This is a genomic window from Paenibacillus sp. 1182, from assembly GCF_017833915.1.
Taxonomy (GTDB): domain Bacteria; phylum Bacillota; class Bacilli; order Paenibacillales; family Paenibacillaceae; genus Paenibacillus; species Paenibacillus polymyxa_D.
The window spans coordinates 1-57,671 of sequence record NZ_JAFICR010000009.1 but is presented as its reverse complement, the minus strand read 5'-3'; the positions used below and the strand labels follow the sequence as shown (position 1 = coordinate 57,671).

50 protein-coding genes and 9 tRNA genes (1 of these 59 running past the window's edge) are annotated in these 57,671 nt (G+C 46.0%); 6 read left to right on the top strand and 53 right to left on the bottom strand.

All coding sequences use genetic code 11. From position 1 onward, the window contains the following. From mltG to JOD82_RS18280, 7 genes are all read right to left on the bottom strand, one after another. Positions 1–244, bottom strand: the start of a protein-coding gene (mltG, locus tag JOD82_RS18310; protein ID WP_069012469.1) for an endolytic transglycosylase MltG. 785 nt of this gene lie to the left of the window's left edge; only the first 244 of its 1,029 coding nucleotides appear in the window; the start codon lies at positions 242–244; its stop codon lies beyond the left edge, outside the window. A 94-nt stretch (positions 245–338) separates the two neighbouring features. After that, a complete protein-coding gene (locus tag JOD82_RS18305) occupies positions 339–644 on the bottom strand; it encodes a DUF1292 domain-containing protein (RefSeq protein ID WP_013311522.1) in 306 nt (101 codons plus the stop codon). Next, positions 641–943 carry a DUF1292 domain-containing protein gene (locus JOD82_RS18300; protein WP_013311523.1) on the bottom strand — a complete coding sequence of 101 codons (303 nt, stop codon included), beginning with the start codon at positions 941–943 and terminating at the stop codon, positions 641–643. Before JOD82_RS18300 ends, JOD82_RS18305 begins: the two co-directional genes overlap by 4 nt. A gap of 13 nt (positions 944–956) precedes the next feature. Continuing rightward, positions 957–1,373, bottom strand: a complete 417-nt coding sequence (gene ruvX, locus JOD82_RS18295) for a Holliday junction resolvase RuvX (RefSeq protein WP_029515724.1) — start codon at positions 1,371–1,373, stop codon at positions 957–959. A 9-nt stretch (positions 1,374–1,382) separates the two neighbouring features. Then, positions 1,383–1,643: an IreB family regulatory phosphoprotein gene (locus JOD82_RS18290; protein ID WP_007431624.1), complete on the bottom strand. Its 261-nt coding sequence runs from the start codon at positions 1,641–1,643 to the stop codon at positions 1,383–1,385. A gap of 136 nt (positions 1,644–1,779) precedes the next feature. Then, positions 1,780–4,413, bottom strand: coding sequence for an alanine--tRNA ligase (alaS, locus tag JOD82_RS18285; protein WP_029515725.1), 2,634 nt, complete (start codon positions 4,411–4,413; stop codon positions 1,780–1,782). A gap of 351 nt (positions 4,414–4,764) precedes the next feature. Further along, positions 4,765–5,832, bottom strand: coding sequence for an AI-2E family transporter (locus JOD82_RS18280; protein ID WP_029515726.1), 1,068 nt, complete (start codon positions 5,830–5,832; stop codon positions 4,765–4,767). A 211-nt stretch (positions 5,833–6,043) separates the two neighbouring features. Between JOD82_RS18280 and JOD82_RS18275 the strand changes: the two genes are divergently transcribed. Continuing rightward, positions 6,044–8,017, top strand: a complete 1,974-nt coding sequence (locus JOD82_RS18275; RefSeq protein ID WP_209949775.1) for a methyl-accepting chemotaxis protein — start codon at positions 6,044–6,046, stop codon at positions 8,015–8,017. A gap of 165 nt (positions 8,018–8,182) precedes the next feature. Here JOD82_RS18275 and JOD82_RS18270 read toward each other — a convergent pair whose 3' ends face one another. From JOD82_RS18270 to cymR, 4 genes are all read right to left on the bottom strand, one after another. Then, on the bottom strand, positions 8,183–8,395 hold the full coding sequence (locus JOD82_RS18270; protein WP_013311529.1) for a hypothetical protein: 213 nt from the start codon (positions 8,393–8,395) through the stop codon (positions 8,183–8,185). A 10-nt stretch (positions 8,396–8,405) separates the two neighbouring features. Continuing rightward, complete coding sequence (locus tag JOD82_RS18265; RefSeq protein WP_029515728.1) at positions 8,406–8,927, bottom strand: PRC-barrel domain-containing protein; 522 nt, start codon at positions 8,925–8,927, stop codon at positions 8,406–8,408. Between the two features lie 136 nt (positions 8,928–9,063). Next, complete coding sequence (locus JOD82_RS18260; RefSeq protein WP_029515729.1) at positions 9,064–10,215, bottom strand: cysteine desulfurase family protein; 1,152 nt, start codon at positions 10,213–10,215, stop codon at positions 9,064–9,066. Positions 10,216–10,225: 10 nt separating this feature from the next. Further along, positions 10,226–10,645, bottom strand: a complete 420-nt coding sequence (cymR, locus tag JOD82_RS18255; RefSeq protein WP_013311532.1) for a cysteine metabolism transcriptional regulator CymR — start codon at positions 10,643–10,645, stop codon at positions 10,226–10,228. 304 nt (positions 10,646–10,949) lie between these two features. Between cymR and mnmA the strand changes: the two genes are divergently transcribed. Further along, complete coding sequence (gene mnmA, locus JOD82_RS18250; protein ID WP_029515730.1) at positions 10,950–12,071, top strand: tRNA 2-thiouridine(34) synthase MnmA; 1,122 nt, start codon at positions 10,950–10,952, stop codon at positions 12,069–12,071. A 90-nt stretch (positions 12,072–12,161) separates the two neighbouring features. Here mnmA and JOD82_RS18245 read toward each other — a convergent pair whose 3' ends face one another. After that, the gene (locus JOD82_RS18245) at positions 12,162–12,626 is read right to left on the bottom strand and encodes a DinB family protein (protein WP_069012468.1); all 465 of its coding nucleotides are present in this window, start codon (positions 12,624–12,626) and stop codon (positions 12,162–12,164) included. A gap of 99 nt (positions 12,627–12,725) precedes the next feature. On the opposite strand from JOD82_RS18245, the gene JOD82_RS18240 reads away from it, so the two are divergent. Further along, the gene (locus JOD82_RS18240) at positions 12,726–13,556 is read left to right on the top strand and encodes a PPK2 family polyphosphate kinase (protein ID WP_029515731.1); all 831 of its coding nucleotides are present in this window, start codon (positions 12,726–12,728) and stop codon (positions 13,554–13,556) included. Positions 13,557–13,670: 114 nt separating this feature from the next. Here the strand turns inward: JOD82_RS18240 and crcB (JOD82_RS18235) are convergent, their stop codons facing one another. The 16 genes from crcB (JOD82_RS18235) to JOD82_RS18160 all read right to left on the bottom strand — a co-directional run bounded on the left by crcB (JOD82_RS18235) (position 13,671) and on the right by JOD82_RS18160 (position 34,682). Beyond that, entirely contained in the window at positions 13,671–14,027 is a 357-nt protein-coding gene (gene crcB / locus JOD82_RS18235; protein WP_029515732.1) for a fluoride efflux transporter CrcB, read from the bottom strand. Then, positions 14,024–14,425 (bottom strand): fluoride efflux transporter CrcB, encoded by a 402-nt coding sequence (gene crcB, locus JOD82_RS18230; RefSeq protein ID WP_029515733.1) that lies wholly within the window; start codon positions 14,423–14,425, stop codon positions 14,024–14,026. The genes crcB (JOD82_RS18235) and crcB (JOD82_RS18230) overlap by 4 nt, the downstream gene beginning before the upstream one ends. An 85-nt stretch (positions 14,426–14,510) precedes the next feature. Further along, positions 14,511–15,821, bottom strand: coding sequence for a replication-associated recombination protein A (locus JOD82_RS18225; RefSeq protein ID WP_029515734.1), 1,311 nt, complete (start codon positions 15,819–15,821; stop codon positions 14,511–14,513). Positions 15,822–16,179: 358 nt separating this feature from the next. Further along, on the bottom strand, positions 16,180–18,321 hold the full coding sequence (locus JOD82_RS18220; RefSeq protein WP_069012467.1) for a HelD family protein: 2,142 nt from the start codon (positions 18,319–18,321) through the stop codon (positions 16,180–16,182). A 235-nt stretch (positions 18,322–18,556) separates the two neighbouring features. After that, positions 18,557–20,374, bottom strand: a complete 1,818-nt coding sequence (locus tag JOD82_RS18215) for an ABC transporter ATP-binding protein (protein ID WP_209949774.1) — start codon at positions 20,372–20,374, stop codon at positions 18,557–18,559. A 97-nt stretch (positions 20,375–20,471) separates the two neighbouring features. Continuing rightward, entirely contained in the window at positions 20,472–21,770 is a 1,299-nt protein-coding gene (locus JOD82_RS18210) for an NCS2 family permease (RefSeq protein WP_209949773.1), read from the bottom strand. Between the two features lie 174 nt (positions 21,771–21,944). Beyond that, complete coding sequence (locus JOD82_RS18205) at positions 21,945–22,694, bottom strand: tRNA threonylcarbamoyladenosine dehydratase (RefSeq protein WP_029515738.1); 750 nt, start codon at positions 22,692–22,694, stop codon at positions 21,945–21,947. Positions 22,695–22,837: 143 nt separating this feature from the next. Then, on the bottom strand, positions 22,838–24,616 hold the full coding sequence (gene aspS / locus JOD82_RS18200) for an aspartate--tRNA ligase (RefSeq protein ID WP_029515739.1): 1,779 nt from the start codon (positions 24,614–24,616) through the stop codon (positions 22,838–22,840). Between the two features lie 85 nt (positions 24,617–24,701). Further along, the gene (gene hisS, locus JOD82_RS18195; RefSeq protein WP_069012464.1) at positions 24,702–25,946 is read right to left on the bottom strand and encodes a histidine--tRNA ligase; all 1,245 of its coding nucleotides are present in this window, start codon (positions 25,944–25,946) and stop codon (positions 24,702–24,704) included. Positions 25,947–26,728: 782 nt separating this feature from the next. After that, a complete protein-coding gene (locus JOD82_RS18190) occupies positions 26,729–27,328 on the bottom strand; it encodes an acyl-CoA-like ligand-binding transcription factor (protein WP_029514826.1) in 600 nt (199 codons plus the stop codon). Positions 27,329–27,622: 294 nt separating this feature from the next. Further along, entirely contained in the window at positions 27,623–29,980 is a 2,358-nt protein-coding gene (locus JOD82_RS18185) for a PEP/pyruvate-binding domain-containing protein (protein WP_209949772.1), read from the bottom strand. A gap of 392 nt (positions 29,981–30,372) precedes the next feature. After that, a complete protein-coding gene (locus JOD82_RS18180) occupies positions 30,373–30,843 on the bottom strand; it encodes a hypothetical protein (protein ID WP_069012463.1) in 471 nt (156 codons plus the stop codon). 59 nt (positions 30,844–30,902) lie between these two features. Next, a complete protein-coding gene (locus tag JOD82_RS18175; protein WP_029514821.1) occupies positions 30,903–31,409 on the bottom strand; it encodes a type 1 glutamine amidotransferase domain-containing protein in 507 nt (168 codons plus the stop codon). 231 nt (positions 31,410–31,640) lie between these two features. Next, a complete protein-coding gene (locus tag JOD82_RS18170; protein ID WP_165150826.1) occupies positions 31,641–31,802 on the bottom strand; it encodes a hypothetical protein in 162 nt (53 codons plus the stop codon). Between the two features lie 118 nt (positions 31,803–31,920). After that, complete coding sequence (gene dtd, locus JOD82_RS18165; RefSeq protein WP_069012461.1) at positions 31,921–32,367, bottom strand: D-aminoacyl-tRNA deacylase; 447 nt, start codon at positions 32,365–32,367, stop codon at positions 31,921–31,923. Positions 32,368–32,504: 137 nt separating this feature from the next. Further along, positions 32,505–34,682, bottom strand: coding sequence for a RelA/SpoT family protein (locus JOD82_RS18160; RefSeq protein WP_025720225.1), 2,178 nt, complete (start codon positions 34,680–34,682; stop codon positions 32,505–32,507). A gap of 269 nt (positions 34,683–34,951) precedes the next feature. Here JOD82_RS18160 and uraA point away from each other — a divergent pair, with 269 nt between their 5' ends. After that, the gene (gene uraA, locus JOD82_RS18155) at positions 34,952–36,262 is read left to right on the top strand and encodes a uracil permease (protein ID WP_069012460.1); all 1,311 of its coding nucleotides are present in this window, start codon (positions 34,952–34,954) and stop codon (positions 36,260–36,262) included. A gap of 137 nt (positions 36,263–36,399) precedes the next feature. Here the strand turns inward: uraA and JOD82_RS18150 are convergent, their stop codons facing one another. The 7 genes from JOD82_RS18150 to JOD82_RS18120 all read right to left on the bottom strand — a co-directional run bounded on the left by JOD82_RS18150 (position 36,400) and on the right by JOD82_RS18120 (position 45,359). After that, positions 36,400–38,457, bottom strand: a complete 2,058-nt coding sequence (locus JOD82_RS18150) for a methyl-accepting chemotaxis protein (protein WP_312887699.1) — start codon at positions 38,455–38,457, stop codon at positions 36,400–36,402. A 222-nt stretch (positions 38,458–38,679) separates the two neighbouring features. Next, positions 38,680–39,192, bottom strand: coding sequence for an adenine phosphoribosyltransferase (locus JOD82_RS18145; protein WP_029514814.1), 513 nt, complete (start codon positions 39,190–39,192; stop codon positions 38,680–38,682). 69 nt (positions 39,193–39,261) lie between these two features. After that, positions 39,262–41,658: a single-stranded-DNA-specific exonuclease RecJ gene (gene recJ, locus JOD82_RS18140; protein WP_209949770.1), complete on the bottom strand. Its 2,397-nt coding sequence runs from the start codon at positions 41,656–41,658 to the stop codon at positions 39,262–39,264. A 33-nt stretch (positions 41,659–41,691) separates the two neighbouring features. Further along, the gene (locus JOD82_RS18135) at positions 41,692–42,648 is read right to left on the bottom strand and encodes a cation diffusion facilitator family transporter (RefSeq protein WP_029514810.1); all 957 of its coding nucleotides are present in this window, start codon (positions 42,646–42,648) and stop codon (positions 41,692–41,694) included. A gap of 199 nt (positions 42,649–42,847) precedes the next feature. After that, positions 42,848–43,765: a protein translocase subunit SecF gene (gene secF, locus JOD82_RS18130; RefSeq protein ID WP_051718082.1), complete on the bottom strand. Its 918-nt coding sequence runs from the start codon at positions 43,763–43,765 to the stop codon at positions 42,848–42,850. After that, positions 43,755–45,011: a protein translocase subunit SecD gene (secD, locus tag JOD82_RS18125; protein ID WP_039275022.1), complete on the bottom strand. Its 1,257-nt coding sequence runs from the start codon at positions 45,009–45,011 to the stop codon at positions 43,755–43,757. Before secD ends, secF begins: the two co-directional genes overlap by 11 nt. A 90-nt stretch (positions 45,012–45,101) precedes the next feature. Continuing rightward, positions 45,102–45,359 carry a post-transcriptional regulator gene (locus JOD82_RS18120; RefSeq protein ID WP_013311570.1) on the bottom strand — a complete coding sequence of 86 codons (258 nt, stop codon included), beginning with the start codon at positions 45,357–45,359 and terminating at the stop codon, positions 45,102–45,104. A 307-nt stretch (positions 45,360–45,666) separates the two neighbouring features. Between JOD82_RS18120 and spoVB the strand changes: the two genes are divergently transcribed. Then, positions 45,667–47,241 (top strand): stage V sporulation protein B, encoded by a 1,575-nt coding sequence (spoVB, locus tag JOD82_RS18115; RefSeq protein WP_209949769.1) that lies wholly within the window; start codon positions 45,667–45,669, stop codon positions 47,239–47,241. Positions 47,242–47,246: 5 nt separating this feature from the next. Here the strand turns inward: spoVB and JOD82_RS18110 are convergent, their stop codons facing one another. After that, the gene (locus JOD82_RS18110; RefSeq protein ID WP_039275025.1) at positions 47,247–48,023 is read right to left on the bottom strand and encodes a YetF domain-containing protein; all 777 of its coding nucleotides are present in this window, start codon (positions 48,021–48,023) and stop codon (positions 47,247–47,249) included. A gap of 206 nt (positions 48,024–48,229) precedes the next feature. Between JOD82_RS18110 and JOD82_RS18105 the strand changes: the two genes are divergently transcribed. Beyond that, positions 48,230–48,619 (top strand): TIGR04086 family membrane protein, encoded by a 390-nt coding sequence (locus tag JOD82_RS18105; protein ID WP_029514806.1) that lies wholly within the window; start codon positions 48,230–48,232, stop codon positions 48,617–48,619. Positions 48,620–48,706: 87 nt separating this feature from the next. Here JOD82_RS18105 and yajC read toward each other — a convergent pair whose 3' ends face one another. The 17 genes from yajC to JOD82_RS18020 form a co-directional block, all read right to left on the bottom strand. Further along, a complete protein-coding gene (gene yajC, locus JOD82_RS18100; RefSeq protein WP_029514804.1) occupies positions 48,707–49,042 on the bottom strand; it encodes a preprotein translocase subunit YajC in 336 nt (111 codons plus the stop codon). 34 nt (positions 49,043–49,076) lie between these two features. Next, a complete protein-coding gene (gene tgt / locus JOD82_RS18095; protein ID WP_029514803.1) occupies positions 49,077–50,216 on the bottom strand; it encodes a tRNA guanosine(34) transglycosylase Tgt in 1,140 nt (379 codons plus the stop codon). 20 nt (positions 50,217–50,236) lie between these two features. Then, a complete protein-coding gene (gene queA, locus JOD82_RS18090) occupies positions 50,237–51,265 on the bottom strand; it encodes a tRNA preQ1(34) S-adenosylmethionine ribosyltransferase-isomerase QueA (protein WP_029514801.1) in 1,029 nt (342 codons plus the stop codon). Between the two features lie 7 nt (positions 51,266–51,272). Further along, the gene (locus tag JOD82_RS18085) at positions 51,273–53,366 is read right to left on the bottom strand and encodes a SpoIID/LytB domain-containing protein (RefSeq protein ID WP_029514799.1); all 2,094 of its coding nucleotides are present in this window, start codon (positions 53,364–53,366) and stop codon (positions 51,273–51,275) included. A 228-nt stretch (positions 53,367–53,594) separates the two neighbouring features. Continuing rightward, positions 53,595–54,602, bottom strand: coding sequence for a Holliday junction branch migration DNA helicase RuvB (gene ruvB / locus JOD82_RS18080; RefSeq protein WP_013372650.1), 1,008 nt, complete (start codon positions 54,600–54,602; stop codon positions 53,595–53,597). 50 nt (positions 54,603–54,652) lie between these two features. Then, entirely contained in the window at positions 54,653–55,267 is a 615-nt protein-coding gene (gene ruvA / locus JOD82_RS18075; RefSeq protein WP_029514798.1) for a Holliday junction branch migration protein RuvA, read from the bottom strand. Continuing rightward, complete coding sequence (gene ruvC, locus JOD82_RS18070; RefSeq protein WP_029514797.1) at positions 55,264–55,767, bottom strand: crossover junction endodeoxyribonuclease RuvC; 504 nt, start codon at positions 55,765–55,767, stop codon at positions 55,264–55,266. The genes ruvA and ruvC overlap by 4 nt, the downstream gene beginning before the upstream one ends. Positions 55,768–55,995: 228 nt before the next feature. Beyond that, on the bottom strand, positions 55,996–56,700 hold the full coding sequence (locus JOD82_RS18065) for a BofC C-terminal domain-containing protein (protein WP_209949768.1): 705 nt from the start codon (positions 56,698–56,700) through the stop codon (positions 55,996–55,998). Positions 56,701–56,815: 115 nt separating this feature from the next. Then, positions 56,816–56,889 (bottom strand) — tRNA-Pro (locus JOD82_RS18060). A 7-nt stretch (positions 56,890–56,896) separates the two neighbouring features. Further along, positions 56,897–56,976, bottom strand: a tRNA-Leu gene (locus JOD82_RS18055). Positions 56,977–56,988: 12 nt separating this feature from the next. Further along, positions 56,989–57,065, bottom strand: a tRNA-Arg gene (locus JOD82_RS18050). Positions 57,066–57,070: 5 nt separating this feature from the next. After that, positions 57,071–57,145 (bottom strand) — tRNA-Gly (locus JOD82_RS18045). Positions 57,146–57,180: 35 nt separating this feature from the next. Continuing rightward, positions 57,181–57,256, bottom strand: a tRNA-Lys gene (locus JOD82_RS18040). A gap of 28 nt (positions 57,257–57,284) precedes the next feature. Next, positions 57,285–57,361: transfer RNA gene (locus JOD82_RS18035), tRNA-Asp, on the bottom strand. Between the two features lie 26 nt (positions 57,362–57,387). Further along, positions 57,388–57,464: transfer RNA gene (locus tag JOD82_RS18030), tRNA-Met, on the bottom strand. Between the two features lie 29 nt (positions 57,465–57,493). After that, a tRNA-Val gene (locus tag JOD82_RS18025) sits at positions 57,494–57,569 on the bottom strand. A gap of 10 nt (positions 57,570–57,579) precedes the next feature. After that, positions 57,580–57,651: transfer RNA gene (locus tag JOD82_RS18020), tRNA-Glu, on the bottom strand. Positions 57,652–57,671: the final 20 nt, after the last annotated feature.

The window sequence follows — 57,671 nt, the reverse complement described above, 5'->3', positions numbered from 1 at the left end:
CCTCATATTTTCCGGCCTGAAATGCGCTTCCTTGCTGTTTGAATTTTACATAAGCCTTAAACACGAGCGCATTACGTATAAGTCCCTTTTGCTCCAGCGTATCTGCGATTGCCGATGTTCCTGTTCCCTGCACCACCGTAAAAGCAACGGGTTGTGTTTGGGGCTGAACAGGCTGCATGGCATTCCAAATATAGAGGGCTACCCCTCCTGCTATAATGATAAGCAGTAGCAACAACGTAAACATCCTCGTCCTTCGCTTCACATCCACCCAACTCCTTCACAGCCAAAAAGGGCGGACTGGTCCGCCCTTTCAGGTTTGATCTCATCGCTATCCAGACTTACAGTTCTTCCGGCAACGTACATTCATCGTACAGTTCGGAAATATCTTCCCACTCATCATCATCTTCAATGGTGGTGATAGAGATTTCGCCGTCTGTGGATGAGCTTACATGGTAAAGTTCATGTTCGCCAACAGCAGCCCCGGGTCTACGCAATACGGCGTACCGTTGCTCCCCTACCTTGAACTCTGCTTCCAATTCCATGCGAATCGCATGGCCCTGTTCATCCTGCAACTCTACATCGCCGTCGAACGTTTCCTTCAAATCAGAGGTCCAACTCAGGTCTTCACGTGAATAGCTCGTCATTTCCCGTCTTCCTCTTCCTCTTCTTCTACGAATGTATTAAAGGTCTCTTCGACGATTTCCCATTCGGCATCGTCTTGGATCACAAACAATTTAATATCATCGCCTTCTTCCTCGTAACGGAAGGCGTACACATCGGACTCATCAGCTTCAGGGTCCACTGGCGCAACCATCATGTACTTCGCTTCGGAACCATCTACCTCAAACTTCATAATGACCTCGAACTCTTCCTCGTTGCCCTCGTCATCGGCAATATAAATAATTTCCGGCTCTTCTTCCATACCCACTTGATTTTCAGCCATTACGAAATCCCCCTCACCTTGTACTGTGTGCGTCCAAATAGTTTTGCAAGATCAGGCTTGCGGCCAGTTTATCTACCACCTGCTTGCGTTTTTTTCGGCTGACGTCGGCCTCCAGAAGCGTACGCTCCGCCGAACGCGTCGTCAGCCGTTCATCCCAAAGGTGAACGGGTAAACCCAGTAACTCCTTGAGTCGGTTCGCAAACTCGATGCAAATCTCACCGCGTGGACCCACGGTTCCGTTCATGTTTTTCGGCAAGCCAACAACAACCTCGCCGACCTCATTTTCACGAACCAAATTTGCAATTTTACCGAACTCGCTGTCGTCACCGCGTCGTTCTATGACTTCCAATCCTTGGGCGGTCCAGCCGAAGGCATCACTTACGGCGACCCCAATTCGGCGATCCCCGTAATCCAATCCCATTACTTTCATGCCTGTCTCCTAACGATGCTTAGCAAGATAGAAACGAACCAACTCTTCAATCAACTCATCGCGTTCTTTTTTACGTACCAGGCTTCTAGCATTATTATGCCGTGGCACATAAGCCGGATCACCGGATAGCAAATAGCCGACGATTTGATTGATCGGATTGTATTCTTTTTCTACCAACGCATCATATACGGTCAACAAAATCTCCTGAGCAGAAGCTTCCTTTTCATCTGCCTTGACATTAAATTTGACCGTTTTGTCCATGGAATCCATTGTTGACACCTCGCTTCCACAAAACATGTGTACATGTTTATGCCAGCTTATTCTTTTACATCATACCATAAGCAAAGCCCTACAAGGAAATATCTAAGCCCGTTTTTTCCCAAAAATCTGCAAAAAATATCGAACTTTATCCTTGTGAGGCTGCCGCCACCAGTTCATGCGCACGTTGAAGTGCTTCATCCAGCTTGCTGGCATCCTTACCACCGGCTTGCGCCATGTCAGGTCGTCCGCCACCGCCGCCACCGCATACGGCAGCAATTTCTTTCACGAGCTTGCCTGCATGAAGTCCGGCCTTGGTATGCTCTGCCGGAACTGCTACGACAAAATTAACTTTATCGTCCATTGCAGCGCCGAGCACCAGCACAGCAGCCGGAAGTTTCCCTTTCAGTTCATCAGCAATCGCACGCAACGCGTCCATGCTGGAAGCCTGCACGCGCGCAGCCAGCAGTTGCACCCCGCCTGCTTGCACGACCTGATCGGTCAGCTGGCCTGCCTCAATAACGCTCAGCTTGCTTTGCAGCGATTCATTTTCACGACTAAGGTCTTTAATTTGTTGCTGCAATGATTCGATACGCTTTGGTACCTCAGACAGCTTGGATTTTACAAGTCCAGCCGATACCTTCAACAGCTCTAATTGACCTTCCATATATTCAAAACCAAAACGTCCGGTCACCGCTTCAATACGACGTACACCTGATCCAATGCCGCTCTCGCTGACAAGCTTGAACAAGCCAATTTGCGAAGTATTGCTGACATGACAGCCACCGCATAGTTCAATGCTGTAATCGCCTACTTTAACGACCCGCACGATATCTCCATATTTTTCACCGAACAGCGCCATTGCTCCGAGAGCCTTGGCTTCATCAATCGGTTTCAGTTCAATATTAACGTCCAGTTGGCTCCAGATGGCACGGTTTACACGCAGTTCAATATCCGCCAGTTCTTCTGGTGTAATGCTTCCAAAATGGGAGAAATCAAAACGCAGACGCCCAGGCTCTACCAAAGAACCCGCCTGATTGACATGGTCACCCAGCACTTCTTTAAGCGCTTTGTGAAGCAAATGCGTAGCCGTATGGTTTTTCTCAATTTCTCCACGTGAAGCTTGATCAACTTCAGCTTTCACCGTATCGCCAACGTTCAGCTCACCAGCTTCTACAACAACCTGATGCACATGCTGACCTTGTGGCGCCTTAAACAATCCTTCGACCTTCGCGGTTACCGTACCTCCACGCAGCAAGCCTTGGTCACTGACTTGTCCTCCGCTTTCGGCATAGAAAGGAGTCACATCCAGCACGACCTGGCAAGACTGCCCTTCACTAACAGTGTCCACCAGTACATCTTCATATACAATCGCCACAATTTTAGACTCAGTTACGAGGTCATTATATCCAACAAATTCACTTTTAACCGCCAGATCGGACAAAGCTCCGCCCTGAATCTTCATGCTGGCGCTGTCCTGATGTGCATCACGGGCGCGTTTGCGTTGTTCCTGCATCGCTTCATCAAAGCCTTCACGGTCTACTTTCAAGCCCTGCTCGTCTGCATAATCCTCTGTGAGATCGAATGGGAACCCGTACGTATCATACAGTTTGAAGGCATCTGCTCCACTAATGACATTGCGACCTTCTGCCTTCGCCTGAGCACTGATATCGGACAAAATTGCCAATCCATCTGTCAGTGTTTCATGGAAGCGTTCCTCTTCCGTTTTGATCACTTTGATGATGAAATCACGCTTGTCCACTACCTCAGGGTAATACACACCCATGACATCCCCAACGGTTTCCACCAGCTCAAACATAAATGGACGGTTCATGCCCAGCATTTTGCCATAGCGCACAGCCCGGCGCAGCAAACGGCGGATCACGTAACCGCGTCCTTCATTAGAAGGCAGCACACCGTCACCAATTGCAAAAGCTACGGTACGAACATGGTCAGCAATAACCTTAAGAGCCACATCACTGTCCACATTTTCGTTATATTTCACTCCTGCCATCGCCGCTGTTTTTTGAATTAGTGGCTGGAAGATATCCGTATCAAAGTTGGAATCCACATTTTGCAGAATGGATGCAAAACGCTCCAATCCAGCCCCTGTATCAATATTTTTGTTTGGAAGCGGCGTATAGCTACCGTCTTTGTTATGGTTGAATTGTGAGAAAACGAGGTTCCACACTTCCAGATAACGCTCATTTTCTCCCCCCGGATACATTTCAGGGTCCGTCATGTCGCTACCGTAGGCTTCGCCACGATCATAAAAGATTTCCGTACAAGGTCCGCAAGGACCTTCACCGATATCCCAAAAGTTATCTTCCAGTTTGATGATACGTTCGGCAGGAAGTCCAACTTTTTCGTTCCACAGCTTGTACGCTTCCTCATCCTCAGGATACACAGTTACAGCCAGACGTTCCGGATCAAAACCAATCCATTTTGGATCCGTCAGAAACTCCCATGCCCATGTAATGACTTCTTCCTTAAAATAGTCGCCAATAGAAAAGTTGCCGAGCATTTCGAAAAAGGTGTGATGGCGGCGCGTTTTACCGACATTCTCAATATCGTTCGTCCGAATACATTTTTGCGAATTGGCGATACGTGGATTTTCTGGCTTCACACGTCCGTCAAAATAAGGCTTAAGCGGTGCCATACCCGCATTAATCCACAGCAGGGAAGGATCTTTATGTGGAACAAGCGGCGCGCTTGGTTCAATCACATGTCCCTTGCTTTCAAAAAACTCCAGCCATTTGGAGCGGATTTCACTAGCTTTCATATAAGTAGCCTCCTAATTATGGTGTCACTGGTTCCTGGCACAGGCCATAAAAAAACAGAAAAACGCCCCTGAACGGATCAGGGACGATTGTATCGCGGTACCACCCTGGTTAACGCCGTCCCCTCTGTACGAAATGCCCATGCGCAAGCTGCACACCAACATTTGCTTAACGGACGATCGATCGCCTTGTTTTCACTGGTAACGGGAGCATCCCGGCGGGTTCAGCCCGCACTTCGAAATGAGCTTTCCCTACTGGATAAACACATTTAAACATACTCAATTCAGTATATCCGTGTCATTTAGCCGTGTCAACGCGATATCAGACAAGATACATACGGTGTAAGGACAAAATCAGATCGTTTTCCGCTTCACGTAATAAGCAAAAAAATGTTGAAGTCCTACCTTTAATACCGCCATCACGGGAACCGCTAAAATCAAGCCGGTAATTCCCGCAATTTCACCACCCACTAGCAGAGCGAAAATAATGGCTATCGGATGCAGATGCAGCGTTCGTCCTACCACCTGGGGAGAAATGACATTGCTTTCCAACACTTGAATACAAGTGTTAACGACCACGACCAAAAGCACCATTTTGAAGGAGATTGTAGAAGCCATGATTACTGCCGGAGCGGCTCCCAAAAAGGGGCCCAAATATGGAACGATGTTAAAAACCGCAACCACTCCTGCCAGCAACAGCGCATAAGGCATGCCAATCAGCATATATCCGAGATAAGCCAGCACGCCAATAATGACGCATACCAGTAATTGTCCCCTGACATAGTTGCCAAGCGCCTGATCAATTTCCTTAAGTACCGTTACAATCGCCTTACGACGAGAACGCGGGAGGTAAGACACAATCGTCCGCTCGAACACATCAAAATCTTTCAAAATATAAAAAATGAGGAACGGTACAATGAATACATTGAACAGCATGTTGATCATCCCGCCGATGTTATCCATAAAGGTAGAAATTCCGGTTGCCATCCGATTCTCTAGTTGGAAAAACCATTGATTCATACCCGTTCGCACCCCTTGGGGCAAAATGCCGCTATCCATATTCGTCATTAATCCCTGTGCATGCATGGTCAGCTCAGGCAGATGCTCATTCAGCTCATCCAGTTGTTCAATAAACATCGGAATCAGGTTCATCAGAATCACAACGAGACTGGCCAAAAATACAGCATAGATGAGCAGCACAGCTACGCTTCGAGGCACCTTGCGACCGCCCAGCATATTGACAACAGGATTAAGTACATAGGAGATGATCATCGCTACCGCAAACGGAGCAATGATTGTTTTCAGAAATTCATACAAATGAAAAAACAAAGGTCGCAGCAGCCAGATAAAATATAGAATGACAAGTCCCAGCAGCGTCCATATTCCGTACCGGAACAGTCTACTTTTCGTTAATTGCTCCATTTCGTGCCCCCTTACCGGACTAGCCTTCTTTAAGTATATGCCTGTACCTCTACTTTAATCCTTCCCGCGAGTCTGGAATGCTCCATCGATTACCATTGTAAAAAAATGATGAAAACGGATGAAAATAATTAACAAAGTCATTCCATCTGACGATATAAGTACAAAGCACTATTTTAGGATTTCATATTTCTGAAACATCGGGGGTCATTACATGAACTTAAAAATCAAGCTTATTCTCCTTTTCACTTGCATTGTTATCGTTGCAGCCGGGCCTTTATCCGTTATTAGCATGACAAGTATCAAAAAACAGGCCAACCGTGACATACAAGAGCTTATGACTAGTAAAGCCACCGAAACCGTCAATCAGCTCGACGGATGGACCAGCGGCAATGCCAAAATTATCGAGACACTGGCTGCAGGTCTGGAATCGAGTGATATTTCATCAGATGCCAAAACCGTATCTCTGAAAGCAGCCTTTGAAAACTATAAAGATCAAAATATTTCCAACATCTACGCAGGCTTTGAAGATGGATCCTACTGGGATGGATCTGGCTGGTTTGAAGCTGGTTATGATCCTCGCGCTCGTCCGTGGTACAAGGATGCCAAAACCAAGGGAGAAATGTATTATTCCTCACCTTACACCGATGCAGGCAGCAAGGACTTCACCATTTCTATTGCTAAACCTCTCAAAGATTCCAACGGCTCTATCACCGGGGTAGTCAGCGAGGATATTATGTTAAATGATATGACAAAAATCATTAAAGACATAAACCTGAACGGATTAGGCTACGCATTTCTGATTGACCAGAATGGAGTTGTGGTCGCACACCCAGACAGCAAGCTGGCCGGTAAAAACCTTAAGGATACGCCCGAGTTGGGTTCATCAACTGCGGCCCTGCTGAGCACAGCTTCGGGAAAAACAGACTATACCTATAATGGCAGTGACCGTCAGCTTTATTTTAAAAAGATGCCTAGCACTGGCTGGATTGTAGGATTGTCCATTTCAAAAGATATTGCTTTTCAGGAGTATTACTCCACTCGTAATCAGTTGATTATTACCGTTGCTATCATCTTGGTCGTTGCTATGCTGCTGGCGATCTGGGCGGCAAACAACTTTATCAAGCCAATTCGGAAGCTTCAAGTGAACGTCAAACGTATAGCTGAAGGCGATATGACAGCTCGTGTGGATATTAAGGGTAAAGATGAAATTGCCAGCCTGGGTACAGATTTTAATATCATGTCTGATAATCTCTCTCACCTGTTGCGCAAGGTATCAGATACTGCAGGCGATGTCAGCTCAGCTTCCCATGATATGCATCAGCACGCTAAGGATACTGGAACCATCGCGTCACAAATCTCCAGCGCAGTTCAGGAACTTGCCCAAGGAGCGAGCGACCAAGCTGAGGCTGTATATTCCGGCTCTGAGAAGCTGACTCACATGACAGGCTCCATCGACCAGATTGGCGAAAGTGTCAAACGGACCCAAACTGCCGTATTCGAAACAGATTCTGCCGTGCTTGCAGGGTATGAAACAGCTGAACGTCAAGCGAAACTGGCCGCCGAGTCCAGGCAAACGACGACTGCGGCAGGGGAAGCCGTAGATTCACTCACGCTAAAAACTCAGGATATTGAGCGGCTGGCCGGAGCCATCCATGATATCGCCGCACAAACAAACCTGCTGGCCCTTAATGCATCCATCGAAGCAGCACGGGCCGGGGAACACGGACGAGGTTTTGCCGTCGTCGCCGGAGAAGTGAGAAAGCTGGCTGAGCAAGCGGGCAGTTCCAGTGACAGTATCATGAGTAAGCTGGAAGAAATTAAGATTGCAGGAGTACAAAGCGCGGAGGAAATGAAGAGGGCTCTTGCTGTAACTGTAGAACAGGAGCACGCTGCCATTGCAACGAGACAGGCGTTTGAGTCCATTCGTGGCGCTTCTCAGCATATGCTTGCCCAAATTGAGGACGTTACAGCCGCCGCAGATGATCTCCGTGTGAATGCCGGGCATATTTCCGACGTCATTTCCAGCGTTGTCGCTGTTTCTGAGCAAAGTGCAGCATCTACAGAGGAAGTGGCCTCCTCTGTGCAAGAACAAGGTCATGCCATGAATAATATTGCTGACCTTTCTGCCAAACTCGATTCTCATGCAGATCTTCTATTGGAAGAGGTCAAACGCTTTAAATTGTAGAACTAACCATCTTCACAATAACGGTATACAAAAGAGGGTGCCCTCAGCCATTATGGCCGTACGGGGCACCCTCTTCGTTGTTTTTTATCAAGCGTTATACAACCTACTAAGCCGTATGTAGATCACACCTCTTAGTAAGCAGCCTGTCCACCTTTGGTGTCCAGCTTAGGAAGAAGCGTGAATTTGCGGCAAGTCCTGTTGTGCCATCTCATCTCCAAAGAATAGGTCGTCCAGCGAACTGAGCGTTCCATCCTCTTCCACTTGGTAGACAGACATTTTTTCACCATTCACCTGAAGTTCGATAAAGCATCCCCAGCAATAAAATTGATGGGAGCCAATTTTTCCGATATCTTTGGAATTACAATTCGGACATCTCAATAAACTCACCCTATCCATTAACAGAATATATGGCTTTTTCCAGACGCTGCTCGCTTAATGGGGGAACCATAACAGCATTTTCCCCGATGGACATCTCTTCGGTGCAGGGCAGCCATTTCCGCCCCTCTATAATATCCGATACAAAACCATCGCTGATTTCCAAGCCTATTATGTTATTGCCCATTTCCTGGTCAAAATAAACATCCGAGATGTGCCCGAGCATAAGCCCTTCCTCTGTTAGCACGGATAGATCCTTCAGTTTACAAGGCCCAAGCAAGTACGTATGTTGTATATCATGGGCCTCCATTTTACGCACAGCCTGCTGATTGCGAATCATGATCGCATCCTCACCGTAAGCAACGATGTCATCCCAAGCAACCATTTTCACGTGAGAAGAAAAAAGTCCCTTTCCTTCCAACTCGATCCCTGAGATTCGCCAATCCGCTGTCACCATAAAGTCATGTATTTTACCAATCTGCTTCCCGTCCTCCACATCGAAAACGGCAAGTCCGATCATATCTTGAAGCTTCATATATAGGGTACCTCCTCATTCTGCAATCTGAACGAAGGTGCGGTCCTTTTCCTACATGCCTGTCAGACCTTGCTTCCGTTCATGCAATGAAATGGAAAAACCGCCCCTCCCTTCTTATTAAAATGCGGAGAAATCCCTAGTACCTAGTACGCAGCCGCTTCCATATGGTTTCAATTTTCTTGGCCGTGTATTCCATTTCTTCCGTAGTATTACCCAAACCGAAGCTAAACCGAATCGCTGAATGTAAAACATCTTCAGGAAGATCCATCGCCTGCAATACATGCGATAGCTCTAAAGATCCGGAAGTGCAGGCTGATCCGCTTGCTGCTGCGATTCCTTCCATATCAAGGTTCATCAACATGGTCTCTGTACCAATGGCCGGAAAGCTAACATTGAGAACATTAGGTAAAGAATGATCAGGGTCACCGTTAATCACAAAATTTTGGCTACCCAGAGTGTCTTCCAACCCTTTAAGCAACGTCTGGCGAAGAACCGTATCGTGCGCCCCACGCTCCTCAATGGAAGCATTAGCAAGAGTTGCGGCTTTAGCCAGCCCCGTAATACCGGCGATATTTTCTGTTCCGGCACGGCGTTTCTTTTCCTGAAGTCCCCCATGCATTAGCGGCTGAAGGCGTGTACCTTGGCGGATATACAATGCCCCAACCCCTTGCGGTCCGTTAATCTTATGACCAGACACACTCAGTAAGTCAATCGGGAGGTTCCGGCAGTCGATGGATATATGACCGAAAGCTTGAACCGCATCTACATGGAATACAACTCCATGTTCTCTCGCAATCTGCCCTACTTCTGAGATCGGCTGAATGACGCCCACCTCATTGTTGGCATACATCATGCTGATCAAAAAAGTATCTGGTCGAATGGCAGCCTCGATATCCGCAGGGTTCACGCGTCCAAACCCGTTGACCGGGACATAAGTTACCTCATACCCCGCTTTTTCCAGCTCATCACAAGCATGAAGCACTGCATGATGTTCAACCGCAGTTGTAATCATATGCCCTGAAGTACGGCCGTCTGCCGTAGCCGTCCCAAACAGGGCCAGATTATCACTTTCTGTTCCTCCGCTCGTAAAAATAATTTCTTCAGGCTTGCAGCCCAAAGAGGCCGCAACGGCATCCCGAGCAGCGCTGACGGTGCGCTTGGCATCGCGGCCAAAGGCATGAACGCTCGAAGCGTTGCCGAATTGGCCAGTCATGATGTCCATCATAGTCTGCGCAACCTCAGGATGCATAGGAGTCGATGCGGCATGATCCAGATAAATTCTGTTCATGTTATCCACCTCAAATGTAGAACATGTAATTATCCAATTCATCATGTTCTTGGTATGTGATCAAGTCCTTAAGTGTAGTAGAATCCAACACTTCAGCGATGCTGTCACGAATTCGCAGCCACAGCTGACGTTTTGCCGGATCGTCTTCTTCCGTGAAATCGACCGGAGAAATCGGACCTTCCAGTACACGAATGATGTCTCCCGCTGTTACTCCTGCCGGTTCATTTGCCAAAATATAACCGCCGTAAGCACCACGGATACTTTTTACCAAACCTGCATTACGCAAAGGCGCAATGAGCTGTTCCAGATAATGCTCTGACAGCTGATTTTTTTCGGCAATACTTTTCAAAGAAGTTGGACCTTCGCCAAACCTGGCTGCAAGTTCCATCATAATGGTCAGGCCGTAACGGCCTTTCGTTGATATTTTCAATTGTGCCACCTCACTTATAGTAACAATTCCGTTAAACACGCGGAATAACTGGTGTTGTAAACCTCTCTATTCCGATCCTAACCCTCAGCTTATGTTAACATATTAGGGCAGGTAAAGGGAAACATTACGGTAACTATCTTAAAAAAAGTTGCTTTCGGGCGATTTGGAACAGCTTTAGCCCGCTTTATGTAGCTTTCTTCCATCGTTCGCCGTGTCGTTTGATCGTCCAAACATCGTATCTTATTATCGTTTATGTTACAATAGGTGGGTTCTACAACTATATTGAAAGAATTGGGTGATGACCATGGCTAAAGCCAATCATGAAACCCGTGTCGTCGTCGGGATGTCCGGTGGCGTCGACTCATCCGTTACTGCGCTGCTGCTGAAGGAGCAGGGCTATGACGTAATCGGCATCTTCATGAAAAACTGGGATGACACGGATGAATTTGGCCGTTGTACGGCTGAGGAGGATGCGGAGGATGTGCGCCGTGTCTGCGAACAGATCGACATTCCTTACTATACCGTCAATTTTGAAAAAGAATACTTCGATAAAGTATTCTCTTATTTTCTTGATGAATATAAAGCTGGACGCACACCCAACCCGGATGTCATGTGTAACCGTGAAATTAAATTCGGCGAGTTTCTAAATAAAGCGCTGGATTTGGGAGCAGATTATGTTGCTACTGGACATTATGCACGGGTTGTGGAAGAAGACGGCCACTTTACTTTGCTGCGAGGCGTGGACAGCAACAAGGATCAAACTTATTTCCTGAATGCGTTAAGCCAAAAGCAGCTATCCCGAACCATGTTCCCTATCGGTCATCTGCCGAAACCAGAAGTGCGTAAAATTGCGGAAGCTGCGGGACTGTATACGGCCAAGAAGAAAGACAGCACAGGCGTATGTTTTATCGGCGAGCGTAATTTCAAGGAGTTTCTGAGTGGATATCTACCTGCAAAAGGTGGAGACATGGTGGATATCGCTACTGGTGAAGTCAAAGGACGCCACGATGGTCTGATGTACTATACACTGGGTCAACGTCAAGGCTTGGGCATTGGCGGCTCAGGTTCAGGCGAACCGTGGTTCGTAGCGGATAAGGATCTGGAGAAGAATATTCTGTATGTGGTACAGGGTGATCGTCACCACAGCCTGTATTCTACCAGCCTGATTGCAACAGATGTGAACTGGATTGAAGGCGCAGATACTCGTCCGACCGGCGAATTCCGTTGCACAGCCAAATTCCGTTATCGCCAACCTGATCAGCAAGTAACTTTACAATGGCTTGCGGATGGGACCGTGCATGTCATATTCGATGTACATCAAAAGGCCATTACGCCTGGACAAGCTGTTGTATTTTACGACGGGGAACGCTGTCTGGGTGGAGGAACCATTGATAAGGTTGAAAAACTTCAGCCTGAAACGGTTTAAATGAAAGCCATTTTGCATTGATATAGCAGGAATTAAAAAAGTCGTCTCTCCAGATTTGGAAGGGGCGACTTTTTTTTATGAAAGTTTATTTTAGTTCATGGCTTGTAAAGAATTCATAATCTGCTCTTTATGATGTCTGTCATGCTGGACAAACATTTCTTGCAAAAAATTTCCCATGGTGTATGAGCTATTAGGAAATTGACGGATAAACATTGATTCTGAAACCATCTTGAGCTTCACAATCATTCGCCTACGCTCTGCAATAGCTTCATTTAACAAATCATGTGGTTTCATATTTCTGCCGAATGCAACGGACGAATCGTTAAACGCTTGTACATCAGGATGTTCTTGGAGCGTAATTTGTTCCTCATTGATAATCTGTATGAGTGTCTTAGTGAAGCTTTTGTCCCACCCCATAATATGACTGATCATATCTTGTATTGACCATGTACCCACTATGGGTTTACGAAGTAGCTCATCTGAGTATGGAGATAAAGCTGTAAGAAATACAGTCCATTTTTCTAAATCTTCAGAAATCTCAGCTATCGTCGCCAATTGAATTCCTCCTTTAAGGTAAGTAACTTTTGATAACATCCTCATTTGGGTATATGATGTAAACAAGATCATACTTCAATTGAAAAGGAGCGTGCCTTTATGTCTGATTCATTAGGAATGCTGACACCAGGTAAAAAAGTTTCTTTGAAAGAATGGGACCCTAAGGATACAAATAATATCAAAAATAAAGAAGAAATCCGACAGGAAACAGATCAATTGAAGGAACGCTTCACGGAATTACAAAGCAAATTATTTACAGAGAAAAAACAATCCGTTTTGTTTATATTTCAGGGCATGGATTGCAGCGGCAAAGATGGCGTCATCAAACAGGTATTTTCTAATCTGAATCCGGCGGGGGTGACGGTCCACAGCTTCAAATCGCCTACGGCTGAGGAATTAAGTCATGATTTCTTGTGGCGTGCTCATAGCGTTACCCCAGGACGTGGATATATTGCAGCATTTAACCGTTCTTATTATGAGGATGTGCTAATTACACGTGTTCACGGACAGATATCCGATAAGCAGGCCAAACGGAATATTAAGCATATCAAGCATTTTGAACAGTTGTTGCTGGATAATGGTGTAAAGGTGGTTAAAATCTTTTTACATATTTCAAAGCAATTTCAGTTAGAAAAGCTGATCGACCGAATTGAAAAGCCTCACAAAAACTGGAAACTCGATCCAAGTGATTTGCAGGAACGGAAATTTTGGAAGCAATATACCCAGTATTATGAGGATGTATTAGAGCTAAGCTCAACCAAACAAGCTCCTTGGTATGTCATTCCTTCAGACAACCGTTGGTATAGGGATTATACTGTGCTGCGGATTGCCGTCCAAACGCTGGAGGAAATGAAGTTGTCTGATCCTGATCCAAGACCTGAACTCGAATCCCTTTTACCTGAATTGTACAAAGAACGAGATAAAAAATAGCTGTATAGGTACAGCACTAAGCTTCCAAAACCGTATCACGGCTGAGAATGCCTTGAGTCGGGATTGGAAGCTTTTTATTGCATTTTTACGTGTTATTTCGAAAATGTATAAAGCTTAACTGACTCTGTACCCGATAGCCGCAGCTACAACTCCTACCACGACAGAGGAAAGTACATACGTAGCCATGCGTCGGTATTCTTTGCGCTCCATCAGTTGAAGAGATTCATAGCCGAATGTGGAAAAGGTGGTGTAGCTGCCACAAAAACCTGTTCCTAACAGCATCCAGAGTGCAGGAGACAACTGGTGTTGCGTAAACTCACCATAGAGCCAGCCTAGCAGCAATGAACCGCTGACGTTAATGATCCACGTCCCCCACGGGAATACGGTACCCAACCTCTTGCCGGCCCACATACCAAGCCCGTATCTCGCCAGTGTACCCATAATCCCGCCTGCCGCCGCCCACCAGATCATAAGCGTTCCTCCTTCGGAGCAGCCTGCGTCATTTTTGTACCTAGACGGATACCTGTCCATGTCAAAAATAGCCCTCCGCCTACGCTTAGCAGGAGGTACAACACAGCCGTCAGCATACGATCGTGAACTGTGAGGCGTACAGCATCCACTGCAAAAGTGGAAAAGGTGGTAAAGCCCCCTGTAAAGCCTGTTCCGATGGCAAGTCGCAATCGCGGCTTGATCCGCCATGATCGCAAGGTTACCGTAAAGAACCAACCAAGAAACAGGCAGCCGATCCAATTAATTAGCAGCACACCAAGTGGAAAATCCGCACCCGCCGCAGGCAGCAGCGATTGCAGGCCATAACGGGTAGAGGTTCCAAGCGCTCCGCCCGCGGCAACGAATAACATGTCTTTCATTTTTTTATCCCCTTCTTCGCACTTGCACGATCATGGCGTAACGTGACGATATCGTACACACTCTGTATATTAAGTCGCACATATATTAAGACTGTGAATCCCGCCAGCGCTGGTTTTGCCTGATTTTTGACTCATTCCCCTGCTCAGTAGCCTGATAGAAGGTTTGGTCTGCTATCGCATCGGGCAAATATTGCTGCTTCACATAATGATTCGGATAATTATGTGGATATTGGTAGCCTACATGACCGAGCTTTTCCGAGCCTTTGTAGTGTGCGTCACGCAAATGGAGTGGCACCTCAGCCGATTTGATATCGTCCATAGCCAACATGGCCCGTGAAATCGCCGTATATACAGCATTCGATTTGGGGCTTTCCACAGCGAACAAAATAGCCTGTGCAATGTTCAGCTTGGCCTCGGGCCAGCCGTTATTGCGATAGGCTTCAAGCGCACTCACCGCTTGCACCATTGCCTGCGGGTTCGCCAGACCAATGTCCTCGCTGCTTGCCGCGATGAGGCGGCGGATAAAGGTCATCGGGTCCATACCGAGTTTTTCTACGGCGTACAGGAACCAGAACAGCGCGGCATCGCTGGAGCCGCGAATGCTTTTGTGGAAGGCCGACAACACATCATACTGCGTGGATTCATCTGCTTTGACAATCGGGCGGCGAATGGATTCCTCAGCGACTTCCAGTGTCACGTGAATCGTGCCGTCTGCCAGCGGAGGCGTTGTGAGCGCCGCCAGTTCCAGCGCGTTTAAAGCGCGGCGGATATCGCCGTTCGCCATGGAAGCGATGTGAGCCAGTGCAGCTTCATCGACCTGGAGCTGCATGTAGCCAAGCCCTTTGTCCGCATCGCTTAAGGCGCGGCGCATAGCAGCCAGCGAATGTTCCTGCGTTAGCGCTTCAAGCTGGAACAACGTAGAACGGCTCATTAAAGCGCCGTTGACGTAGTGAAAGGGATTTTCAGTCGTGGCGCCAATAAACACGATCGTGCCCTTTTCCACCGCAGGCAGCAGTGCATCCTGACGTGAACTGTTAAAACGATGTACCTCATCGAGAAACAGAATGGTTTTTTTGCCATACATCGATTTATTCGTCTGTGCAAGATCAATGACTTCTCTTACGTCTTTCACAGATGCTTCTACAGCATTCAGACGTACAAAATCGCCTTGCGTGTGTTGCGAGATGATATGTGCCAGCGTTGTTTTGCCGCATCCCGGTGGTCCGTACAACAAAATTGAAGAAACCTGATCTGCCTCTATGGCTCTTCGCAGCAGCTTACCTGGACCCACAACATGCTCCTGTCCAATATATTCATCCAGTGAAGTCGGACGCAAGCGATCCGCAAGCAACCGATTGCTTGGCGTTGACTCTTGGGAATATGAAAATAAGTCCATTTCTTTCACTTCCTTATGATTTATGAACGAACACTTTCTTTTATCTTTGAAAACATACTATATTTAGGTTCGCTCATACGGTTGAAAAACATGAAAATTCAAGTCATCTATAATTCTGATACGGTGTAAACCGACTCTTATTCTACCATATCCGTTAACAAGTTGCAGATAGCATGGTCATGGCACAGCTGTAGGTCTTCAAGTCAGTCGCCCATAAAAAAGAAAGAACAGCCTTAGACGAAAGATGATTTCGTGGCTGTTCTTCGACTGGCATGATTTCATAATTTCATCACTAAGATAAACAGTAAACAAAAAGGAATACAACAACTCAGGCGGTACTTTACAACGCTTTTTCTGTTTACTTCGTCTGTGCCTGTACGTAACTAGGAAGTGAGCCATCATGCAATAGCCACAACTCATGCAGCGCACGGGTACATCCTACATACAGCAGCTTGGCATCCCATGCCCGTTCTCCATAATGCTCATGGTCGGCATCCGCCACAATAACTGCATCGAACTCCAGACCTTTGGATAGGTATACAGGCAGTACTGACAAACCGCCTTCATATTGCTTTTTACCACCGTCAATCAAATTCACATCCATCCCCGCACTTGTGAAAACCTCATGCAGTTCCACAGCCTCTTTTAAGGTGCGTGTCAGCACAGATACAGTACGATACTCCCTGGAGGACAGCTCTTTTAGAGCGGTGAGCAAACTCTGCTCACGCACCGATGAGTCGTAAGATATAGTGCGCACCGGATCGCCACTACGAAATACTGGAACTGCCGTAATACCGCCGCGAACTCCCTGCTCCAAAATCGTGTTTGCAAATTCTATAATTTCCAAGGTTGATCTATAGCTTCGCGTAAGCGCAAAATACCCGGTATGTTCCGGTGCAAAAAGAGAACTCATTTCCTCCCACGCATGTACGCCACGGTATTCATGAATGCCCTGCGATAAATCGCCCAGTATAGTAAAGGAATGTCCTTTGACGAACAAATCCAGCAATGCGATATGAAAAGGTGAAAAATCCTGCGCTTCATCAATGACCACATGGTCAAAACGTTGAGATGATTCTACCTCATGAATCAGCACGTGGAGATACACTAACGCAGTCAGATCTTCTTCACGGATAATCTGTTTTCGCAGATCCGACTGTGTAGCCTTAAAAATAGCAGTCGGCAGAGAAGCCTTCATCTCCGCAGCCGTATCTGCGGGTAACCCTTTAGCTGCTTGAAAAAGCTGCTTGTAGAGCGTCAGTGCGTCGTATTGTGGCCATTTTTTAGCATATGCCTTTTCCCGTGCCCCTGCCTTTTTTTTGCGTTCCTTGAGTGCTGCCGCCGAAGGCGTCTTTTTCAGCTCCATTTCAATCCAGCGGTGCACTCTTGCCAGTACACGCTCCTTCCGCTTCGCGAGCGGATAAGGCTTATACTCCTCATTAAACCAATTCAAAATCTCAGTTCGCGGCAGAACCGCTCCATCCCATGGTGAAAAATCCCCCTCGGGAACGGAAATGGGCTCCAGTCGTTCAACAAAAGCTTGAAGTAACTCCATAAAGTGAACTGAACCCTTGAATCTTCCCGGCGCCTCATCCATGGATTCCTCTCTCAGACTGCCACTCTCAAACCAATAAGATAATGTTTCGGCAGGATCAGCCAAAGGTAAATCCAAACCCAACAAGTCCAGCGCCCAGTCTGCAAATGTACTTTGCTGAATATCTCCGACCCCCAGCTCAGGAAGTACATCTGAAATATAGTCGAGAAACATATGGTTTGGTGCGAAAATGACCATTTTGTCCGCTGATACCTGATCCTTGTATTGATACAGTAAAAATGCGAGACGATGCAGCGCTACCGTCGTCTTGCCACTACCCGCTACCCCCTGAATAACGAGGGCAGTATTTTTAGCCGCGCGGATGATCTGATCCTGCTCCGCCTGAATGGTAGATACGATATCCCGTAAACGGTTATCCTTGTTTTCACCCAAACGATAAACGAGAAACTCATCGGAAACGGCCGGCTCGTCGCTTTCACGATTATACGTATCGGCTACCCGTTCCAGAATTCTTTTCCGAATGACAACGTTGCGCTTCAGATAGACCAAACCCTCAATAGTTCCCTCAGGAGCTTCATAGGACGCGGTTTCTTCACCACCTGTAAACGAATAAAATAAGCTGGCAATCGGTGCACGCCAATCAATCACCAGCGGATACGCTGACGTTTCTTCACGCTCTACTCCAATTTTACCGATATAAAGCGGCTTCCGCTGCCCTCTGCCACGCTCGTCAAAATCCATACGCCCAAAATAAGGCTCCTGCGAGCTTTTAGCCAAAGCCTGACGTTTTTCCTCCCGTGCAGATTCCAGCACTTGCTCTGTAAAATCATGCCCAGTGTATACTGGCGTATTGCGAAGCCGTTCCAATCTCCGATCAATTTCCTCCATAGCAAGCGACAGCCTGTGCTGTTCTTCTTGATAGGCACTTTGAAACTCATTCTCCATTTCAGTTACCTCCTAAGAATATCAAGTCTCGATTTCTGCATCATCCACTTGCTCCGACACAAAAAAAGGAAAGTAAGCGTAACACATTTAACCATAAAAATCCAACCTTATTTCTAATCCCCCTATTTCCCTACTCTTTCACAAAAGTATGGAGCTTTTCGGCACCAGCGAAGCGGGTGATTTGAATCCGAAGAAGCGGAGCGATCGGAGGATCAAGTCACACGCGAAGCGGCCTCTAATACTCCATACTTCTCTCCCCCATCTCCACAAACTGCTTTTGAGCCAGCTCACGGTACACCTGATGGGACTCTAATAACTCTGTATGAGTTCCTGCACCGGTCACCTTGCCCTTGTCCAACACGATAATCTGGTCGGAGTGAACCACCGTAGACAAACGATGAGCAATGACAATCGTCGTGCGTCCTTCCATCAAGTTCGCTAGGGCCTTCTGTACCTCATGCTCAGATGAGCTATCCAGACTAGATGTAGCCTCATCCAGCATGAGGATGTCAGGGCTACGAAGAAGCGCACGCGCAATACCGATCCGTTGACGCTGCCCTCCGGACAGCTTCATTCCCCGTTCTCCCACCTCAGTATTGTAGCCTTGAGGTAGATCCATAATAAATGTATCCGCATACGCCATCGTGGCTGCTCGTCTCACTTCTTCCAAGTCAGCTTCGCGCCCCAAGCCATATGTAATGTTATCTCTGACCGTTCCAGTCATCATTGAGCTTTCCTGCGATACATAACCAATTTTGGAGCGCCAGGAGGAAAGTGTATATGACGATATCGGTTCGTCTCCATAACGAATTTCACCTGTATCTGGCACATAAAAGCGTTCCAACAATGAAAACAAGGTGGACTTCCCACTTCCGCTCGGCCCCACGAATGCTGTCGTCCGGTTAGCCGGAATGACCAAGTTCGCATTATGAAGGACCTCTTCCCCTTCGGTATAAGAAAAGGCAACATCACGAAGTATGATATCTCTGCTCTCTTTTGCCGCTTCCTGCTTCAACTCGAGCGGTTCCTCTTCATGATCTAAAATCGTCTGAATCCGTTCAGTAGCCCCAACCACCTTTTGCAGACGTGAATACAGGGTCGTGAATTGTGCCATCGGTGTGATCACCTGAAACAGCAGCAAAATAAAAGCCACCAAATCCCCAGCGGTCAGCACACCCGATGCGACACGAACACCACCAACACCCAATATAATGACCAGCACTGCAGTCAGCAAGAAGGTAGAAATGGGACCTACAAGGGCCAGGATACGTGACTCTTGCAAACCGAAGCGGAACATCCGGTAAATACGATCCTCACCGGCCTGAGCCTCTCTGCTTTCGGTTCCGTAGGCCTTCACCAGTCTGATTTCGCCGATAACCTGACTCAACACTGAGGTCAGATCTGCCATCTCATCCTGCTGTTTTTTGGAGATGCGGTACATTTTTCTGCCTACCGGAAATAAAATCAGGGCAGTTAGCGGAACAATGGCCATAATAATGAGCGTCATCACCCAATCCAGATAAAATAACAATGCAATACCACCAATAATTGCGATCACATTAGAAATCAGATTGACTAGATACTCCGTAATTAAGTTCATAATCAGGCTTGTGTCATTGGTGACGCGACTCATCGTATCTCCTGACCGATTCCGATCAAAGTAAGGGATAGGTAGAGATAAGATTTTATGCCATAAACGTTTGCGCAAATTAGCCACAATCTTATGCCCGGCATAGTTCAACATATAGATAGAAACCGCCGAAGCCACCGCTTGAAGCACAAAAGCGCCAAGCAGACCAAAAATGACCATACGGTTTAGTGAAGAAAAGGTCAAGCCATCAATCAACCCTTTGGTCATCATGGGTACGATTAAACCAGCAATGGTCTGAATCAGCGTCAGAATCAGGGCGATGATCAGAATAGCCTTGGGCGGATGCGCACTCGCAATCAATTTGATAAACCGCCCCATGCCAGCCTTATCCGGTCTTTTACCCGGTTTTTCCTTCATCTGGTCCTCCTGCTCATCTTGGTGTGTATGATGTTCTTTTTCCATATACCATCAACCTCGCTTCCTGTCTGACCATTCTTTTTCAAACAACAACACCCGCGCTCTGCGCGGGTATGAACAGTACAATCTATCTTCGAGTTTACTACACCAGAGAATGAAGCACAAAGTTAGCCACAAACAGTACAGAAATGATATATAATGCAACAGGCACTTCCTTGCCCCGTCCTGCTGCCAGCTTGGCTACGGGGTATGCAATAAAACCAAATGCCATTCCGTCTACGATACTATAAGTAAAGGGCATCATCACCATGATCAGAAATGCAGGAAACGCTTCAGTAAAATCACTGAAATCCATCTCTCGCACATTTTGCACCATTAGCCCCCCAATGATGATCAACACGGGTGCAATGGCACTATCAGGAATATAAGCCAACAGTGGAATAAAGAAAAACGTCGCCCCGAATAAAATAGCAGTTACCAGCGGTGTCATTCCCGAGCGTCCCCCTGCTGCAATACCAGCCGTCGATTCCGCAGCGGCTACCGCCGGACTGCTGCCCAAAATACCGGCAAAGATATTGGTTACAGCCAACACACGCAAGCTGTTTTTAAATAAATCCGGTCTACCAATCATGTTGGTTTGTGCAGTAATCATACCAATATTCTCGAATAGCACAATGAGTAGGAGCAAAAAGACAGCGATCCAGAAAGCTACCGAGACAATGCCTGAAAAGGAAAGCTCTCCAAACAATTGCCCATACTGTCGCACCGTTTCAGAGGTTCGTACCGTGCTTGTAGGCTCTACAGCTCCCAGTATATAAGCAAGCCCAGTTCCCGCCAAAATACTAATTAGTAAACCTCCCTGAACGTTACGCACAAACAATACAATAGCGAGCAGCAACGTTACACAAGCCGTAATTACCTTGGGATCATTAAAATGGCCAATAGCCACAAAAGTCGTCTGATGAGCAATCACGATGCCGCTTTTTTGCAATCCGATAAAGGTTAAAAACAAACCAATGCCTACCGTAATTCCGTGCTGCAAATTATGGGGAATCGCTTGGCTAATCAGCTTGTACAATGATGTAAAGGCCACAATGGCGAATATCACCCCTGTGACGGCAACTACCATCAACGCTTCCTGCCAGCTCAGCTTCATGGAATGTACCAGCGTATAAGTGAAAAAGGCATTAATCCCCATCCCTGGTACAACGACCATTGGAGATTTCCCACCAAAAGCCATCAGTAGACAGCCGATCATCGATGTCAGCAGTGTCCCGAGCATCGCCCCTTGGAGGGGAATCCCGGCATCTGACAAAATAGTCGCATTAACCATAACAATGTATACCACGGAAAAATAAGAAATGACCCCAGCGGCTAATTCCTTTTTCCAATGATGCTCGGGCTTGTAACCGAGACTTCTGGACCATAGTCCATCCTTCATACCAAAACCCTCCAGCAAGTTGTTCAATCTGTTTACAGTAAGCTGCACTTTTTCAAAACAAAAAAGAGCTGTAGCAACTGTGACACAAAGGATGTGATGCACAGAACTACAGGTCTTAAAGTGAATACATACTGCTGTAAATCTACGAATGCACTGCCATGCTATTTTTACAACTTACACACCAGCGTGTTCTAATAAATCCTTCACGGCTACACTAACCATGATCAGTCCTGCTACCGGAGGTACAAATGCATTGCTTGCAGGCGGCTGCTTCGCTTTCCGGATTTCAGGTGCGTTGGCAGGTACAATTTTTTTTGTAATTTCTTCACGTGGCTTCTTTGGTTCCTCATCGGAGAATACAACCTTGACGCCTTTGGTAATGCCTTCCTTACGCAACTTGGTGCGGATGACACGGGCAATCGGGTCCATTCTGGTTTGGGAAATATCCGCTACTTGAAAACGACTTGGATCCATTTTATTCGCAGCGCCCATACTGGAGATCAGCGGAATCCCCCGTTTCAGGCATTCCTTAATCAAATGAATTTTGTAAATAATCGTATCTGAAGCATCCAGCACATAATCCAGTTCGTACTTAAATAACTCCTCATACGTTTCTTCCGTATAAAACATGTTCAGTGCAATCGCTTCACATTCAGGATTAATCAGCTTCACACGCTCTACCATCAGATCCGCCTTTTTTTGACCTACCGTCGTTGTCAACGCATGTATTTGGCGATTAATATTGGTGATATCTACAACATCTTTATCAATCAAAATGATACGTCCAACACCTGTGCGCGCCAGTGCTTCCACTGCAATCGAACCGACACCGCCGATACCCAGCACGGCCACCGTGCTATTTTTCATAACCTCAAGACCTTCAGTTCCGATAGCCAGTTCCGTTCGTGAAAATTGATGCAACAATATGGTATATCCTCCCTCACTGATTTAAACTCTATACTTGAACTCCAGCATACAAACCACGAACCCATTATCCATAAAAGGGTAACGGGTTCACGGCATTCTATAATCTATCCACAGTGCACTTGCAAAGACAAACGTTCATCTTAAGCTTTAGGAGTAACAGGTTTCGGGGCAAGACGGATGTGAAGCTGTTCCAATTGAGCTTGATCCACTTCGCTTGGCGCATCCATAAGCAGGTCTGTCGCGCTAGCTGTTTTCGGGAATGCAATGGTTTCACGCAGGTTTGTACGACCTGCAAGCAGCATCACAAGACGGTCAAAACCGAAGGCAATACCACCATGTGGAGGCGTACCATATTCAAATGCATCCAGCAGGTAACCGAATTTATCCTTCACTTCCTCAGGCGGCAGGTTGAGCGCTTTGAACATTTTCTCCTGAACTTCACGCTTGAAAATACGCATCGAGCCACCACCCACTTCGTAGCCGTTCAGCACGATATCGTAGGCCTGAGCACGAACTTGACCTGGATCTGTGTCCAAGAGGGCCAGGTCTTCTTCCTTCGGACGAGTGAACGGATGGTGCTCCGCTACATAACGTTTTTGTTCTTCATCATAGCCCAGAAGCGGGAAGTCTACGACCCAGGCAAATTTGAATTTGTTATCGTCGATGAGGCCCAAATGACGGCCAATTTTCAGACGAAGTGCGCCCAATACATCAGCAACTACTTTTTTATTATCCGCAGAGAAGAGTAACAGATCGCCTTCTTCAGCTCCCGTACGCTCTTTCAAGGCTTCGATTTCTTCCGGTGTGAAGAATTTAACGATAGGCCCCTTGAATTCGCCTTCTTTCACTTGGATCCAAGCCAAGCCCTTTGCTCCATAACGTGCTGCAAAAGGACCCAGGTCATCAATGTCCTTACGGCTCCACGTGCCACATCCTTTGGCATTGAGAACTTTAACTTCCCCGCCCTTTTCAATTACTGAAGCAAATACTTTCACACCACTGGTTGCCACGATATCATTGACATTAATCAACTCCAGACCAAAACGTAGGTCAGGCTTGTCTGAACCGTATTTATCCATCGCTTCTGCATGTGTAATTCGTTGGAACGGTGTTTCCAGTTCTACTCCAACGGTTTCTTTGAACAATTTCACCATAAGACGCTCCATCATAGGCAGCAAATCATCCTGTTGCATGAAGGAGGTCTCAATGTCGACCTGCGTAAATTCAGGCTGACGGTCAGCACGCAAATCTTCATCACGGAAACAACGTGCAATTTGGTAGTAGCGCTCCACGCCACCAACCATCAGCAATTGCTTGTACAGTTGTGGAGATTGCGGCAAGGCGAAAAACTCACCTTCATGTACCCGGCTAGGTACCAGATAATCACGGGCGCCCTCTGGGGAACTTTTTGTCAAAATCGGTGTTTCCACCTCAATGAAATCCTCACCGTCCAGGAAATCACGGAATACTTTTGCTGCTTTGGAACGCAGCTTCAAGGTCTGATGCATTTCCGGACGACGCAAGTCCAGATAACGGTATTTCAAACGCAGTGACTCGTCTACTTCCACGCCATCTTCAATGAAGAACGGAGGTGTTTTGGATGCATTCAATACTTCGATTTCAGTGACACGCACTTCAATTTCACCTGTAGGCAGGTTCGGGTTAATCGTTTCTGCATCCCGTTTGACAATGGTACCAGTAACCTCAAGCACATACTCACTACGAACACGGTCCGCAATTTGCAGTGCGTCACCGGAATATGCCGGATTAAATACGATTTGTACAATTCCGCTACGGTCACGCAGGTCTATAAAAAGTACGCCCCCCAAATCACGACGGGTTTGTACCCAACCGTTCAGTGTAACTGTTTCTCCGATATGCGCATGAGTCAATGCGCCGCATTGATGACTCCTTTTCATAATACACACTCCTGTTTATGTTTAGTAGTTAATGCTATATGACAGCCAGAGGGAGACTCCCCCTGACTGATGTTACACATCTTCTTTATCCTAGTTCTTCCACCAGCTGATCCAGCTTAACAGTGCGCTGCTCGCCCGTTTCCATGTTTTTCAGTGCAATTTCACCTTGAACCAGCTCATCTTCACCCAGAATCGCAGTATACCTTGCTTTAAAGCGATCGGCTGATTTCATCTGCGCCTTCATTTTACGACCCAGATAATCTCGTTCTGCGGAAAATCCAGCTTGACGCAATTTGAATAGTTGTTTGGTTACTTCCGTTTCTGCCGCCTCACCCAACGCCACCATATAGATATCTAACGGCTTGGATTCGTTCAGTTTGACACCTTGATGCTCCAAAATCAGCTGGATTCGCTCCAGTCCAATACCAAAACCAATCCCTGGCTGATCCGGTCCGCCCAGATCTCCAACCAATCCGTTGTAGCGGCCGCCTCCACCGATCGTGTCTATGGCACCAATTCCTTCAGCTTTGAATTCGAACGCTGTCAACGTATAATAATCCAACCCCCGTACCAAGCGCGGGTTAACTGTATATTCCACACCCATGGCATCCAAATTTTGCTTCACTTTCTCAAAATGTGTGCGAGATTCCTCGTCCAAGCTATCCAAAATCGAAGGTGCACCTCCAAATTTGTCCTGGTCATCTTTGCTATCCAGCACTCGCAGCGGATTACGCTCAATGCGTGCTTGGCTCTCCTTGGTCAACGTATCCTTAATTGGCATCAAGAAGTCCACCAGATGCTGCCGATAAGCTGCGCGACTGGCTGCATTACCGACGGAGTTAATCTCCACCTGTACTCCTTTCAGACCCAGTTCACGGCAGAATTGATACCCGAAAGCAATAACTTCTGCATCCAGTGCCGGATCGACCGCCCCAAATGCCTCAATTCCAAATTGGTGAAACTGGCGCTGACGCCCAGCCTGTGGACGCTCATAACGGAACATCGGACCGATATAATACAGCTTAGTTACATCCGGCTCCCCGTATAGTTTGTTCTCCACATAGGAGCGGACAACCCCTGCTGTTCCTTCCGGACGCAAAGTCATGCTGCGCTTCCCTTTATCCTCAAAAGTATACATTTCCTTTTCCACTACATCCGTCGTTTCACCCACACCTCGAACGAACAAATTCGTTTGTTCGAACATTGGTGTACGAATCTCTCGATAATTAAAGCGGCGGCTAATCTCACGGGCTTTTTCCTCGACCACTTGCCATTTTTCTACACTGCCCGGCAGCAAATCCTGTGTTCCCGTCGGTTTTTGAAAGGCCATTAACGTATCCCCCCATCGTTGTATTTCATATTGTGCTCTTTCTTCTTGCTCCACTTTCAATATAAAACAAAAAATCCCTCGTCCTGTTAACATTAACAGGGACGAGGGATTGTCGTTTACAAATCACCCGTGGTACCACCCACATTCCGGAGTTTGTCCAGACAACCAGCATAAAATCACTCATTGCCCGTCAGCAATATACTGACTCCGCTCATACGTATAACGCCCGTAACGCGCAGTACGGCTATTATGCAGGACCATCCACTGTCGGCACAATTACAATGTACTTTCAGTAGGGTTTCCTCAATTGTTCGCCGCCTGTTCTCGGGGAGGTCATTCATCCGTTCATCAAGGGAATTTTTACAGCCTGGAAATTCCTCTCTGCGCTTGTGGGTTCGGAGTACTTGGTCCCGTCATCAAATCATTTTTCATTATTTTATGATTTTAATGAACCGCTTCGACAAAGTCAAGACATTCTATAGCTTCTCTGCAACTTTGTATCATTGTCACACATGGACACGAAGAGTTTCCGATGTTCGCCAGGTAGGCAGACACCTCACAAAATACAAAAAAACAGCCTGACTTAAAAAGCCTAAACTGCTTTTAGTGATGTAATGTATCCCTGGTTTTTCCTAACAGTCTGTGTTTGGGAACTATCGCATGCTTTGACGAAGGATGGGAGAATTTACGTATCTTCATATTTCAATTTTATGTTTTCCATTTATTTAATTCAGATTACAACTCGTTTCTTTAATATAATGAAATTGGATTTCAGCGATTGTTTATAGTGGAAGGCCAGTCTCCAAGAGATTTAATGCTTCAGATAATAATTCAGAAAAATTTTCAGTTGGATTTTCCGCATAATGCAACATAACAGATATGTTAACACCTATGACGGCGCCTGCAAAAGTTCGAATCTGCAAGTCTCCAGGATCTCGTCCCACCCGTTTGGAAACCATCTCAGCAATCATATGCATTGTATCAGTCAAATTATTCAAGGTTGCAGCCCGGAGTTCCGGTACTGACATCACGAGTTGGTTACGCTCACGTGTAGTAGACATTTCGTCGCCGGACATGTCAGACATGGTTGCTAACATAGCATTACGCACAGCTTGAAGTGGAGTTAAATGAGCTGGCTGTTCTTCAAATGCAGATATAAGCAGGGGATCATAGTTATCTGTAACAATCACATCCTCCTTGCTCGAAAAATAGCGAAAAAAGGTGCTTGGTGAAATCTCCGCTGCTTCTGCAATCTGTTCCACAGTAGTTTCGTTATATCCCAGTTCGCTGAATAGGCGTAACGCATGCATTTGAATCGATGCAATGGTTTTTGCTTTTTTTCGCTCCCTCAGCCCAAGATTTTGCTGGTGTTCAAGTGACATTTGTTTCACTCCTCAATAGATTGCTCATTCAAGTTTCACTCCTCATCGAGCAATTTGCTTCAGCATATATTTTTGACCACATGCACACTATTGCCCGATTTTGCGTTTACACTCAGTTTATCATGATCCTTTGTACTTCACGATACCCAGGATTGTATTATTCCTGACTGTAAAGCAATACATCAAAACTTGAAACCACTCCAATTTCAGCTTTTATAGGCGAATATGCGGCGTACAGAAGCTGATAGGTTGAATCAGGTTGGTTCTATTGAGAAATTCAAAAAATTTATCTCCTCACCTCGTTAGTACAATTCCCTGCCCACCATCAACAATAACCCTGTCGCCGGTTTTCATTCTTGTAGTAGCATTTCCACATCCTACAACAGCTGGAATGCCTAGCTCTCTGGCTACAATTGCAGCATGAGAGAGTGGTGCTCCTATATCTGTTACAATCGCAGCTGCTTTTGGAAAAAGTGGAGTCCAGCCTACATTCGTTGTCGAGGTCACCAGTATTTCACCAGGAAGGAGCTGGTGTCCATCCTCAGGATTCCTCAGTACACGTACAGCCCCCTCAATTCTACCTGCCGCTCCAGCAACTCCTTCAATGATTTCAGAATGGATAGAGCTATCTAATGGTATATATGGATCATAATAATCTACTCTGCGATTGGGATCCTCCATCCATTGTAAAGGTTCAAATCGCCCACGTATAATCGAGGGGAACGCAGGCAGTTGCTTATATTTTAAATAGTTCACTTTTCTGGTCGAGATTCTCTCCTCAATAACACTTCCTCCTGCAAGCCAGCCCAATATCTCATCCACATATAAAAAAAATACATCTTCTCCTATGCCAATCAACTCGCCTGCTTTCAGCGCGAAAGAGCGATTTAATCTGAAGACACGCGTCCATTCCGAACGAACAGCTTCCCTTAAATGCGGTCCTTCAGAAATTTTTGCTATGACACGTTTCAACTTATTTATCTTGTATGGAAAACGCTGCTCCAATCTTCTCCAAACCACTTCATTTTGTTCACGTTGTTTATACAATAAATCGTCAACATTTATTCCAGATTTCTTTGTTTCTTGGATTTGCTTTTCCAGCCAACTGGGTTCTTCTCTTGGATCAGGTATCGATAGCTCAAACTCATGTGGGCCTCGATGACCATATTCCAATAGATAATCCTCCTGACTCATTTCACCTTTCACGACTGAAGATATACCAACAACAGGTCCCAAGCTGGCCAAACCTGTACTTCCGCTCAGATTAGATAGAAGTACACTAGCATCATCACGTCCAAGCCATTTCTCCAACTTTTCCTTCAATCGAACAAAATTTTGCATCTTGCTACTAGGTCCTTCCAGTGCAATCCACATCGCTTCAATATTTTTAGGCCAAAGCTGCTCACGCCATAATGTAATCAATTCTTCCTTGGACTGGACATTGCCAATTAACTCTTCCGTTTGAGTGCACCAGGCCGCTGTTTCTTTTATGTGCTGTGGTAATAATTTCATCGCTTTTCGGGTCTGTTTAAAAGCATACAGCATCTTGGGGAGCATTATTTTAATGAGCTCTTTCCTAGAAAACGGATATATAGGAATTTGGATTTCATCTGGAATTCCCCCAAAAACATTGCTCATTTTTTTTAATATTGACTTTTTATTCCACCCAAATGCAAAAAAAACGGACAATGGTACACTCACATTGGAGTATACTCTTCCACAGATATTACCAGACATTAAATAATGACCAGGAATCACATTATGTTCTTCGTCCAAAGCACGAATAATAGACCAGCTTAAGGGAGTAACAACATCTGAAATGGATTCACCTACATTAGTATTCGTCCAAAGAAAATCACCTGATAAAGAATCATTCCATTCAAATGTATCCATATTTCCAGGGCTTAAAGTAGTAACAGGTCGTGCTTGTAAAAAAAAGAGTTGGCCATTGGCAATGGCCCATTCAATATCCTGTGGTTCTCCCATCGCTTTTTCCAGACGGGAAGCATACCAATATAGCTTTTTGATATAAGGAAGTAATTCTTTTGGCCCTTTATATCGACCTGAGGGTTTAAATAAGGAGAAAACACGAGCATTTCCTTTACCAGATACCAGTTGCTCCCCTAACCCGAACACAAAATTTCCAGACATTACTGAACGATTGCCCGTAATAGGGTCTGCTGTAAAAAGAACACCCGAGATTTCAGAAGGAACCATGATTTGGACTACAATCGCCATTTGGTGTGCTTCTTCAAAACCCTTAACTGCACTGTATGCCCGCACCCTCTCACTGTATTGAGAATGGTGAACCACATACAAGGCTTTCAGAACGTCCTCGTTTGTTTGTACTTCTAAGACACTTTCAAACTCTCCTGCAAAAGAAGCTAAGGCTGAATCCTCGCTCAAGGCTGAAGACCTTACTGCAAATGAGACATTAGGGTAATCCTTACGAAGCTTTTCCAAATACCTGATCATTTCTTTCCATGTCTTTTCCTTAAGTTTTTCCCCTTGAAAGGCCTGTGGAAAAACAATAAAACCATTAGGAATCGGATAACCAGCTTGAAGCATCCTAGCAAGCATCCCTCCTTTGCCTCCGGTCCATTTCCGCAGCTCAGGAGTTATCTCTGCAAACCATTCTATTTCATTACCCATTTTGACACTTCCTAACTTTTTCAGTTGTAATATTTCGGTCCCGTAATTGGAAATGGGTATATTTATTGTTTATATTTTTATTATTTCGGGACTTAGTATCTTTTTACACTTTATACAAAAAGACAGTCAGTGTCAAATTAAATAATCTTCCACTTTTTTTGTATCCTGTATCGTTAGCCTCATAGCAACTTACTGTACAAATAAGTCCTAAAAAAGAAAATAGCCTGCGGAAACGGTCCGCAGGCTCAAAAAGATATATCAAAAGGGGGTCATGCTGTTATTATAAACTGCTAATATTAAGGAATGATGTTTCGAATATTACAATTGTATTACAGTCACTCTTTTGTAGCTAAATTCTCAAGTATCGACAATCTTGTGCCGTGCTCTCAACTTTAATCCAACTGCGATACATATCCACGATTGGAACGCAGCTTATAAATGACCTCATCATAATCGGCATCATTCACCTTTGCAGATAATACATACCGTAATTCATCTTGATCACCGTTAATATACACATCTGTTGCACGGAGCAACCCTCCGTCATGATTCGTTGTTCCGCTCCGATCTTCATCCAGATCCCTTTGGGCTGAGCCAGAGTTAATCTGGCCATCCTTCACATCTGGTAAAATATTCTCGCCATAAGCACCCGCCGCAGGGATTGCCGCACCCGCTGAGCCTCCTGTGCTCACAGAGCCAGTATTGTTATAAGGGACCAACGGAATTAAAACCCTCGTCTCCCGACCGAGCGTCTCATCCAGAGCACCTACTTCCAAATGTTCAGTTCTATAAGCCTGAAGCGAAGCTCTAGCGCCCTCAGCTTCATCTTCTGTGCGAAAATAAGCCTGAATCTGTTTAGCCATATCAAATCCTCCTCGTTAGGGAATTGTACTGGCATAAATCTAGGAAGCATTCACGGAAATTACAATGCCTTTAACAACTCACGCACAAAAGCGGGCTCATCCTTAGGGGTCCGAGACGTAATAAAGTTACCGTCCACAACCGCCTCTCGATCCTCAAAATAAGCACCCGCATTAATCAAGTCATCTTTCAATGGAGGATAAGCTGTAATCGTCCGGCCTTGTAACAAATCGGCACTCGCCAAAATTTGTGGCCCGTGACAGATAGCGCCAATCGTTTTTTTGGACTCATTAATTTCAGTTACAAATTTCAGAACATTTGCATCCAAACGGAGATTTTCCGGAGATGATCCACCAGGAATAACAACTGCATCATAATCACTTGATTTCACATCTGCAATGGCTTTTTCAATAGTATAGCTTGCTTTACCTTGCTTACCGCTCACTTTCTCACCTTGCTTCAGCCCAACAATATCCGCCTCATGTCCAGCCTTTTTTAATTCATCATAAGGTACCTTCATTTCGGAATCTTCAAATTGGTCAGCCAATAAAAATGCAATTTTACTCATGAATGTTCAGATCTCCTTTCCGGTTATCCCTGATACAAGTTTAAAATTAAGCTTATTTTTCTACCACGATTTGTTATTACCCGCTTGATCTGTTTTTATAACAATTCGCAGCGGCGGAAAAGAAAAAGGAGCCTTTCGGCTCCTCCACTAATTCAATGCTACATATTTTATTTTTGGCCACTTTATGCTACTTTCGGGTGGCACCTTATTAACGCTCCATTTAACCCAATGTTACCTGCGCGGCAAAGCGCCGCGTCCTGGCTTGTCTATGGCTGTTGCAACATGCTGTAATAACGTATCAGCATTACGAGTAAGGCTGATTGCCTCCTGCATACTACCGGGAAAAAGCAGCATAGTGCTTCGATGCCCGTCCATTTTTGGGGTTTGACGCATAGCTTCGTCTCTCCTGTCACCCTTAGGCTATCCGCCTGGCTAATCACCAATTGGGATGACATTATGGTCCCTCTGAACAGCTATTTTATTCTACTCAGACCTCGCCGTGAATGTATAGTTACGAACGTTCGGTATCCAAAATCAGTGTGACTGGGCCCCAGTTCGTCAATGAAACATCCATCATAGCCCCAAAAATTCCCGTTTCTACCTTCAGGCCCTTGGCTCGAAGCTGACTGTTGAAGAAATCATACAGCTTCTCCGCTTCCTCAGGTTTGGCCGCCCCCATAAAGTTAGGCCTTCTTCCTTTACGGCAGTCACCATACAACGTAAATTGAGAGACAGACAAAATGGCTCCACCGACATCCAGAACGCTGTCATTCATTTTGCCTTCAGCATCATCAAATATACGTAATCCCGCCGTTTTATCCGCCAAATAAACGGCATCGGCTGCTGTATCTCCCTGACCAATACCAACCAGCAGCATTAATCCGGTTCCAATCTTGCCAACCACCTTTTGATTCACCGTTACCTGAGCGTCTTTACAGCGCTGAATAATGATCTTCATCGACTATCCGATATCTCCTTTAACCTTCCCTTTTAAAAGGTGCTCACAGCCGTACTACGGCTCTTTTAGCAGCCTATGGGTCTTTCTACCCAAGATATGTTACAAAGGCTATAAACCTATCTGTACGCTTCATAAGGTTATTGCATAATCCGATGCACGGTGTATACATCCTTCACCCGTTTAATCCGTTCGACAACAGAATGCAAATGATCCGTGTTGCGAATGAGAATCGTGATGTGAATCATCGCCATTTTATTTTTATCTGTACGACCTGTAACGGCCGAGAAGCTGGTTTTGTTCTCAGAAATGGCCTGAAGCACTTCATTCAGCAAACCGTTGCGATCATGGCCCGTAATCTCAATATCGACACTGTAATTGACTTCCGCTGCTTCTTCCCACTCTACTTCAATCACACGCGCCTGGTCTTCGCCCGTACCCGAAGGAATATTCGGGCAATCCGTCCGGTGAACGGATACGCCGCGTCCACGTGTTACATAGCCAATGATGTCATCTCCCGGTACGGGATTACAACATCGTGCAAAACGAACGAGTAAATTATCGACGCCTCTGACGCTGACACCGTTGGTAGGTGTTTTTTTCCGTTCGCCCTGCGGCTTGTACTCCTTGACCTCGGTCGTCAATTCGATCAACCGTGCCTCTTCTTGTTCCTTACGCAGCTTCTCTGTCAAACGTGTACAGACCTGCGCTGCGGTTATACCACCAAAACCAATCGCAGACAGCATATCTTCGGAATCGTTAAAAGAGAACTTCTGTGCCACTTCCTGAAGCTTGTCGTCGCTCATCCACACCGATGGCTCGATATCGCGTTTTCTTAGCTCACGTTCCAGATTTTCACGGCCTTTTTCAACATTCTCCTCACGCTTTTCTTTCTTGAACCATTGTTTGATTTTACTGCGCGCGTGAGAGGACTGAGCAATTTTGAGCCAGTCCTGACTAGGTCCATAAGAATGTTTGGACGTCATAATTTCGACAATATCCCCAGTTTTAAGCCGATAATCCAAAGGTACGATTCTTCCATTTACCTTAGAGCCAATCGTTCGATTGCCAACTTCGGTATGAATACGGAAAGCAAAGTCCAGCGGAACGGATCCGGCTGGCAACTCAATGACCTCTCCCTTAGGAGTAAACACAAACACAAGGTCTGAGAAAAAGTCCATTTTGAGCGATTCCACAAATTCCGACGCATCCTTCGCTTCATTTTGCAGCTCCAGGATTTCTCGAAAAAAGGTGATTTTATCCTCAAAGTTAGTGTTGTTTGCTCCGTTGCCTTCTTTATAGGCCCAATGGGCCGCAATCCCGAATTCAGCGGTACGATGCATATCCACTGTGCGAATTTGCACCTCGGTAGGCTCCCCGTTAGGACCTACTACTGTCGTATGAAGGGACTGATACATATTGGCCTTAGGCATAGCGATATAATCCTTAAACCGCCCCGGCATCGGCTTCCACAACGTATGGATAATCCCCAGTGTGGCGTAACAGTCTTTAATGTTATCCACAATAATTCGAATCGCCAGCAAATCATATATTTCATTGAACTGCTTGTTCTTCGTCGTCATTTTTTTAAACACACTGTAAATATGTTTAGGGCGTCCGGACAGATCAGCCTGAATGCCCATCTCTTCCAGCTTTTCTCTGATACGCTGTATGACATTATCAATAAACTGCTCCCGCTCTGCCCGCTTCTTATGCATCAAATTAGCAATGCGATAATACTGCTGAGGATTCAGATAGCGCAGAGCAATATCTTCCATTTCCCACTTAATGGCTGAAATACCCAGTCGGTTTGCAACCGGACAGAAAATCTCTAACGTTTCATAAGCAATCCGACGCTGGCTTTCCTCTGACTGATATTTCAAGGTACGCATGTTGTGCAGACGATCTGCTAACTTAATGACAATGACACGAATGTCCTGCGCCATAGCAATAAACATTTTTCGATAATTTTCGTTCTGTTGTTCTTCCTTGGAACGGAACTGGATACGCTCCAGTTTCGTCAGACCATCGACAAGCATCGCACATGTATCGCCAAAATGCTCGCGAATCTGCGCCAAAGACACCGTCGTATCCTCCACAACGTCATGTAAAAGAGCAGCGATAATGGAGATGGTATCCATCTGCATATTAACGACGATATCAGCAACCGCAAGCGGATGCAGAATATAAGGTTCACCGGACTTACGAGTCTGGCCGGAATGGGCCTGTTCGGCAAAATCATAGGCGTCCCTGATGCGGATAAGATCTGCTTCTCTGGTATAGGCCCCGGCCTTTTTAAGTAATTGCTCTATCCCCATTCTGCTCTATTCCGTGTCCTTTCTATGCAAAATGGAACCCGCCGATCAATGTCGCGCAAAGGTTCCCTTTTAAAAGTGATTTCCTACAATTATGACGGTTAGCACGTCACACGTCAACTATTACAGGTTTGGCATTGTAGCATTATTCTGTCACACATGGATAAGTAAAATGAGGAATGTTGACGAAATGAAACGAATTATATTGAAAAAATTACGAAAAGTAATTAATGTATATAAGAATAATTGAAAGAACTAAGGAGTGAACTGCGTTGCAACGCGAAATTCAAGTTAATGAAAAGCTACCGGCAGGACCTGGGTTCCTGCTCAGCGTACAGCATTTGTTTGCCATGTTTGGCAGCACTGTGCTGGTGCCGAATATTTTCGGCGTCGATCCCGGCATGATTTTGCTAATGAACGGTATTGGCACATTGTTGTACATCTGGATCTGCCGTGGCAAAATTCCCGCCTATCTCGGCTCCAGCTTCGCTTTTATCGCTCCAGTCAGTCTTGTGCTTAAAAACAATCCCGGCGGCAACGGCTATGCTATGGCCCTCGGTGCTTTCATCATTACAGGTATTATTTTCTGCCTCGTCGCACTGGTGATCAAATATGCCGGAACCCGTTGGCTGGACGTCGTATTTCCTCCAGCTGTTATGGGCTCCATCGTAGCCTTAATCGGTCTGGAGCTGGTTCCGGTTGCAGCAGGCATGGCAGGCATTATCAATGCCGATCCTACTAAAGCTTGGACTCCAGATCCCAAAACGATTACTCTTTCGCTCGTTACACTCGGGGTTACTGTTCTGGGTGCGGTGTTGTTTCGTGGGTTTGCCAAAATCATTCATATTCTGATCGGTATCGTAGTGGGCTATGTGCTTGCTTATTTTATGGGCATGGTCAATACACAGGCCATCGCAGACGCTCCTTTTTTCGGACATCCTGCAATTACCACTCCAGTTTTTAATACCTCTGCTATGCTGACGATTCTTCCTGTTGCTCTGGTCGTCATCGTAGAGCATATTGGTCACTTACTTGTGACTAGCAACATTGTCGGGCGTGAGTTGTCCAAAGATCCTGGTCTCCACCGCTCTCTGCTGGGTAACGGTATTTCCACCGTCATTTCGGGTTTTGTCGGTTCTACGCCTAATACGACTTATGGTGAAAATATTGGTGTCATGGCATTAACTAAAGTGTACTCTGTATGGGTTATTGGCGGAGCGGCTATCATTGCCATCCTGCTGTCCTTTTCAGGCACGTTCTCAGCGATTGTTTCTAATATTCCAGCTCCAGTTATGGGTGGCGTATCCTTACTATTATTCGGTGTCATTGCTGCCTCCGGTCTAAGAATCTTCGTTGAGCAAAAGGTTGATTTCGCCAAGCCAACTAACATGCTACTTGCGACCATCGTGCTTGTTGTCGGAATCAGTGGTACTACGCTCACTTGGGGCGCTGTAACCTTGAAAGGTATGGCATTGGCTACAATCATCGGCATCATCCTCAGCTTGTTCTTCAAGCTGATTGACGTGCTCGGCTGGTCCAACGATAAATCGCAGGCACCTTTAACCGAGAAAACACCAGATTGATATCTTTTTTTCAACTTTAAAACGCCGCTCCATGTTAGTTATGGATCAACACGCTCAGGCTGTATAGACAAGCGTGTAAAGATCCATATCTCATGGAGCGACGTTTTTTTTATGCACTGCCTTTTTTTCTAAAGATATCACACACGAAAGCGAGATACGACCTGATTAAGCGTATCAGAGACACCTGTAAGTGTCTTGACAGAGCTGTCCATACCTTCCAGATCCTTAAGCTGCCGTTCGGATCGTTCCGAGGCTTGCTCTGTACGTTTAGCTGAAGCTTTCGCAATGTCTGCAAGATATCCAATAGAGGCTGCAACTTCCTCTGAACCTGCCGACATTTCTTCTGAGGCAGATGAAACCTCCTGCACTTCTATCGCCACCTGCTGAATATCTTGATTCATCGCAATAAAACGTTCTTCCACCTCAAGTAAAATAGATACTCCTTCATCCATCTCCAGAGCACCCTGCTGCATTCCTTCCAAAGCTAATTTGGTTTCTTCCTGCATGGATCGGATTCGACTCGTAATTTGTTCCGCAGACTCGCTCACGTTTACAGCCAGCTTGCCGATTTCTGAAGCCACCACAGCGAACCCTCGGCCATGCTCCCCTGCACGTGCGGCTTCAATGGAAGCATTCAGTGATAGCAACTTGGTCTGCCCACTAATTTCCTGAATCATTCCAATTATGCTGCCAATTTGGGCGGACCGCTCATTCAATGAGCTTACTACCCTGCCTGCCTCATCCATAGATATTTTCGCTTTATGCATTCCTTGGTTGACCACGGTCAACCGTTCATTTCCTTGTTGTGCCTTATGTTCAATCTCAGTGGTAGCCTCGGATACATGCTGGATAGATTCAGCAATACGCTGTATGCCAACAGCCATTTCTTCCATCGCAGTCGCACTCTCTGCTGCTGCGACCAATTGAAGCTCGGCTCCTTCCTTCACCTGTGCCAGTTCTCCTGCATTATGCTGCGCATCTTTAGTAGTCCCAGAAATCTCTTGGGAAATTTTTATAGATACGCCTGAGATAACATCTGACTCTTCGCTCAAACGTGATGCCATTCCTCTGGTTGCCGCAATCACCTTATTGATCCCGTCAGCCATTTGGCCAAATTCATCCTTACGTTGTTGTGTTAGTTCAACGCTGTAATCCCCATGAGCCATACGATTGGTTATCTGCATAATTTTTTTAATCTCTTTGATCATACCTGAATTGTTAATTAATAACGCTCCCATAATTAGCAAGATGCCTATAACACTAACAATAAGAAGAAGTTTAAGCATTTCGTTCGCAGAGCGGTTCAAATCGGATTCTGGCAGTAATACGCCGATTTTCCATCCGGTTTGTGGGAGTGTTTCGTACATTATCCGGTAGTCCTCACTATCAATGGGTACGGATAGTTGTCCGGACGTACCACTTTGAATAGATTGTGCTGCTTCCGCATTCATCGTTTTTGTTAACGGCTCGCCTGCTTTTAAGGACGGAAGACCGGATGACAAAATGGCTCCATTCTTATCCATCAAGATCGCACTACCGTTAGCACCAAACTTCATTTTTTCAATAAACGTTTGAATGTTTGTCATATTCAGGTCGCCAGTAATGACACCTAACAGCTTCCCTTCCCTGTCATAAAATGCTTTCCCTGCAGTAATCATATTGACTTTCAGTCTGCTATCGTAAAAAGGCTCCGTAAAATTTATTTCCTTACCACGTTCCACGGCTTCTGTATACCATGGCTGTGTTAAGTAGTCATATTGTGGATCATCATATTCAATCGTTTGCTTCACTAGCTGGCCATCTCTATGCACATATATGGAACGGTAAGTCACTCCCGGATCATACGCACCTTTAGCAAAATAAATGCCCAACCCGTATGACATATCATTTAAAGCCAACTCTTGTTCAAAAAAACGTCCATAACCCTCAATGTTCATTCCTGCTCCCAGTTGTTCCGCACTCTTAGTCAGCATCGAAACAAGTAAAGCATGACGATCTACGTTAGCTGCAATATCCGATTTAACCCTCGACAAGGAATGAGCAGCATTTTGGCTTATTTCCGTATCTAGCTTCTGCTTGGCAAAAAAATAAGACAAAAAGCTGATTAAAATCAGCGTTATAAGTACAAGCGGAATCAAGGTAGAAAATGTCCGTGCCTGTAAACTCTTAAATCGAAATAAACCCAATATGACCACCTCTGCTCCTTTTTAATTATTTATCGACATTTATTTTAAATTTTTTATAACTATTCCCAATAAAAACAGTGGTAATTTGCACCAGTCAAACAAAGTCACACCTAAAACGCTTCTAAACAAAATAGCCCGATGGAGCAACTCTTTAGATAAAGAGATGTTCCATCGGACTATTTAGGCAATCCATACATAATTATTTCCCGGGAAACCCAGGTTTCGAAATACTTAATACGTAATCAGGGTGAATACATCTACGTCAGGCAGCTTCGCCCGACCGTTTAGATCAGACAGCTCGATAAGAAAAGCAGCCCCTGCCACATTGCCACCAAGCTGGCGTACCAAGTTTACGGATGTAGCAATAGTTCCACCTGTAGCAAGCAGGTCATCAGCAATCAAAACATTTTGGCCTGGCTCTATAGCATCCTTATGCATCGCCAGCGTATCTTTACCATACTCCAAACCGTATGCTTCCTCAATGGTTTCTCCAGGGAGCTTGCCACTTTTACGGATGGGAATAAAACCAACGCCAAGCGCATAAGCCAGAGGCGCACCGATAACGAATCCACGTGCTTCTGGACCTGCAATCAAATCAATTTTTAAATCCGATACCAATTCCTTCATATCGTTGATAGCCTTGCGGTACAGTTCACCATTTTTCATTAGGGTTGTAATGTCTTTAAAACTAATCCCTGGTTGTGGAAAATCGGAAATCACCCGAATATATTCTTTGTAGTCCAACTTAGTTCCTCCTACTGTAAACTTCAAATTAGTATATACATTTTACAACATAAATTACGAAATAGTATCTCAAGACGCACCCTTCATAAGAGACATAATCCAGCTCGTCATCTGGGTGGTGTCCGCATCCAGCAAATACCGCTCCATTTCAGCCATATTATATAATTCCTGATAGCGCGGAGAAGCAGTTAAATCCCGCTTGGGCGGATTGGATACAAAACGGAATTGACCATCTGTACGCGTCATAAACTCAAGCTCTTCGAAGATGTCCAATACTTTGGATAACATGCGTACTGAACAGGAACACTGTCGACTAAGAGCAGGCAGCATTGCCTTTTCATCAATAGGCTGTGTTCCCAATCGGGAAAGCACAACGTAAATGCGCTTGAACAGCTCTCTGTCTGGGCTTACGAGTCGACCGCCACGTTCACTGACTGAATGAAGGAGAAATACGTTTTCTACATTTTCAAAGGTAGACCATAATGCCTGGAACTGATCCGGTGTATCCGGCGGCTCCAGTACGAACAGCGACTTCACAGAGTGCTGTGCATCTCTTTGACCATCACTGGGAATAACGCTGCCATCTTTATCGTATAACCATAAGGATTCAGTGTCCACGGAGCTAGATGTACGAAGCCTAGATGACGGGTGGACCAACACCGCAACGTCTTTCTTTCTTTCCTCTATGCGTGGATGAAAGATCTTGAGTCCCCGCTCTAATTCGGCAAAAGGGTCCGACACTCCACGATAATCAAAAATTTGCGGCGCCTGCACTCGAATGTCCTGCATCATGAGCTGGAGAGACCTTTTACCGTTCCATTCGTTAATTGACAATTCACCCAGCAGATCTATCTCCGTTTCTTGCTGTAAAAAATCAGCCAAATCGCCACGACGGAAGGCAATCGCGTCCAGCGATAAACCGTTCTGCTCCAGCAGGAGCTTCACATGATTTTTCTCACGTCCCATTTTACGAGCCTCACGCAATTGCAGACCCTGTAATACGAATCGTGGAGATGGATTCCCCATACCAAAAGGCTGAAGCAACTCCAGTTCTTCAACCACTTGCAAAGATACCTCGTCCAAACGACAGACCATATCAGCCTCAGCTACAGGAATGAGATCGTCTGGTGTCAAAATGGAACCCGCATAGCGGTTCAGCTGCTCTTCAAACAATTCCAGATTATCACAGGACAGCGTCATACCCGCTGCCGAAGGATGACCACCAAAATGCTCCATAAGCTCATGGCTGTCCGTAAGAGCACTGTAAATATCCAATGCAGGAATAGAACGGGCGGAACCTTTGCACATACCTGTCTCAGCATCTATACCCAGAATAATGGTCGGTCGATAATAGCGATCCAACAGCTTGGATGCCACAATTCCGACAACGCCGACATTCCAGCCTTCACCAGCCAATACAATAACTGACGGTAGCTTGCCTCCGTTCAGTTTGGATGCCAATTGTTGCTCGGCTTGCTCCACAATACGTTCGACCACCTGTTGACGCTCACGATTGAGCAGGTCCAGCGCATGCGCAAGTTGGTCTGCTTCTTCCTCTTTTTCTGTCGTCAGCAGAGAAACGGCTCGTCCCGCATGATCCAGGCGCCCGCTGGCATTAATCCGCGGAGCCAAGGCAAATGCGATGTTGACTGAAGTCACTGTAGATATATCTACGCCCGCTACATGGAGCAACGCACGAATCCCCGGAAAAGCAGAGTTTCTCATGGATTGAATCCCTCTGCGTACCATCGTCCGATTTTCACCATGTAGTGGCATCAGATCGGCTACCGTGCCGATAGCGACGATTTCAAACCATTCCTCCGGCACTTCACCCAACAGCGCCTGAGCGAGCTTCAGGGCAACACCAACACCTGCAAGACCTTTAAATGGGTATGGGCAACCGGGGAGCTTCGGATTAATCAAAGTATATGCCTCGGGAAGTACTGCAGGCGGCTCATGATGGTCCGTCACAATAACGTCTATCCCCAAGGAAGTTGCATAAGCAATTTGCTCTACTGCACTAATTCCCGTATCTACCGTAATGACCAGTGTAACTCCCTGCTGATGTGCCCAATCAAGGGCATGGTTATGCAGACCATATCCCTCGTTAGAACGATGAGGAATATAAATATCATAGGAAGCCTTTAGAAAACGCATGAGCTGAATCATCAATGATGTACTGGATACGCCGTCCGCATCATAATCTCCATAGATTAATATATGCTCGCCACGTTCCAGAGCCTGACGAATTCTCGGCACAGCCTCTTCCATACCAAGAAGCAAAAAAGGGTCGTGTACATCGTCCACACTTCCGTACAAAAAGCGGTTTGCTTCCCCGGCGGTAGTGACGCCCCGGTTCACTAAAAGCCGGGACAACAATGGTGAAATCCCCAGTTCCCCTGTCAACAGCTGAGCCGCTTCCAGGTTAGCCTCTGGGGTCTTCCATCTGTACTGCGAATGAAGCAATCCTATTCACCTTTCTTTCATAGTCGTCCTGCCCTATTGAAGCAACGACGACACATCATTATCTGGCAGTTCATGATTGGATTTGTATGGATATCCGGCTTGATAAGAAATGAACTGCATTTGTACATGGGTCACCTGTGGAAAACGGGCTAACAGTAAATTTTTGGCTCGATCGGCGATTTCCTGCGCTTCCTGTACCGTAATCCGCGGGTTCACACTTATCGTTACATCCACTGTTATGAAATGCCCTGTTTCCTGGGCATGTAAGTGTTCAACCGTTACAATACCATACACCCGTTGAATCGTCTCCATAAAGCGTCGGGAGTCTTCCTCCTGCAAGGGCTGCGCAGGAACCTGGTAAGCGGTATTCATTACCATCAAATATCCTTTACGCAGCACCAGACAGGCTACGAGCAAAGCTGCGGTTGGATCAAGATATAATAATGCAGGCCATTCCATTGCTTCGCCAGTCATTGCGCCGATCATGCCAATCAATGCAATCAACGATGCATACAGCGAGTAACGTTCATGGTTTGCGTACCGATCTGCTTCCTCTTTATGACCATGTTTAATCGAGTAGCGATATTGAAACTGAAATAGCGCTTCTCTCAATACCAACGCAATAAATACGGTAATTAATGCATACAGACCGGGTGCCTGCGGTTCCGAACTGCTTAATGAACGAACAGCCGAGATAGCTAGCTGAAGACCGCTCATCAGCACTAAAATAGCCAGTACCACAGATATGACCGTTCGAACCTTTTCACCGTTTCGCAACCGTGCCAGCATTCCGTGCCCTGTAGCACCCTTGGAACACAGAAGCTCCTGCAAACGGGAAGCACTATCTGCAGCCGTGTGCAGTGCATCTCCCAACAACGCCTTGCTGTTTGCCGCATAACCGACGGCTCCCTTTAGAACAGCCAGCGCGAGATTACCTACAATCCCGCTCAACGCCGCAGTTTCCAATGATCGGCTGCGTTCGCTATTCACAACGTTTCCCCCTCAATCCTGAACTAACCCTTTCCCAATAAAGCTCAATCTAAAATAACCGAATTTCTCAAAATCAAAAACCATTCACATTTAAGTGCCACTACTGAGCCTTACTTAAGGTAAATCTTAAAACCTTAGAAAACCGCGCCCAAGCAGACGCGGCTTTCTCTTTAATTTATACTACTGGTATTTGCGTAACTTAAGACTTTGCAGTTTTGGCCGCGCCCCCGCCAGCTGTCGGAGATTTTTGTTTTCCTTTCAATGCCACCCACAGCGGGCTGGCAATGAAAATGGAGGAATAAGCACCAAACAACAAACCAATGACCATTGCAAGTGAGAACATACGGATCGATTCGCCGCCAAATATGAACAAACATACGGAGGCAATAAACACCGTAAACACGGTTGCAAGTGACCGAGTCATTGTCTGCGCAATACTGTGATCAACTACCTGCTCTAAGTCGTCCCTGGACTTCTTCTTCGCAAATCGTAGATTTTCCCGAATACGGTCAAAAATAACGACGGTGTCATTAATGGAGAAACCAACAATCGTCAGAATTGCCGTAATAAAGGTCAAATCCACCTCAAGCCGGAAAATCGAGAAAATACTGATGACGAGGAAGGCATCATGCAACAACGAAACAATTGCTGCAACGGCAAACCGCCATTCAAAACGGATTGAGATATAAATAGCGATAGCCACAGAAGCCAATAAAATCGCCCATAACGCATTTCGTTCTAGTTCTTGCGCCATTTCCGTATCCACTGTATTGACCTCAAAGGAAGCCTTCGGATCCAGCTGTTTATTAAAAGAAATCTTAAAATCATTCACTTGCTGATCCGTCAACACCTGTGAGAAGCGAATGCCGAAACGCTCTTTCCCCGGTGTATAATCTACCTCTTTACCGATTTTCTGCTTGTCCAGCAAAGTTTGGATCTGTTCCTGTGTAACAACCTTAGTCAAATTGACATCCACATTGGAACCGGAACGAAAGTCTACCCCGTAATTCAAGCCGAATATTGACAAGCTTAGAATACCAAGCAGTGTGATAATAATTGAGAACGTGTAAAACCACTTGCTCATCTTAATATATTTCAAGTTCCAATTAAAGCGCACTGATATCACTCTCCTTCACACCAAAATACTTGGCCTTCTTCACAGCATCCGCTTTAACCAGCAGATTGAGTAAGAAGCGGGAGAAGAAGATATTCGTCAAAATACTGGTGACAATATCAACGATGAGCACCAAAGCGAATCCTCGAACGGAGCCTGTTCCCAGACCAAACATAACCGCTGCCGCTATAATTGTCGTAACATTGGCATCCATAACGGTACGGAACGAAGCCTTACTACCTGCAATGACAGAAGAACGAATCGTTTTGCCTGACTTGATTTCTTCTTTAATCCGTTCATACGTAATGATGTTGGCATCGACCGCCATCCCGATCCCGAGCACAAAGGCGGCGATACCTGGGAGTGTGAGTACAAATCCACCCAAGTAGAAAATCGCAAGCACTACCCAGGTATGAACGATGAGACAGAAACTGGCCACTAATCCCGGTACACGGAACATTGCAATCATAAATACCAGAATAATGATCGAGCCGATCAATCCAGCACGAATCGTCTGATCCAGTGACAATTGACCCAGCGTAGCACCTACACTCTGAGAATATTTTTCCGTCAGTTTGAGCGGAAGGGCACCCAGATTAATCGTATCCGCCAGTTTATTCGCTTCATCACGAGTGTAGCTACCTGTGATTGACGCGCTACCGTCCGTTAATTCCCCACGCACTGTGGGTGCAGACAGCAATTCCTGATCAAGGAAAATAGCTAATTCTTTATTCAGAAGCCGCTTTGTGATTTCTGCAAATTTAGCTTTGTCCTTGACTTTGATACTAATCTCAGGTTGATTCAGCTGATCATAGCCTACAACAGCGCCATTCTCCACAAAATCATTACCGCGGAGCTCAATTTTGCTGTATTGACCTGGCTTCTTAGCATCTGCTGCCGTTGCACTGCGAAACGTTAATTCTGCAGGCTTTTTCAGCATGGAGCGAACTTCTGCCTCATTAGTGACACCAGCAAGCCGCACGCGAATACGGTTGCTCCCCTCTGTTGTTACTTCCGGCTCAGTCGTACCGAGCGCATTAATCCGTCTCTCCAGACTTTGAGCTGTTTGTATAAGAGACTGTCTGGTTACACTCTGCCCGGCTTCCAAAGGCTGGGCTTCATATAAAATTTCAAAGCCTCCCTTTAAATCGAGGCCTAATTTTAAACTGTTCAGTAGGCCCGGGCTTGTCCCGATCATAACACCAGTAGTTATGAGCACGACCACGATGAAACTTAGAATTCTCTTCATTCCGTCCCATGTTCCCCTTTCATTCTCAATATTCCTATTATAGCTACCCCTCAAAAAGCAGTCAATTTGAACGCAAAAAAAGACCCCCTTCTATTCGAAAGTGGAGCCCCGTAATGCGGACATAGTCAAATAGTTCATAAAGCTCGTCGCTTTAAGGGAAAGTATATCGTTAACGAGCTTGTGCAGCGGAGGAATACCCTCCTTTTCATATTTATGGCTGACGCAATTCCACACGTCCTTACTTGTGACATGCTCATAGCCTACGAGAATCAACTCGTCCGCCTTACTTTGACAAAGCATCTCAATTGCGTCATCCCAATCCTGCTCATCCAGCTCTTCCATACCCACGATGGCCGTTCCTCCTCCCAGCGACTACCGGTTCCGCAGATCAGCAATTAGCGGGGTTATTGACTGCTTTGTAGAACATTTCTGTCCTGATCCTGGAAAACCCTTCTTCTCGTTGAAAATAGCCTTAAATCAACAATATATGCAATCATTTCGCTCGTCAATAGCAGAATTCACCACTCTCCCTCTTGTTGTCTAAATCACTTTGTTTCTGAACGGAAAAGCTTGTCATGAAGATGGACAGGTCCAGCATATCTTCTAAAGTAATGTATAGACGCAGAATTACATTTTGGGGAAGAGGGAGTTGCGATTGAAAAAGCAGACATTCATCCATGGAGCAATTATTTTATTGGCAGCAGGAATTATCAACCGGATACTAGGTTTTATTCCCCGAATCGCACTCCCGCGTATCATCGGCCCCGAAGGAGTTGGCTTGTACCAACAGGGGTATCCCTTTTTTATCGTTCTGGTGACGCTTATTACAGGGGGAATCCCTCTTGCGGTAGCCAAGCTAGTAGCCGAAGCCGAAACGGCGGGACAGCCCGAAATGTCGCGGCGTATTTTGCATACCAGCCTGCGCTTCACCATTACACTCAGTCTGATCGCCATGGTGCTCTGTCTTGTGTTCGCGCCTTGGATCACAAGCCATCTTCTGACCGACAGCCGCGTGTATTATACATTCGTGAGCATGAGCCCAATGATTGTCATTGTAGCTGTTTCTTCAGCTTATAGGGGCTATTTTCAGGGAAAGCAAAATATGATTCCTTCCGCTAGTTCCTCGATTGCCGAGACCGTTATGCGCATTTTTTGTGTCATTTGGTTTGCTTACTTGTTACTTCCCCATGGGGTAGCCTACGCTGCTGCAGGTGCCATGCTCGGTGCTCTGGCGGGCGAATTCATTGGCATGATTGTGCTTCTATGGCAATACGTGTGTAACCAGCGAAAAGATCGCATCCTTCAGCCGAATTCGCCTGGCCCCTCCTCTGAGGTTTATCCCGAGCAATCATCTGTTTTGTCACGTCTTATGTCTATATCCGTTCCCGTGACTGCTGGAAGGCTTGTCGGTTCCTTATCCTATTTGCTCGAATCTATCTTGTGCATGCGCAGCCTTGCCGTAGCAGGCATTGCAACTGGCGTGGCAACCGCACAATATGGAGCCATGCAGGGCATGGTCATTCCTGTGTTATTACTCCCTGGGGTTCTGACCAGTTCATTAGCTGTTTCACTCGTTCCTTCGTTATCCGAAGCAGCGGCTAAGGGGCATATTATAGCCATTCACAAACGTCTACATCAATCGCTTCGGCTCGCTTTGGTTGCAGGAGCCCCATTTGCCGTGATCATGTATGTATTGGCGGAACCTCTGTGTCTGCTACTCTACAATAATGGCGATATTGCAGGAATGCTTAAGCTCATGGCACCTTTTGCTCTTTTTATGTACATTCAGGCCCCGCTTCAGGCAGCACTTCAGGCGTTAGACCGTCCTGGAAGTGCCTTATTAAATACCTTTATCGGAGCCGTTATCAAAATTGTGCTGATCGTCTGGCTTGCATCCCAACCTCAGTACGGTATCTACGGAGCTGTCATCGCCATTTGTATTAACAGTGCCATTGTTACTCTCCTTCATGGCTTCAGTGTCAGCAGGCTACTTCGCTTCCGCGTACGTTTGCTCGATTTCTGGAAGACCGGGATAGGCATGATCATCATGGCAGCAGCAGTGTTATATACCTACAGACATTTAACGATGTTCGACCAAATGTGGCTCCAATTTATTTTTGCCGCAGGCTTGGGAATTATTCTGTACCTTTTCCTGATGACCTTGATCAAAATGATTGATTGGGACAACCTTACACGCATTCCAATCCTGAGAAGATGGTTTAAAGCATAAGAAATCTAATCCGAAGATTTTCCATAGGCCGGTGGTGTAATGTACACATCACCTCTATGGTTAACCGAGCATAAAAAAACATCCTTAAAATCTTTGTGTCCCTTCGCTTGAATTTGATTTTTAAGCCAAAACCGGTTCATATCCATTCGTTCCAAATTTCGATCCAGCACCTTACCATCCATGATTAATGGAATAGGCAGTCCCTCATATCTAAACTTTCCACCGATTTGTGGAGAAGGATGGACTTTATCCACCTGTAGCTCTTTGTTTGCCAAATCTGTTCCGTTTAATTCCTGCTTCATTTTTTCGTGTTCCACTCCATCGTTATCATCCTTACCTATAACCGTTAGCTTACCTGTCGTTTCCAAAATAACATATTCAACTTCGTCCAGACTTTCTATATTTTGTTCACGAAGTTGTAACAGCAAGTCATCCAAATTGTAACGTTGTTTCACCATTTCGTCCTTGTTTAATTGTCCATTAGAGTACAATACACTGGGCCTACCATCAAATAGTAAGCGCAGTCGCCGACTTTTCAGACTGAAATAGGAAATCCCAATTTGCAAAATTAACAGCACTCCTAAAGGAATCAATCCTTCGTAAAGTGGACGTTTTATGTCCTCCAGACTGAATACAGCAATTTCTGCAATCATAATGGATATGACGAGATCGAAAACTGACAATTTACCGATCTCCCTTTTACCCATCAAGCGCATCACCAGATATACAATAAAATACATGAGCAGCGTCCGAAAAATATGAGCAAAAATATCGTGACTCAATATGTTCGCCTCCTCCCCTGTACTTGCAATAAGACATGAGTCGTTCATTGTACACGTATTCTGACCGTTCCTCACTTGGCTCATACAAAAAACAAAAGGCTAAATTATTGAAATAAAGAGAAAGACTGCTTGCGACTTGGTACTAAGCCGTGAGGCTTGGCCATAGAATGATAATAGTTCAAACCTTGGTACAGGAGGAATTATCAATGGAGCTCATTCGCCGCTGGTGTTCGTTTCGTCTGGCCCATCCTATTTTATCCGGCTTATTCTATGCTTTTGCATGGATGCTGCTTGGCGCATTGATTCTTTCACTACTCTTGTGGCTGACACAGATGCAGGAACAGGACTTATCATTGTATACGTACATCGTCCATGCATTCGCCATGCTATCTGGTGGCTTCGTCGCCGGTAAAAGATCAGCAAACAAAGGCTGGTATCAAGGCGGTATTACAGGTATCCTGTATGGACTAATCGTTCTGCTGGTCGGTTTTCTGGCATTGGATGCGGGCATGGTCGGCAAGGACCTGTTACACTTAGGTTTCGCGTTTGTCATAGGCGCAGGTGGTGGGATGTTTGGCATTAATCTCAACAAGTAATCAAAATGTTTGTACCCATGTAATAAAACAACACAAAAAACCGAGCCTCCTCAAAGGCTCGGTTTTTGTATAACGGTCACCAGCATTTTACGATTTGGAAACAACTTCCTCAGATGCCGTGTCTTTTGCAATCGCGTTGCTGATTGCACTGCGGTCAAAGGTCAGCTTCGTGACATCATTCACACGCAAAACTACTACATCATCCGTAATCTCCATAATTGTACCGTGAAGACCTCCGATTGTAATGACTTTATCTCCCTTTTTCAAAGCTTGAAGCATCGTTTGACGTTGCTTTTGTTTTTTCTGATTCGGGCGAATCAGCAAGAAATAGAAGATTACAAACATCAGAGCCAGTGGCCAGATCATTTGAAAAAGTCCGCCAGTTCCACCGGGTGTAGCAGCGGCTGTAGCAAAATGAAACATGTTAAATCCCCCTTTCGTATACTCTCCCTAAAACTTAAAATCCTTTATCATTATCATGAAGACCGTACTGCTCAAAAAATTCATCTCGGAAATCAAGCAGCCTGTCATCCATAATCGCTTGTCTGACATTACGCATCAATTGTATTAAGAAATGCAAGTTATGATACGTTGTCAGTCGGAGCCCGAAGGTTTCATCCGCTTTAATCAAATGTCGCAAGTAAGCACGTGAATAATTGCGACAGGTATAACAATCACAAGCAGGATCGAGCGGGCCAAAATCACTTGCATATTGGGCATTGCGAACGACAAGACGACCTTGGCTGGTCATCGTTGTCCCGTTGCGAGCAATTCGGGTTGGAAGTACACAATCGAACATATCCACACCACGGATAGAGCCTTCAATCAAAGCATCAGGCGAACCCACGCCCATCAAATAACGTGGCTTGTTGGTGGGAAGCAGAGGAACCGTATAATCGAGCACTTCATACATCAAATGTTTCGGTTCACCTACGCTCAGTCCACCAATAGCATACCCCGGGAAATCCATGGAAGTCAAATCCGCAGCGCTTTGCCTGCGCAGATCTTCATGCATGCCTCCCTGAACAATGGCAAACAGACCTTGATCATGAGGACGCGCGTGTGCCTCTAGACAACGCTCAGCCCAACGGCTGGTGCGTTCCAGTGACTTTTTCACATACTCATATTCAGCCGGAAACGGCGGACATTCATCGAAGGCCATCATAATATCTGAGCCAAGTGAGTTTTGAATTTCCATCGCCACTTCAGGCGAAAGAAACTTTTTATCTCCATTTAAATGAGAGCGAAAATGAACACCCTCCTCTGAAATCTTGCGCATTTCACTTAAAGAAAACACCTGGAATCCGCCGCTGTCCGTTAAAATAGGGCGATCCCAATTCATAAACTTGTGCAGTCCACCCGCTTCACGAATAATATCGTGGCCAGGACGAAGAAACAAATGGTACGTGTTACTCAAAATAATTTGAGCATCCATCGCTTTCAGTTCCTCAGGACTCATCGTTTTAACAGTCGCTTGAGTTCCCACAGGCATAAAGGTTGGTGTCTCAATAACTCCGTGAGGAGTGTGTACACGCCCGAGACGGGCTCCCGATTGCTTGCAGGTTTTGATATGTTCGTATCTTATTGCTGGTGCCATATTTTCTCTACCATCCTTAATTAATAAATGAACATTGCATCCCCGAAGCTGAAAAACCGATATTGTCGGTCAATCGCCTCCTGGTAAGCATGCATAATATTCTCCCTGCCCGCCAGTGCGCTGACCAGCATAACCAAGGTGGATTTGGGCAAATGAAAATTCGTAATCATCGCATCCACCACACGGAATTCATAGCCTGGATAAATAAAAATCTGTGTCCAGCCACTACTGGCCTCTAATACTCCATCACCAAATTTATTACCCACCGTCTCCAGCGTCCGGCAACTGGTCGTCCCCACCGCCACGACTCTTCCACCGCGCGCCTTGGTTTCATTGAGCACATCGGCTGTTTCCTGTGACAATGAATAGTATTCTTCATGCATTACATGCTCTTCAATCGTATCCACAGACATCGGTCTGAACGTCCCTAAGCCAACATGAAGTGTGATAAAGGCAACGGTAACGCCCTTCTTTTTAATCTGGTCCAGCAATTCTTCTGTAAAGTGCAGCCCTGCCGTTGGAGCCGCAGCCGAACCTTCATGCCGAGCATAAACGGTCTGATAGCGCTCGCGGTCATCCAGTTGTTCCTTGATATACGGCGGAAGCGGCATTTGGCCCAAGCGGTCCAATATCTCCTGGAAAATACCGTCATATGAAAATGACAGTACCCTGCCGCCCATATCTCCTTCTTCCTCAATTACTGCTTTCAGCTCATCACCGAAAACGATAACAGCACCCTTTTTCAGCTTTTTACCAGGTTTCACCAATGCTTCCCATCGGTCCCCTTGCAGTTGCTTAAGCAACAAAACCTCAGCCTTAGCTCCCGTGTCTTCCTTGATGCCAAACAAGCGTGCAGGAATCACTCTCGTATCGTTTAATACCAACGTATCCCCTGGTTGGAGATACTGCACAATATCCGAAAACGTATGATGGCCCACTTCACCGTTATTTTTGTTTAATGTCAGTAATCTGGAAGCGCTCCGATCAAGCAAAGGCGTCTGTGCAATTAATGTTTCAGGCAGTTCAAAATCGTAGTCGTTTACGTTCATATATTGGTCAGTCCTTAACTATATCCACATTTTTATAATAGTGTTGCAAAATTTTCTTGTAATCATACCCCTGCTCGGCCAAACCATTGGCACCCCATTGGGATAAGCCCAAACCATGACCATTTCCTTTACCTGTAAAAATAAAGCTTTGTGTTTTGTCAATGACTCGTGCATGACGATCTTCATTCATGACGATCACCCCGTTACCACTTGAAGTACTGCTGCCAGATGCGGACAGGATTTGAGTGCCTTGTGTACCACTTACATGAGAAGTAGCCCCATCAGCGCCTAATACAGTATAACTTCCGGTACTCGCAATATCAAACAGTGTGCTCGGGAGTCCGCCCATTGCTGAGCGAAACATATCCGGATACTTCACTTTCAAAGGGGATCCGTTCGCTTCAACCTCCAACACTCGCCCTGATGGACCACGTTTGGTGACATCGAGGTGATTAATAGAGGAAGGCACTGTACCCGTTACTTTTCCTTGCAGGGATTTAGCAAGCTGAGCTGACGTAAAGGGCCCCCTCACCCATGCATAGTCTCCGGACTGAGGCACCTTTTCTAATACAATGATCTCTTCACCCGGCTGCGCCTTGGCTATTGGTGTAACCGTCGATTGAATTTGGGGAATAGGACGCACATTTGTATTTTCCGCAGTGACGGTGATTTTGTCTAACCCCGCTTCTGTGACACCCTCCAGTTCCTTAGCATTATCCTCACGAATATACCCTGTCTTGCCACTGGAGAGAAGTACATGATACCATTCCTGTGCTCCTTTTTGCGCCGAAGTATCCCCCGAGCTGTCTACGCTAGCAAAGGCTTCGCCACCACTGTTCCACACCTCAGAAGCATCTGCTGTCACACCGCCCGCATTAGATGAAAATACAGCTTCGACCACTTTGCCGCCACTTTTAATGACTTCACCAGCTGTTGCATCTACAGCCTCATTGACATTGGCATGTTCCGAGCTCTTCCCGTTGTAAGCCTGGCTTAACGTGCCATCTACCACATTGCCGATCTGAAACCGATTGCCTTGGGCAAGCGCATAGCTACGAGCCGCTACCGCTTGAGCCTTGAGCGCTTCATCTGGCCATGAGGAATAGACCTCTGCTCCTACCACGGAATACAAATACTGCTCCAAAGGGACTTCGTTCACAAGCGCCAGCTGGCCTGACGTCATGCCAACCTCCATCTCGCCACGATATGTACGCTGTGATCTTTCCATCACTTGTACTCCATTATTACCGCCGTTGACAATTACCTTGCTATTATCAGAACCACTTAGCATGTAATGAGACATCACCTGCGAGCCGGTCGTGACTCCTGCTTCCTGTCTTATAATGAGGCCGGCTTGAGTAGCATTAACTTTAGACAACGTGAGTCTCGGTTGCTTGCTCTCCAACTCAGTTTTCAAAGCCAACAGCTTGCTGTCATTACTTTCTTCTCCAACCCACACAGCATACTGACCTCTTGATTGAATCACAGTAAAAGCATCAAAGCCCGCCGCAGCAATTGTCGTTCGAACGAGATTAGCTTCCTGCTCGCTTCCGTAGCTTCCAGTGGACCAATGCTTGTTTCCCTTCACCTCGGCCTGCGCTCCGGTTGCCGAGGAAATCCGCTGTACAGCAGCCTGCGCAGACTGTTCACTAGCATATATTCCCGCGTACACTTGATACACAGAGCTACCATTTTTTGAACCGATAAAAACCGTAGGTTTATCATTAGTCTTTTGCAGGGCTTGCGCCGCTTTTATCGCCGCTGCTTCATTTCCTTCAAGTACCTTCACCCGATAGCTGTCTACACTAAAACGAGCTGTACTGTCTGGCAGTCCCATCCAAGTTTGAAAGCTGCCTCCACTGTTCTGTCCAACACTCAGACCTCCTGATGATTTCAAGGTTACAGCGGGGACTGTCGCTTTATATTTGCTACCTAGATCCGCAAAAATCACTACACGAATATCCTCTTGGGCAGCGGCAGCGTGAACGCCTGAAGACCAAGGTATGCACACTGTAGCTAATACCATAATCGCTGCTGCTCGTTTGGCCCGGCCCATCCATGCACCGAAAATACTTTCTCGGTTAAATGCTTTTCCACTCATTTCTGGCTCCCCCAATCTAGCTGCCTAGCACTTATATTTGCGTAATTTATCGGGCTCTCGATCCTTGTCTGTCCCTTTAAATACATCGGCGGAATAAACCAAAATATAAACCCGCCAAAATCTTACTTATACTCTCATTCCCTCAGTCATCCGTCAGCCGATATCGTATTCACCATACTGCATGTAACCATGCAATAATTTTTTTAAAAAGTGCATCATGTTTCCTAATCACCGTGGATCCGTTGGCATGGGGATTCCAAGGTGGGCATATGCCGCCGGAGTCACTGTTCGTCCCCGAGGTGTTCTTTGTAAAAGACCAATTTGTAACAAATAGGGTTCATACACGTCCTCAATAGTCTGACTCTCTTCACCAATGGTTGCAGCAATTGTGTCCAATCCTACAGGTCCGCCCCGGAATGAATGAATCATGGCCTTAAGCATTTTATGATCAATTTCATCCAGCCCGAGAGGATCTATTTGAAGTCTCTTTAGTGCCTCTGCAGCCAACTCAGAATGGATAATTCCGTCTCCGGCAACCTGGGCAAAATCACGCACCCTTTTTAATAGTCGGTTGGCAATACGCGGTGTCCCCCGTGAACGCAATGCGATTTCCTCCGCCGCATCCCCGACAATTTCAATCTCCATAATATCCGCGTTCCTGGACACAATGTAAGCCAGCTCGTCTGTCGTATAAAACTCTAATCGACTAATAACACCAAACCGATCACGCAATGGCGCAGAGAGCAGCCCAGCGCGCGTAGTGGCCCCTATAAGTGTAAAGGGTGGCAAATCCAGACGGACTGAGCGTGCACTCGGGCCTTTACCAATCATAATATCCAGCGCAAAATCCTCCATCGCCGGATACATGACTTCTTCCACCGTACGATGAAGGCGATGAATCTCATCAATGAACAAAACATCACCCTCTTGAAGATTGGTCAGCAATGCTGCCAAATCTCCCGGTCTTTCAATTGCAGGACCTGAAGTCGTACGCAGATTAACCCCCAACTCATTGGCAATAATGTTAGCAAGAGTTGTTTTACCCAACCCAGGCGGTCCGTACAACAGTACATGGTCCAACGCTTCTTTACGCATTTTGGCCGCTTCAATATATACTTTCAGATTTTCCTTAACCTGATTTTGCCCGATATATTCATTTAGATAACGGGGGCGAAGGCTTAGCTCCGCCGTCTGGTCTTCCATCATCAAATTGGCGGAAATAATCCGGTCATCCATATTCCATCGCTCCTCTTTTCACCAGACACTTGTTAACGGACATCCGCGTCCTATCCGGCAAACAACAGTTGCAAAGCCCGCTTCATCAAAATATCGGCAGATTCATCAGGTTTTGCATCTTTCTTCATTCTGCTCCATACCTTATCCAACTCAGTATCAGTATAACCGAGGGCCTTGAGCGCCTCACGGGCCTCGCCCCAATATGAACCTTCGCCTTCTTCTACGACAGGCTCAGCAAACAATCCGGTTGCCATCCCTAACGAGCCAATACCGTCCAGCTTGTCTTTCAAATCCAGAATCATACGTTGTGCCGTCTTTTTACCGATCCCCGGTAACTTGGTGAGAAATGTGATATTCTCCTGATAAATCGCCGTTACCACATGAGCAGGCGTACCGCCTCCTAAAATACCAAGCGCAACACGCGGTCCAATACCAGATACATCAATCAGTTTACGGAATAGCTGCTGCTCCTCACGGGTCGCAAAACCGAACAGTAAAATAGCATCTTCCCTTACATGATGGTGAATATAAATAACCACTGAACCTTCAGTTTTGGCGAACGCGTAAGGATTCGGACAAAATACCCGGTACCCTACACCCTGTACATCTAAAACGACATATTCATTTTCCAAATGGGCCACAGAACCACGCAAGAAATCTATCATTTTCGCAATACCTCATTTAATTTTGAATTTAGTCCATAGGAGTGCGCATGACAAATAGCCACCGCCAAAGCATCCGCTACATCGTCCGGTTTCGGCACAGTTTGAAGCTTTAGAAACATTCTAACCATTTCTTGTACCTGTTTCTTCTCAGCCTTACCATACCCTACAATAGCCTGCTTTACCTGCATCGGCGTGTATTCACCTATAGGCAAATTACGTTGTTTTGCAGCCAGCACCAGCACCCCACGTGCCTGACTTACAGACATAGCGGTTGTAACGTTGCGATTAAAAAAGAGCTTTTCCAGTGCTACCGCATCAGGCTTATATTTATCTATTAATTGCAACATGCCTTCATACACATGAAGCAGCCTTTCTTCTTCCGGTGTATGAGCCTCCGTCTGGATGCAGCCATACTGCACAGGCACCACTTTACTGCCAATCTTGTCTACAAACCCGAAGCCCACAATAGCAATACCCGGATCAATTCCTAGAAAACGCAAAAAAATCTCTCCCCTATCGCTCAATCATGGCGTAACTAATCAATAGCCAGCGTTATCCTGAATATACTCACGGTCAAATACCATATAAAGCGAACATATGTGTCGTTCTTTTCATTATAACAAAACTTTGTATCTAATAGAGGAAAAAATTTAAACATGAGTAAAAACATAAAAAGAGACGCTTCAAGCCTTACCTCATGGGCAAAGCCTAACGTCTCGCAGTTGTAATCAATAGTGCTGTTTTAATACCCTCTGTGTTCGCTCCACGGCAAAGTCACTAAAAGTGGAAATTACACTGTTATACTCATTTATATCCTGTACACGGATTCCCTGCTGAAGTTGTTTATACACCCCTTCTGGCAAGGCCGTCTCCATGGAACCCACATCCAATTGAAAAAAAGTGCGGATTACTTTTTCTCTTTTAGGCAGCCCTTCATACAATGTAAGCTGGCCGTCAGTGCTCAAACCCATGTATCCACGCTCTTTGCATGACTCTGACAAGTCTTCCACCCTGCGTTCCAGCCACACCTCTCCTTTGGTATTAAGTCGTCCCTTCCAATCGGGATGTTGCTTCAGTAAGGTCTCTAGCTGCTGTGAACTTAGCGTTCCCAAGGAAAGTGTTTCCGTACCACATACGTAGGTGGTTAACAGACGGGTCTTCCTGCTTATACCGGAAGCACGAATACTTAGTAATAGTTGCATATGTGAGGAGTGATCTTCAGTTGGACCCAGATGTGAAGCCTCCTCCATGCCCTCCTCTGCCATGACGGTAGTAGCGAGTGGCTGTGACAACATAGCCTGCATATAATTCGATAACAGAATACCCAACCCTGCCAGCAAACAAGCCGCGCCCAAAATGCTACAGGCCCACACTGTTCTTCTCCACTGTTTCCAGCGCCGTTTCATCTGTTTTTTCCAACTTAATCGCTTCACAGTAATCCCTTCCGTCCCACTTTTTGTGTTAGTGTGACCTGGCGATTACTGATTTATACAAAAAGATAATTAATATAACAAAAAAGCCGCTGCTTCCAGCGACTTTCCTTTTGAATCGGGATGACACGATTTGAACATGCGACCCCCTGGTCCCAAACCAGGTGCTCTACCAAGCTGAGCTACATCCCGAAATACATGCCGGTGAGAGGACTCGAACCTCCACGGTTTCCCTCACGATTTTGAGTCGCGCGCGTCTGCCAATTCCGCCACACCGGCTTATGAAGTTAATGGCGCGCCCTGAGAGATTCGAACTCCCGGCCTTTTGATTCGTAGTCAAACGCTCTATCCAGCTGAGCTAAGGGCGCAAATATGGAGCGGACGACGGGAATCGAACCCGCGACCCTCGCCTTGGCAAGGCGATGCTCTACCGCTGAGCCACGTCCGCAATATCATTATATCCATGACATATAAGTGCATGAATGGTGAGCCATGAAGGACTCGAACCTTCGACACCCTGATTAAAAGTCAGGTGCTCTACCAACTGAGCTAATGGCTCCCAACAGGGTAACATAACTTTGTGAAAATGGCGGAACTGACGGGATTCGAACCCGCGATCTCCTGCGTGACAGGCAGGCATGTTAGGCCTCTACACCACAGTTCCATAGCAGTTTACATTCAAAAGTTAATTGGTTGCGGGGGCAGGATTTGAACCTGCGACCTTCGGGTTATGAGCCCGACGAGCTACCGAACTGCTCCACCCCGCGATAATATTAGGGACTGCTATTTAAATAAATGGTGGAGGCTGAGGGGCTCGAACCCCCGACCCTCTGCTTGTAAGGCAGATGCTCTCCCAGCTGAGCTAAGCCTCCATACTACTTATGACCCGTAGGGGATTCGAACCCCTGTTACCTCCGTGAAAGGGAGGTGTCTTAACCCCTTGACCAACGGGCCATACAATAAAATAATTATGG

Coding starts and splice junctions, on each gene's coding strand:
- JOD82_RS18185 (WP_209949772.1), bottom strand. CDS start 29,980: ATGGGTAATGAAATAGAATGGTTTGCAGAGATAACTCCTGAGCTGCGG.
- JOD82_RS18280 (WP_029515726.1), bottom strand. CDS start 5,832: ATGGAGCAATTAACGAAAAGTAGACTGTTCCGGTACGGAATATGGACG.
- JOD82_RS18085 (WP_029514799.1), bottom strand. CDS start 53,366: ATGAGTGGAAAAGCATTTAACCGAGAAAGTATTTTCGGTGCATGGATG.
- JOD82_RS18300 (WP_013311523.1), bottom strand. CDS start 943: ATGGCTGAAAATCAAGTGGGTATGGAAGAAGAGCCGGAAATTATTTAT.
- JOD82_RS18240 (WP_029515731.1), top strand. CDS start 12,726: ATGTCTGATTCATTAGGAATGCTGACACCAGGTAAAAAAGTTTCTTTG.
- yajC (WP_029514804.1), bottom strand. CDS start 49,042: ATGTTTCATTTTGCTACAGCCGCTGCTACACCCGGTGGAACTGGCGGA.
- tgt (WP_029514803.1), bottom strand. CDS start 50,216: ATGGCACCAGCAATAAGATACGAACATATCAAAACCTGCAAGCAATCG.
- JOD82_RS18175 (WP_029514821.1), bottom strand. CDS start 31,409: ATGAGTAAAATTGCATTTTTATTGGCTGACCAATTTGAAGATTCCGAA.
- crcB (WP_029515732.1), bottom strand. CDS start 14,027: ATGATCTGGTGGGCGGCGGCAGGCGGGATTATGGGTACACTGGCGAGA.
- JOD82_RS18305 (WP_013311522.1), bottom strand. CDS start 644: ATGACGAGCTATTCACGTGAAGACCTGAGTTGGACCTCTGATTTGAAG.
- secD (WP_039275022.1), bottom strand. CDS start 45,011: ATGAAGAGAATTCTAAGTTTCATCGTGGTCGTGCTCATAACTACTGGT.
- JOD82_RS18160 (WP_025720225.1), bottom strand. CDS start 34,682: ATGGGGATAGAGCAATTACTTAAAAAGGCCGGGGCCTATACCAGAGAA.
- dtd (WP_069012461.1), bottom strand. CDS start 32,367: ATGAAGATCATTATTCAGCGCTGTAAAGACGCTCAGGTAACGGTGAAT.
- aspS (WP_029515739.1), bottom strand. CDS start 24,616: ATGAAAAGGAGTCATCAATGCGGCGCATTGACTCATGCGCATATCGGA.
- crcB (WP_029515733.1), bottom strand. CDS start 14,425: ATGAAAGACATGTTATTCGTTGCCGCGGGCGGAGCGCTTGGAACCTCT.
- JOD82_RS18260 (WP_029515729.1), bottom strand. CDS start 10,215: ATGAACAGAATTTATCTGGATCATGCCGCATCGACTCCTATGCATCCT.
- alaS (WP_029515725.1), bottom strand. CDS start 4,413: ATGAAAGCTAGTGAAATCCGCTCCAAATGGCTGGAGTTTTTTGAAAGC.
- JOD82_RS18225 (WP_029515734.1), bottom strand. CDS start 15,821: ATGGACTTATTTTCATATTCCCAAGAGTCAACGCCAAGCAATCGGTTG.
- ruvA (WP_029514798.1), bottom strand. CDS start 55,267: ATGATAGATTTCTTGCGTGGTTCTGTGGCCCATTTGGAAAATGAATAT.
- queA (WP_029514801.1), bottom strand. CDS start 51,265: ATGAACGTAAACGACTACGATTTTGAACTGCCTGAAACATTAATTGCA.
- JOD82_RS18210 (WP_209949773.1), bottom strand. CDS start 21,770: ATGAAGGATGGACTATGGTCCAGAAGTCTCGGTTACAAGCCCGAGCAT.
- ruvX (WP_029515724.1), bottom strand. CDS start 1,373: ATGAAAGTAATGGGATTGGATTACGGGGATCGCCGAATTGGGGTCGCC.
- JOD82_RS18290 (WP_007431624.1), bottom strand. CDS start 1,643: ATGGATTCCATGGACAAAACGGTCAAATTTAATGTCAAGGCAGATGAA.
- hisS (WP_069012464.1), bottom strand. CDS start 25,946: ATGGCCTTTCAAAAACCGACGGGAACACAGGATTTGCTGCCGGGCAGT.
- JOD82_RS18265 (WP_029515728.1), bottom strand. CDS start 8,927: ATGAAGCTTCAAGATATGATCGGACTTGCCGTTTTCGATGTGGAGGAC.
- JOD82_RS18105 (WP_029514806.1), top strand. CDS start 48,230: ATGGAGCTCATTCGCCGCTGGTGTTCGTTTCGTCTGGCCCATCCTATT.
- JOD82_RS18180 (WP_069012463.1), bottom strand. CDS start 30,843: ATGGCTAAACAGATTCAGGCTTATTTTCGCACAGAAGATGAAGCTGAG.
- mnmA (WP_029515730.1), top strand. CDS start 10,950: ATGGCTAAAGCCAATCATGAAACCCGTGTCGTCGTCGGGATGTCCGGT.
- JOD82_RS18190 (WP_029514826.1), bottom strand. CDS start 27,328: ATGTCACTTGAACACCAGCAAAATCTTGGGCTGAGGGAGCGAAAAAAA.
- JOD82_RS18275 (WP_209949775.1), top strand. CDS start 6,044: ATGAACTTAAAAATCAAGCTTATTCTCCTTTTCACTTGCATTGTTATC.
- JOD82_RS18170 (WP_165150826.1), bottom strand. CDS start 31,802: ATGCGTCAAACCCCAAAAATGGACGGGCATCGAAGCACTATGCTGCTT.
- JOD82_RS18215 (WP_209949774.1), bottom strand. CDS start 20,374: ATGGAAAAAGAACATCATACACACCAAGATGAGCAGGAGGACCAGATG.
- ruvB (WP_013372650.1), bottom strand. CDS start 54,602: ATGGATGACCGGATTATTTCCGCCAATTTGATGATGGAAGACCAGACG.
- JOD82_RS18220 (WP_069012467.1), bottom strand. CDS start 18,321: ATGGAGAATGAGTTTCAAAGTGCCTATCAAGAAGAACAGCACAGGCTG.